The sequence below is a fragment of the Achromobacter sp. 413638 genome (assembly GCF_043119405.1).
In the GTDB taxonomy this organism is placed as follows: domain Bacteria; phylum Pseudomonadota; class Gammaproteobacteria; order Burkholderiales; family Burkholderiaceae_B; genus Achromobacter.
This window is the reverse complement of the sequence record NZ_JBICCO010000035.1, coordinates 1-56115: the sequence shown is the minus strand read 5'-3', so window position 1 is coordinate 56115 and position 56115 is coordinate 1. Positions and strand designations below refer to the sequence as shown.

The following is a 56115-nucleotide window of genomic DNA, read 5'->3' as shown; positions in this document are numbered from 1 at the left end:
CCACAGCTAAACCGTAGTACGCAGTACCCGGGGGAGGGGTTGGCCGGATTCGGCCTCCCCTCCCCCTGCATTTTTTCGACGGATGTCGCCAGTAGTAACGCGAAAAATGTGAAAATCCGTTTCATGCCATCGACCCGCCGTTTCCGCGTCGCGCTGAACCTGTGCCGATTGGCTTTGCTCTGTCTGGTCTGCATCTGGGGCGGCTCGTTCGCCCTGGAGATCAACGCCGACAAGCTGCAAAGCCTCTCGGCCAGCCGCTATGGCTCCAAGGGCGCGAAGGCGGTGGCCAGCTGGCTGCAATTGCTGCGCGGCCCGCTGCCGCCGGCCGAGCGCGACAAGCTGACGCTGGTCAACGACTTCTGGAACCGTTCGGTGATGTCCGGAGAGGACTCCGTGATCTGGGGCCAGCCCGACTACTGGGCCACGCCGCTGGAATCGCTGGGCAAGGGCGCCGGGGACTGCGAGGACTATGTCATCGGCAAATACTTCTCCTTGCTGGCCATGGGCGTGCCGGCCAACAAGCTGCGCTTCATCTACGTCCGCGCCCGCATCGGCGGCCCGGCCAGCAGCTCGCAGGTCGCCCACATGGTGCTGGGTTACTACGAAACGCCCAACGCAGTACCGCTGGTGCTGGACAGCCTGATCTCGACGATCCTGCCCGCCACGCAGCGCCGCGACCTGACGCCGGTGTTCAGCTTCAACGCCGACGGGGTCTATGTGGATGGCAAGCCCGCCGCGCCGGTTGACCGCCTCAGCCGCTGGCGCGACCTTCTTCAACGAATGGAACGGGAAGGCATCCGCCCCTGACGCCTGGAAATAAGACCATGTCCATACTTCGACAGCTTCTGCTCAGCGTAACCATCGCCATCGGCGTGATCCTGCTCGGCACCCTGGCGCTGAGCGTCAACGCCGCGCGCGAATACCTGTCCGGCCAGCTGCAGGTGCAGAGCACGGACGCCTCGGTGTCGCTGGCGCTGTCCCTGTCGCAGCCGGCCAACAATGACCCGGTGTTGCAGGAATTGCTGGTGTCGGCGCTGTTCGACGGCGGCCATTTCTCGCTGGTGCGCCTGAGCGATCCGGAAGGCAAGGTGCTGATCGAGCGCCGCTCCACCGCCACGGCCGCCTCGGTGCCGGGCTGGTTCCGCACGCTGGCGCCGCTGGCCTCGGGCACGGCCAGCCACGCGGTCAGCGACGGCTGGCGGCAGATCGGCGAGGTGACGCTGGTCGCCAACGACGCCTACGCCTGGGAAGCCTTGTGGCGCAGCAGCCTGAAGATGGTGGCGCTGGTGGTGGGCGCCGGCGTGCTGTGGGCCCTGTTCGCCTTCGCGCTGGTGCGCTGGATCAAGAACCGCCTGTTGCGCGAAATCAGCGAGCACGTGCGCAGCATCGGCCAGAGCACGCCGCCGCAGCAGGTCGAGGCGCGCGTGCCGGAACTGTCCGGCGTGGTGCAGGCGCTGAACCAGACGCGCGAGCGCGTCTACGCCAGCGTCGAGGAACAGAATGCCCAGATCGAATCGCTGAAGCTGGAACTGAACCAGGATCCGGTCACCGGCCTGCCCAACCGCAAGTACTTCGTCAACGAATTCCGCCGCGCGCTGGAGGCGTCCGCCCCGACCGATTCCGGACGCGGCGGCGAAACCGGCGGCCATGTCCTGGTGCTGCGCCAGCGCGACCTGGCAGATCTGAACCGCCACATGCCGCGCGAGTTCATCGACCAATGGCTGCGCGCGGTCTGCGAGCGCGTGCAGGCCTCGCTGGCCAGCCTGAACGCGGGATCGGCGCTGCTGGCCCGCCTGAACGGTTCGGACTTCGCCCTGCTGCTGCCCCGCTGCGCGGCGCCGCAAGCCATGATGATCGCCGAGCGCGTGCGCACCGACCTGCACGCCTCGCGCATCCCCGTGGGCGAGGGCCATCTGTGCCGCTGGGCCCAGGCCATGACCGACTACAGCGCCGGCAGCCAGGCGGGTCCGGTGCTGTCGCGCCTGGATTTCGGCCTGATGCGGGCCGAGAGCGCCGGCAACGACCAGGTGGTGATCCTGGGCGCCACGGATACCCAATCGCCGTCGGAAGCCGGCGAACAGGCTTGGAAGCAGGCCATCCAGTCGGCGCTGGAGGAAAACCGCTACGAGTTGGCCACCGAGACACTGACCAGCGCCAACGGCAGCCTGGTGCGGACCGAGGCCATGCTGATGCTGCGCACCGCCGCGGACCAGATGCCCATCCCCGCCACGCTCTTCATTCCGCCGGCGGTGCGGCTGGACCTGGTGGCCGACTGCGACCTGCAGGCGGTGGCGCTGGGCCTGCAATGGCTGGCCGCGAACGAAGGCGAGCTGGCCGTGCGCGTCGCCCTGCCCTCGTTGCGCGGCCAGAAATTCTTCCGCCAGCTGGCCCTGCTGCTGACCGAGAAGCGCCCGCTGGCGCCCAGGCTGTTCCTGGAAATCGATGCTCACGGCCTGGTCGAATGCCACGAGCAGATCGCCACGCTGGCGCGGGTGGTGTCGGAATTTGGCGCGCATATCGGCGTGCGCCGGCTGGCGCAGCAATTCGGCGCGGTGGCGCAGCTGCATACGCTGCCGCTGTCCTACGTGAAGCTGGGCGGCGGCTTCGTGGGCGGCATGTCGCAAAGCCCGGGCAGCCAGCAGCTGACAGCCTCGGTACTGCAGACGGCGCGCGCCCTGAACATCGCGGTGTATGCGGAAGACGTGCCCGACGCGGAAACCCAGCGCATCCTGGCCGGCCTGGGCATCAACGTGATGCGCGGTCCCGGCGTCAGGCCGCAGGGCCGGCAGGGCTGAAGAAAGGTCATCGCCGCCGGCTGCGCGGCATCGCGCGGGCCTGCGCGGACGGCGTCCCGCTCTAGCGGGCCGCGCGGCCCTTGCCTTTGGCCTGCTCGTACAGCGGCAGGACCTGCTCCGACGCCACCTGCAGATCGCTGATGCGCGAGGCGGCCGACGGGTGGGTGGACAGGAACTCGGGCGGCGCCTGGCCACCGTCCGCCGCGCCCATCTTCTGCCACAGCGTGACGGCGGCGCGCGGATCGTAGCCGGCGCGCGCGGCCAGCTCCACGCCCATGCGGTCGGCCTCGGTTTCATGGGTGCGGCTGTTGGGCAGCGTGAACATCACGCTGGTCAGCTTGCCGCCCAGGTCGCTAGCCTCCTTGGACCCCGTGGCGATGGACAGCACCGACAGCCCCAGATTGGTCACCATCTGCTGCGACACGCGCTCGCGCGCATGTTCGCGCAGGGCGTGGGAAATCTCATGGCCCAGCACGGCGGCCAGCTCGTCATCGGTGGGCTTGATCTTGTTCAGCAGTCCCGTGTAGACGGCGATCTTGCCGCCCGGCATGCACCAGGCGTTCACCTCGTCGCTGGACAGCACGTGCACTTCCCATTTCCAGCTCGCCGCATCGGGCCGGAACACGCCGGCCTGCGCGATCAGCCGCTGCGAGATCGTGCGGGCGCGCGCCACTTGCGCGGGATCGCGGTCCAGCAGGTTCTTGGCCTTGGCCTGCTTCAGGATGTCGCCGTACTGCTGGCCGGCCTCTTGTTCGAGCGCCTGGGCCGGCACCATGCTGGACATGTATTGCGTGCGGTTGACGCCAATGGCGCCCGACTGCGTGGTGTTCATGCCCGTGCAACCCGCAAGCACGGCAAAGACGAAGGCGGCCCCCAGGGCGCGCATGGCAGGGAAAATCCGACTCATGAAGACCTCAGATCCGCCATCATGGCGACAGGACGGCAAGCTTATCAGACGGAAACGTCCGCGCACTGCGCGCGGTGACGCAGCGCATGATCGATCAGCACCAGGGCCAGCATGGCTTCGGCGATGGGCGTGGCGCGGATGCCGACGCAGGGATCGTGGCGGCCCAGGGTCTGCACCATGACGGGTTCGTTGGCGCGATTGACCGACTGGCGCTCGACGCGGATGCTGGACGTGGGCTTGATCGCCAGCGACACCGTGACCGGCTGGCCGGTGGAAATGCCGCCCAGCACGCCGCCGGCGTTGTTGCTCAGGAAGCCGTCGGGCGTGATCTCGTCGCCATGCTCGGAGCCGCGCTGGGCGATGCAGTCGAAGCCGGCGCCGATGGACACGCCCTTGACCGCGTTCAGGCCCATCATGACGTGGGCGATGTCGGCATCGAGCCGGTCATAGATCGGCTCGCCCCAGCCGGCGGGCAGGTTCTCGGCCACGACCTCGATGCGCGCGCCGACCGAATCGCCGTCGCGGCGCAGCTGGTCCATATAGGCTTCCAGTTCGGGGACGATGTCGGCGTTGGGCGCGTAGAACGGATTGTTGGGCACTTCGTCCCAGGAGACGAAAGGAATGGGAATCGGGCCGAGCTGGCTCATGTAGCCGCGCACGCGCACGCCGTGGCATTCGGCCAGCCATTTCTTGGCGATGGCGCCGGCCGCCACCGTGGGCGCCGTCAGCCGCGCCGACGAGCGCCCGCCGCCGCGCGGATCGCGCACGCCGAACTTGCGCCAGTAGGCGTAGTCGGCGTGGCCGGGGCGGAAGGTGTCGGCGATATTGGAGTAATCCTTGCTGCGCGCGTCGGTGTTGCGGATGAGCAGGCCGATGGGGGTGCCGGTGGTAACGCCTTCATAGACGCCCGACAGGATCTCGACCTGATCCGCTTCCTGGCGCTGGGTCACATGGCGCGAGGTGCCGGGACGACGGCGATCCAGTTCGCGCTGGATGTCGGCCGCGTCCAGTTCCAGGCCCGGGGGGCAGCCGTCGACAACGCAACCAATGGCCGGCCCGTGGGACTCGCCGAAATTCGTGACGGTGAAAAGGGTACCGAGGGTATTGCCGGACATAAGGAAGCCAATGAGGTCGGGGTTTGCACGCAACCCAGATTATGACACCGCCGAGGCCAAAGCCTGGATTTCCGCCGCCGGCGCGGGCCGGCCAAGCAGGAATCCCTGCATGACGCGGCAGCCCAGCGCCTTCAGGATCTCGCGCTGGCCTTCGGTCTCCACGCCCTCGGCCACCACCGGCAGGTGCATGGCCTGGCACAGGCCGAACAGCGCCGACACGACCTCCCTGCTGCCGGCGTCGGACTCCAGCGCGGAAATGAAGCTACGGTCGATCTTGACCCAGTCGATCGGCAGGTGCCGCAGATGGTTCAGGCTGGAATAGCCGCAGCCGAAGTCGTCCAGGGCCACGCCGATGCCCTTGGCGCGCAGGGTGTTCAGGATCTTGACGTGCCGTTCGTAGTGCAGGATGAAGATGGATTCGGTGACTTCCAGCACCAGCTTGCGCGCCGCCAGCTTGGTCTCGGCCAGCACGTCGGCCACCAGCTGCACCAGGCCGTCCTCGTTCATCTGCTTGACCGACAGATTCACGTGCACGCGCCAGGCGGCCGGCCACTGGGTGGCCTGGGAACACGCCCGCTCCAGGATCCATGCGCCCAACGGCACGATCAGGCCGCTGCGCTCGGCCAGCTCGATGGTCACGGCCGGCGAGACGCTGCCCAGCACGGGATGATGCCAGCGCAGCAGCGCCTCGCATCCCTCGACCAGGCCGGAGGCGCTGTCGCAGACGGGCTGGTAGTACAGCTCGAACTGCTCCATGTTCCGCGTGGTGAGCGCCAGCCGCAGATCGTTCTCCAGGCCCTGCCGGTCCCGCTGCCGCGCCAGCAGGCGGAAATCGAACATGTTCCAGCCCGGGCCCTCGCGCTCCTTCAGCGGCACCATGGACACCTGCACGCAACGCTGCAGTTCCTCGACCGTGCGGCCATGTTCGGGATACAGCGCCGCGCCCACGCGGAACACCGCGATCAGCGGACGGCCGCCCAGTTCGTAGGACGCGCCCAGGTCCTCGAGCAGCTTGGTGGAGACCTGGGCGGCGCCCTGCTCGTCCACATCGGGGACGCAGACCGTGAACGTGTCCAGCCCGCAGCGGCCCACGATGCCGCCCAACGCCCGGGCGACCAGGCTCAGGCGCTGCGCGACCAGCGCCAGCAAGGCCTTGTCCTCGCCCGCGCGCAGCATGGCGCTGATCTCGGCGTACTGCTCGAAACGCACCAGGAAAAAAGCGCCGCGGCGGGCATGGCCCTCGGCCTGGACCAGCCAGGCGCGCGCGCGGCGCTGCAGTTCCCGCTGGCTAAGGACCCCGGTCGCCTCGTCGCGCGTCAGGCGATGGCGCAGCACGCGCTCCCTCCGCACGAAAAGCAAACATATCGCCGCAAGTGCGCCCGCGAGCGTCAGGCACAGTGCGAGCAGGTAACTCTCACGCACGGAGCCCCCCTATCTAGAAACCCTTGGCGTCGCGGTCCGGAGTTGAACCCAAGGTCTGTAACATTTTTTAAATTATGCATTATTTTCGCAAAAAAACGCCACACTTCTGGGGGCAACGCGCCCCGTTTCCCTCGATTGCTGCTGTCTGGTGATTGCTCGCGTTTATGCATGACAGTCCTGCGATAGCGGTTACCGGCCGCCGCATCGCGCCATGCCTTGCTCCTACTACGACACATGAGCCCGAAAAATTAATACGCCTTATCTCAATAGTTGTCATCGGGAGCAATTATCACGAGCGAAATAATTGCACAGGTTGTCTGATGTCGCAGCAGATTTCGTAATATTCTGTATGTTCTGTGACATGCCGAATTACAGCGCAGGAAGCGCCGCTGAGGTATTAGTAACGTGTGTCACGTTTCTTATCCAGGTTTCTTCCCGATCGGGCACATCGGCGGCCCGTCGTCCCCCTTTTTGACGGGCTAGCCGGCAATCCGCGACACCGGCAACGGCGCTGGCCACGAAGGGAATTCCGCACACATGTCGAAACTACGCCGGTTACTCCTGTGTTCCGCCCTGCTCGCAGGCATCGTCCTGCTCGGCGCCCAGGCGCTGGGCATGCTGACAGCCCATCGCCACCTGAGCCGGCAACTGGCGCAGCAAAGCGAAAGCGGCGCGCGCACGCTTGCCTGGGTCCTGGGCCGCGCGCCCTCCACTCCTCACGAGCGTGAGGTTCTGGCTGACGAACTGTACAGCCAGGGGCTGTACGCACGTATCAGGATTGCCGACGAGGCATCCGGCGACAGCGTGGATCGCGGCCCGGACGCCACCACGGACGCCAGCTCAGGCGCCTGGCTCGAACGCTGGTTCTCCCTGCGCGCGCCGGCGGTCTCGCTCCCCTATGCCAGCCCCGACGGCGCCGCGCGCGGCACGGTCACCGTCCAGGGCGACGCCACGCTGGCGAACGATACGCTTTGGCAGGGCGGCGTCCGCGCCGTGGGACTGGCGCTGAGCGCCGGCCTGTTCTGGGCGCTGTTCGCCATCAGCCTGGCGCGCCGCATCGAAACCAGCGCGTCGCGCGACATCAGCCAGCGCGTGCGCGCCCTGGCGCCGGGCGCCGATGCCTCGCCATCCGGCTCCTGTGGCCTGGAAAGCGTCGACCAGGCCCTGGTCGACGCCCGCCGCCGGGTCGACGCCACGGTCGAGGAGCAGAACGCGCGGATCGAGTCGCTGCAAAGCGAGATCCACCGCGACGCCGTCACCTGGCTGCCGAACCGCAAGTATTTCATGGACCGTTTCCGCGCGGCGCTGAGCGACCGGACCGCCGAGGCGGGCGGCCACCTGCTCATGTTCCGCCAGCGCGACCTGGCGCAGATCAACCGCCACCTGTCGCGTGCGTTCACCGACCAGTGGCTGCGCTCTTCCGCCGACCGCCTGCGCAGGCTGGTCGACGCGCAAGGCGGCTCCCAGGCGCTGCTGGCCCGGATCGGCGGCTCCGATTTCGCCCTGTTGATGCCGCGCAGCAGCGCACCGCAAGCCGGCGTGCTGGCCGAGCGCGTGCGCCGCGAGCTGCGCTCGCTACGCGTGCCGATGGGCAAGCACGGCTGGTGCCGCTGGGCGCTGGCCATGGCTGAATTCGCGCCCGGCGACGGCATGAGCGACACGCTGGCCCGGCTGGACCATGCGCTGATGTGCTCCGAAAGCGCCGACGATGACCAGGTCGCGCCCGCCAGCCAGGCCGCCGACAGCACCCGCATCGGCGAATACAGCTGGCACGACGCGCTGACCACCGCGCTGGAACAGCACAAGTTCGCGCTGGCGGTGCAGGCCCTGCAGGACGTCTCGGGCGGGCTGCTGCATCACGAGGCCAGCCTGACGCTGCATGACGCGTCGGGCGCCGACCCCGTGCCAGCCTCCATTTTCATGCCGCCGGCGGTGCGGCTTGGCCTGTCGGCCGAATGCGATATCCAGGCGCTGCGGCTGGGACTGGACTGGCTGTACGCGCAACATGGGGCGCTCGCGGCGCCCGTGGCGCTGGGCTCGCTGTCTCAACCCGGGTTCCTGGCCCGGCTGGAAAAGATGCTCGGCGACCGGCCCGCCCTCACCCGGCGGCTGATCATCGAAGTGGATGCCGCCGGCCTGCTCGAACAGAACACCGAGATGCGCGAGCTGTGCCGTCTGGCCACGCAAGCCGGCGCGCGCGTAGGACTGACCCGCCTGTCACAGCAATTCGGCGCCCTGGAGCACTTGCACGAATTCCCGTTTTCCTACCTGAAGCTTGGCGGCGGGTTCGTCGCCGGGCTGCTGCACAGCCCCGGCAGCCAGCATCTGGCCGCCACGGTCGCGGCGGCGGCTCAAACGCTGGGCATGGCCGTATACGCCGAGGACGTGCCGGACACAGCCACGCAATCCATTCTGGAGAAAATCGGCATCCACGCCCTGCGCGGCGCTGGCGTAAACTTCGCCCGCCCGCATGATCTTGCTCCCGACCACCAATGGGTTCCTAGTTGACGGAAGGACTGTTGCCCCGCTCCCGCACTCGCCTGCCGCCCGCCCGCGCCGCGGCGGCATCCACCCGACGCTGGACGGGCGCGTTGTGCGCTCTGCTGGCGTGGCCCGGCGCCGCCTGGGCCCAGGCGGACCTTGCCGCCCAGGCGGGCGTGCACGCGGGCCTGATCGCCGGCGCCGCACTGGCGTGCGCGCTGGTTTGCGCCGCGGCGTGGACGCGGACCCGCGACAGCGTGCAGGCCGCGGGCGTCGTGTTCCTGCTGCTCGAAGGGCTGTTCCGCACCTTGCCAAACCTGCTGCCGGCCGGCGCCCTGCAGGCAGGCTCCTATGCCGCGCTGCTCGCGCTGACAGCGCCCTTCCTCGCGGGATCCGGCGGCCTGCGCGGGCTGGCGGCGGCCTGCCGCTGGGGCAGCATCGGACTGGCCGCGCTGGCCTCGCTGGCCCTGATCTTCATCTACGAAACGCATGACGGCGCGGCATCTGCCGCCATCGCGGGCGCTTGCGCGGCGGCCAGCCTGCCCTTGACGGCGGCCCTGCTGGCCGCCGGCGCGCGCCCGGGTCCGCGCCGCGTGGCCTGCCTGGTCCTGGCCGCCGGCCATGCGCTGTCCGTCTGGCTGATCGGGCGCGATGCCTGGCCGGGCGCCGGCGCAGGCGCGCCGGACAGCTTACTGGAACTGGCGCGCCTGCTGCTGGTGGCGCTTGCGCTCTGGTATTGCGCCCTGGAGGATCGGCATGCGCGCGCCAGCGCCGCGCCGACGCCCGTCCAGCCGCCCGCGGCGGCGGGTCATCAGGCCCAGGACGAGTTGCGCCTGGCAGAACTGGCCGGCGCCCTGGACACGCAGCGCCAGATGAACGCCCTGCTGTCGCACGAACTGCGCGCGCCGCTGGCCACCATCAGCGCGGCGGCGCAGTCGCTGGACATGATCCTGGCGGGCAATGGCGAGGCCGTGGACAACCGTCTGGCGCGTATCCACCGCTCGGTGACGCGCATGACCGAACTGCTGGAACAGCTGCTGACACAGGACCGCCGCGAGGAACAGGCGCTGACCCCGCGCGGCGAAGCCATCGACCTGGCGACGATGGCGCGCGACGTCGTGGCCGCCATGCGCCCCGATACCGCGCATGCCCTGGTGCTGGACGCGGACGGCGCCCTGCCCGCCTATTGCGACCGTTCGCTGACCAGCGTGGTCTTGCGCAACCTGATCCATAACGCCGTCAAGTATTCGCCCGCCAGCGAGCCCATCCGGATCGAGGCCGGCGCGAGCATGAAGGACGGCGTGCGCCAGGCATGGATCGCCGTCGTCGACCGTGGCCCGGGCATCGGGGAAGAAGACCAGCAGCGAATTTTCGAGCCGCGCTTCCGGCGCGCGGCGCATCGCGAGACATCCGGACTGGGCGTCGGGCTCTATCTGGCGCGACGCATCTGCGAAAGCCAGGGCGGCTCGCTGACCATGACCAGCCGGGTCGGCGCGGGCAGCCGCTTCGTCATCACCCTGCCGGTATCACCGCCCGCCGCCTGACGCGGCCGGCGGACGCAGCGCTCAGGCCGCGAACACGTAGCCCTGTCCGCGCACAGACAACACGGGCAGCTTCAGGCCGGCGCTCTGCGCCTTGGCGCGCAGGCGACTGACCAGCACGTCGATGCGACGCAACTCGAACCCGCCCGGGCTCTCGGGCAGGAACAATTCAGCCAGCGCCTGCCGGCTGACGGCGCTGCCAGCGGCGTCCATCAAGGCCATCAGGAACGTCCGCTCCTGCGCGCTCAGGTGCAGCGAAGCGCCATCGGGCGCGACCAGGATCCAGCCGCCATCCTGCAACGACCAGGAAGACTCGGCCGGCGTGCGCGTTTCGGCATCGGCGAGCCGCGGCGCCTTGGCCAGCCGCATGCGGCGCGCCAGGCTGCGGATCACCGAGCTCAGTTCGAGCAGGTCGACCGGCTTGGTCATGTACACGTCGGCGCCGCCCTCCAGGCCGCGCACGCGATCCTCCAGCGCGCTGCGGCCGGTCAGCATGACGATGCCAACCGGACTGAGCGCCCGCAAGCGGGTCGCGACCGAGAAACCGTCCTCGCCGGGCAGGTGCGCGTCGAGTATGACGATGTCGCACGGCTGCTCCTGCAGCCGGCGATAGAACGCCGCCGCATTGTCACAGGCGAACGCCACCCGGAAACCATAGCCGCCCAGGCCCAACGCCAACTCCTCCCGGAAGTCCGCATCATCCTCAAGCAAGCCGATACACAGCAAACCATCCGCGCCAGGCATATTCAGAGTGCTTTATTCAAATATTGTCGACAAATGCCCCAGGGATGCGGCAAGCCATCCCGAGTGTCCCGCAGGCGACAATCTTACGACTTTTACAATGGAAACGAATGATTGCAGTGAAAAAAACCGCCATATTTCACTTCCTAACACTGGTTTTTCGCGTAAATAGCCGTCAGATCAGCGCCTGCCCCCGCTTTCGCAACCTTAAACCACTGCTCAGGACGAGCAGCTGACTTCGATGCCGCCCGCCCAATCCGGAGGCAGCGCCGCATACGCCTCGTAACCACTGCGTTCGGTGTATGGGTCGCGCAACAGCTGCAGCAGCGTCCCGATCTCGCCCGCGTCTCCTTGCTGCGCCGCCCGGATCGCCTGCTCCGCCAGATGATTGCGCAGCACGTACAGCGGATTGACCCGGTTCATGGCCTGGGCCGTGTCCTGCGCCGGCCTGCCATCGGCGGCCTGACGCGCCAGCAGGCGATCCAGCCATGCCGACGCAGCGGGGCGATCGATGAACAGGTCCTCGAACGCGCTGCGACGCCCCAGCACGGCATCGGCCAGGCGGCGCCAACACAGCGTGAAATCGGCCTGGTTCGCATCCATGAGCTTGAGCAGGTCGTCCAGCAGCGCCTCGTCCTCGGGACGCCACGACGCCAGGCCCAGCTTGGCGCCCATGCGGGCATGAAACGCGCGCGTGAACACCGCCTCGAATTCGTCCAGCACCGCGCGCAGCGCATCCGCGTCCTGCGTCAGGCTGTGCAGGCTGCCGCCCAGACGATACAGGTTCCACAGCCCCACCGACGGCTGCCGGTTCCAGGAATAGCGGCCCTGCGTGTCGGAGTGATTGCAGATGTGCGCCAGCTTGAACCCGTCCATGAAACCATACGGACCGTAGTCCAGCGTCAGTCCCAGGATGGACATGTTGTCGGTGTTCATCACGCCGTGGCAAAAGCCCACGGACTGCCAGTCGGCCATCAGCAGCGCCGTGCGCCGCGTCACTTCGCGCAGCAGGTTGGTGACGGACGCGTTCGGGTCCGCCGGCTCGCCCGCCCGCGTCTCGCGGCATTCGGGATAGTAGCGGTCGATCACGTAATCGGCCAGCGTCGCCAGGCGGTCCAGATCGCGTCGCGCCGACCAGTGCTCGAACGAGCCAAAGCGCACGAAGCTGGGCGCCATGCGCGTGACGATGGCGGCGGTTTCCACGGTCTCGCGGTATACCGGATCGTCCGACGCCACCAGGCACAGCGCGCGCGTCGTGGGAATGCCCAGGCCATGCATGGCCTCGCCGGCCAGGTACTCGCGCACCGACGAGCGCAGCACCGCGCGGCCGTCGCCCATGCGCGAATACGGCGTCATGCCGGCGCCCTTGAGCTGCAGCTCCCAGCTGCCGGCCGGCCCCTGCACTTCGCCCAGCAGATGCGCGCGCCCGTCGCCCAATTGGCCGGCCCAGATGCCGAACTGGTGGCCGCTGTAGACGGCGGCCAGCGTGTCGCCGCCGGGCAGCGGCTGCTGGCCGGAAAACACGGCCAGGAATTCCGGCGTCGCGAAAGCCGACGGGTCCAGCCCGATCAGCGCGGCGGCATCGGGATTGGCATGCAACAGGCGCGGATGGTTCAGCGGCTGCGGCGCCAACCGGGTATAGAAGGCGTCGGGCAGGGCCGCGAAGGAATTGACCGTGGTCAGCGCGTTCAAGGTGCGGGCAGTCATGCGCGTTGCCTCCGCGCGGCGCGCTTGGCGGGCCGCACATAGAAAATGGCGCTGACGAAGAAGACGGTCGACAGCAGGATCTCGCCCCAGGCCATGGCCACGGACAAGGGCGCGGGATCGGACATGGCGCGAACCACGCCTTCCATCAGATACAGCAGCGACAGCATGGACGCCCACTGATAGGTATACAGGTTGCCGCGCAGGATGCCGCGCAGCGGAAAGGCCAGCGGCAGCGCCTTGAGCAGCATCCAGGACCCGCCGGGACGCAGCGGCGCGACCACGCTTTCCCAGGCCACGCACAGCACGATCAGGGCGAACAGCGATGCCGACGCCAGCAGGCGCAGGCGAGGATTGAGTTCAGGGTTCATGCTGCTATTATCACCCGATGAATCGCCCCGCCGAGCCAGCCGCCGCCGCGTCGGCGGCCACTGCGCCTTCGTCCCCGCGCGCGTCCTGGGTGACGAGGGTCCGCCGCGCCTGGCGCTTCACGTCCCAGCGCGCCGACGAAGAGAAGCTGCTGCAGGTCGCGTCCAGCCTCACCTTCACCACGGTGCTGGCCATCGTGCCCATGCTGGCCGTGGTGCTGTCGCTGTTCACCGCCTTTCCCGTGTTCCAGGAATTCCGCGTGGCGCTGGAGGACTTCCTGGCCAACAGCCTGATGCCGCCGTCCGTCTCGGACAACATCATGGAGTACCTGAACCAGTTCGCGCGCCAGGCCTCCCGGCTGACGGCCATCGGCGGCGCCTTCCTGCTGGTCACCTCGCTGTTGCTGATCATGACGATCGACAAGGCGTTCAACGACATCTGGCACGTCACCCGCCAGCGGCCGCTGCCACAGCGGGCGCTGGTGTACTGGGCGGTCATCACGCTGGGACCGGTGGTGGCCGGGGCCAGCCTCTGGGCCACGTCCTTCGTGGCGCGCGAATCGATGGGGCTGGTGCGCGACGTGCCCGAGATCGTCAGCATGGCGGTGTCCCTGATCCCGCTGATGCTGACGGGGCTGGGCTTTGCCGGCCTGTTCGTGGTGGTGCCCAATCGCGACGTGCTGTGGCGCGACGCGCTGGTTGGCGGCTTCGTGACCGCCATCGTGCTGGAAATCATGAAGTCGGCCTTCGCCTACTACCTGACCCGCTTCCCCACCTACACCATCATCTACGGCGCCTTCGCCACCCTGCCGATCTTCCTGCTGTGGATCTATCTGTCCTGGCTCGCCGTGCTGCTGGGCGCCACCCTGGCCGCCAGCGCGCCGCTGATCCGGTTGGGACGCTGGGAGATCAACCGCTACCCGGGCGCGGCCTACGTCGATGCGCTGGACGCATTGCGCGCGCTGCGCCGCGCCCAGGCCGCCAACCCGCCTGGCCTGGCGGCCAGCGCCCTGGCCAGGCAGTTGCGGCTGCACCAGGACGAGCTGAACGCCGTGCTCGAAACCCTGAACGACATGGGCCTGATCGCGCGCAGCACGGAAGGCAACTGGATGCTGGCCTGCGACGCCCGCCAGACCTCGATGACGCCCGTGGTGGAGCGTTTCCTGCTGGACCAGACCCGCCCGCGCGTGCGCAACGACGCCGAAATCCTGCGGGTGGCGGCGTCCGTCCTGGGCGGCCTGCCGGCGCCCACGCTGGAAGATCTGTGCCAAGAAGCGCAAAATACCGGAAATGAAGTGGTTCCAGCCCTCGGGACGGAAGCGCGCAAGAACACTTAAATGAAATCAGGGCGCAACCCGCCCGGGAGGAACCGATGTTGAAGGTCAGCGAGATTCTGCGCGTCAAGGGCGACACGCTCTATACGGCGTCGCCGGACATGCCGGTGTCGCAAGCCGTGCAAACCATGAGCGAGCAGGATATCGGCTCGCTCGTCATCATGGAACTAGGCACCCTGACGGGCATGCTCACGTTCCGCGAGATCATCCGCCACATGCACGAGCATGGCGGCATGCTGGGCGACACCACCATCCGCGCCATCATGGACGACGCCCCGGTGAGCGTGTCGCCCAACACCAGCGCCGACGAGGTCCAGCGCCTGATGCTGGAAAAACACGCGCGCTACATCCCCGTCATGGACGGCCCGACGCTGATGGGCGTGATCTCTTTCTATGACATGGCGCAGGCCATCGTCGCGGCGCAGAAGTTCGAGAACAACATGCTCAAGGCGTATATCCGCGACTGGCCGCTGGAAGGCGCTGAAAGATAAGACCCACCCCCGAAGCGCTGCGCGCTTCCCCCTCAAGGGGGCGCCGCTACGGACCGGCGAAGCCGGCTCCGTGCGGCCCGGCTTGGGGGAGGCTTGGTAGGTTGCGGGGCGGCTTTCTTCTTGAGAGGTTGGCGTGTGCCGTGAATTCAAACGCCCCGGGGGGCTTGTACCCGGGGCGTTTTTGTTTGTTTGTCGCTGGTGCGTCGTTCAGATGCCGGCCTGGGCGGCTTCTAGCGTGGCGTCGTGGCGGCTCGGGGCCTGGGTCTGGGTGCGCCAGGCGTCGTAGATCAGGCCGGGATTATTGGCAGCCAACAGCGTCGGGTCGGACAGCATGCGGCGCCAGCGGCGCGCGCCGGTCTGGCCGTTGACCAGGCCGAGCATGGGGCGCGTCATCACGCGCAGCGGCACGCCCTGGGCCACCTGCCTGGCGGCGTAGGCCATCATGGCATCCACCACCTGCGCGTCGCTGGGCAGGCGGACCGAGGGCCAGAACTGCAAGGACACCTCGGACAGCACGCGCGGCGTATGCCAGGCCGCGCGGCCCAGCATCACGCCGTCGAACTCGGCCGCCGCGCCCACCGACTGGGCCGCATCGGCCAGGCCGCCATTGAGCACGAATATGGAATCCGGAAAATCGCGCTTCAGCCGCGTGACCACGTCGTAGCGCAGCGGCGGGATTTCCCGGTTGTCCTTGGGCGACAGGCCCTTGAGCACCGCGTTGCGCGCATGGGCGATGAAGACGCGGCAGCCGGTGTCGTGGATCTTGCCGACGAAGTCGCGAACGAATGCATACGAGTCGTCGTAGTCCAGCCCCAGGCGATGCTTGACGGTCACGGGGATGTCCACGGCGTCCTGCATGGCCTTGATGCAGTCGGCGACCAGGTCGGGTTCGGCCATCAGGCAGGCACCGAACGCGCCGCGCTGCACGCGCTCCGAGGGGCAGCCGCAGTTCAGGTTGATTTCGTCGTAGCCCCATTGACGGCCCAGCCTGGCGCATTGCGCCAGCGCGTCCGGCTCGCTGCCGCCCAGCTGCAAGGCCACGGGATGCTCGGCCTCGTCGAAATCCAGGTGCCGCGCGACGTTGCCATGCAGCAGCGCGCCGGTGGTGATCATTTCCGTGTACAGCCGCGCCCGCGGCGCCAGCAGCCGGTGGAAATAACGGCAATGGCGGTCGGTCACGTCGATCATGGGGGCGACGCACAGGCGCCAGTCGGGGGAGTCCAAGAATAGCTCGTCAAAACAAGGGGATGCGGTATTTTACGGCCCCCGCGGAGATTCTGCCCGCCGCGCTGCCAGCGGTCTTGCGCAGCGCGCCCGCCATGTGGTCTAAAATTGCGCCGCGGTCGCCCGGACAGGCGCGCCCGCGCCCAAGCCGCCCGCCCGTCAACCCCTGGTTTCCTCAAGCTCAATGGCCGTATTCACCCCCGTATCCGACGACGACGCGCGCGCCCTGCTGGCGCATTTCGACCTGGGCGAATTCATTTCGCTGCGGGGGATCACGGCAGGTATAGAAAACACCAACTACTTCCTCTACACCTCGCGCGGCGAATATGTATTGACGCTGTTCGAGGTGCTGACGCACGCGCAGCTGCCGTTCTATATCGAGCTGATGCACCAGCTGGCCGAACGCGGCATCCCGGTGCCGCAGCCGCAGACCCTGCGCGACGGCACGCGCCTGACGACCCTGCACGGCAAGCCCTGCGCCATCGTCACGCGCCTACCGGGCGGCTACGAACCCGCGCCCGGCGCAGCGCATTGCGCACTGGCCGGCGCCACGCTGGCCCGCACCCATCTGGCCGCCCAGGACTTCCCGATACGCCAGCCCAATCTGCGCGGGCTGTCCTGGTGGCTGGAAACCGCCCCCAAGGTCATGCCCTTCCTGGACGAAGGCCAGGCCCGCCTGCTGTCGACGGAATTGGCCGAACAGCAGGCCGCCAGCGCCACCGCGTCCTGGCAAAGCCTGCCCTCGGGTCCTGCGCACTGCGACCTGTTCCGCGATAACGTGCTGTTCGCCGGCACCTTCGACGACCCCTTGATGGGCGGTTTCATCGACTTCTATTTCGCGGGCTGCGATACCTGGCTGTTCGACGTGGCGGTCAGCGTCAACGACTGGTGCATCGAGCGGGACACCGGCGCGTTCATTCCCGAGCTGGTGCAATCCTGGCTGCGAGCCTATGCCGAGGTGCGGCCCTTCACCGACGCCGAACGGCAGGCCTGGCCGCTGATGCTGCGCGGCGCCGCGCTGCGCTTCTGGCTGTCGCGCCTGTACGACTATTTCCTGCCCAGGCCGGCCCAGACGCTGAAGCCGCACGACCCCCGCCATTTCGAAAGAGTGTTGCAAGCGCGCCACCTCCCGGGCCTGCCGGAGTTGCCGTAACAATCGTGCCCCCCATAATGGGGGGCACAGCGCGTTCACTTTCGAGAGATCATCCAACAGACCACACCATGCAAGCAGCATACCTCCCCGCGTCTTCCGGCTGGCAATGGGTCCGGGACGGTTTCCGCCTGTTCCGCAAGCAGCCCCTGGCCATGTTCCTCTGGGCCATGGCCATCAGCCTCCTGGTCATTTTCGCGACGGCGATCCCGCCGGTAGGGCCGATCCTGTTCGTGGCGCTCATGCCCATCGTCACGCTGATGACGCTGTCCGCGTGCAAGCACGTCGAGGCCGACCGCGTCATGCTGCCGTCCATGTGGCCCAAGCCGCTGCAGAAACCCGGCGTCTTTCGCAAGCTGTTCCTCATGGGCCTGCTCTATGCGGCGCTCTGCATGGTGATCGGCCTGCTGGCCTTCCTGCCGTTCTCCGGCTCGCTGTCCGAGGCCGTGCGCGTGGCCTCGATGGAAAAGGACATCACGCCGCTGTTGTCCGCCCTGATGGTCCCCCTGACCGTCTTTGGCGTGCTGTACGTGATCGTCGCCGCGCTGTTCTGGCATGCGCCAGTGCTGGTGGCCTGGCACGGTCTGCGCCTGACGCAGGCGCTGTTCTTCTCCGGCGTCGCCTGCTGGCGCAACAAATGGGCCTTCCTGGTGTACGGCGCCGCCTGGGTCATGGTGTTCCTGTTCATCGACCTGTGCGCCGGCATGCTCGTGACCATCGGCCTGTCGCCGCAGTTCGCGGGCACGCTGCAGGTGCCGTTCAATATCGCGGCGGGCGGCGTGCTGTACTGCAGCTTCTATCCGGCCTATACCTCCGTGTTCGGCATCAACGACGCCGCCGCGCAGCTCGACAACGGCAACGGCGCCCAGGCATAGCGCCACGCGCCGCGGCGCCAGCGCCCGGCGCAGTTCAAGCACGCGTCCCGAGCGCGATACGAAGGCCACGTCTATGGGATGGCGCATGCCGAAGGTATGCACCGCGAAACACGGCGTGAGCAGGATGCCCACTCTCGGGCCCGGCGGCTTGCGCCACGCCAGCCCCCGCATCCGCCCCCACCAACCATCCACCCGCAGCAGCCGGAGCCGCGCCATCGGCGGCGCCCGGCGTGTCAAGGCAGGCTCCACGACAGCTGCACCACGACAGGAAAGGCCAGCACGATGAAGGTGCAGGGAAAAATGCAGCCGATCAGCGGCAACAGCATTTTCACCGGCGCCTGCAAGGCCATCTGCTCCGCCCGGATCCGCCTGTCGTCGCGGCCATGAGCGGCCAGCGTGCGCAGCACCGGCCCCAGATTTGCGCCCAGGGCCTCTGCCTGCGCCATCGCCACGGCCCAGTGGGCCGCCAGGGTGCTGCCGCTGCGCCGGGCCAGCAGCCGGATCGCGACCGCTTGCGGCACGCCGGCGCGCATCTCGACCAGCGCGCGGTCCAGCGCGTCACGCAGCAGGCCCGGCGGACCGCTGCGCGCGGCCAGTTGCAGCGCCCCCTGCACGCTCATTCCGGCTTCCACGCACAGGACCATCATGTCGAACACGAAGGGCAGGCCGCGCTCGATGTCGCGCGCAAGGCGGGCTGCCCGCCTGCGCGTCCGCCCCACCCCCAGCCATCGCAATGCCAGCCATGTCAGCCAGCCCGCGCAACCCGCTGCGACGGCCGTTGCGACATCAGGCGGCATGTCTGCCTCGGAGCACGGAGCGGCGCCTCATGCATCGATCCTTGCGATGCGCCGGATCAGCACCACGCCAGCGGTCTCCAGCGCGGCCAGCAGCGCCAGCACGCCCCAGCCGGCCGGTGTGCGCCACAGCAGGTTCATGATCGCCGGTTCCAGCAGGTAAAGCACCGCCAGCAGCAGCACCGGCAAGGCGCCGACGATCCAGGCCTGCATGCGCCCCTGGGACGTCAGCGCCCGCAGCCGGGCCTGCAACTGCGAACGGGCGCGCAAGGTGTCCGCGATGCGGTCCAGCGCCTCGGCCAGATTGCCGCCGGATCGCGTGGCGATACGCAAGGCCGCGGCGGTCAGGGCGGTTGCCTCGGACGGCACCCGCTGTTCCAGCCGGGCCAGCGCCTCATCCCAGGGGATGCCCAGCCGCTGCTCGCGCAGCAGCAGGCCAAGCTCCTGCGACAACGGCGCCTCGCCGTTCTCGGCCAGATGGCGCAGTGCCGTGTTGAGTGCGGCGCCGGCGCGCAGCGAGGAACTCAGCATCGGCAAGGCCACGGACAGCTGCCGTTCGAACATGCTGGCGCGCCGGCGGATCCGAGCCCGGTGCAAGGCGCTCAAGGGCCATGGGACAGCCCGTGCCGCTCGACGCCGGCGCGCTGCCAGCATCCGCCCTGCCAGCAACGCGACGCAGAACATGGCCAGTCCGGCCGCGATTCCGGTCATGGCCGCTCCGCCATGCCTCGGCCCGGACGACTCGCGCCGTCGACCGCCTCGGATGGCGGCGCCTGAAACCAGGCAGGGTCGCACAGGCCTCCGATCTCGTTTCCAACCCGTGCGAAAGCGGGGAACACGCCGCAAGCCACGAATCCCTGCCGGCGATCGAAACGGAACAGCTCCTGCAGCTGGATGCGGCCGCTTTCGATGCCGGTCAGTTCGACGATGGACGTCACCAGGCGCCGGCCATCGGCCAGGCGCGCCGATTGCAGGATCAGGTCGACGCTGGCGGCGATATGCTCGCGCACGGCGGCCAGAGGCAGATCCAGCCCGGCCATCAGCACCATGGCTTCCAGGCGGGCCAGCGCATCGCGCGGCGAGTTCGCGTGCAACGTGGTCAGCGAACCTTCGTGACCGGTATTCATCGCCGTGAGCATGTCGAACGCCTCGCCGCCGCGGCATTCGCCGACGACGATCCGGTCCGGCCGCATGCGCAGCGCATTGCGCACCAGTTCGCGAATGTCGATCCTGCCCTTGCCTTCCGCGTTGGGCGGACGCGCCTCCAGCGCCACCCGGTGCGCGTGTTCCAGGCGCAGTTCCGCGGCATCCTCGATGGTGATCACGCGCTCGGCGTCGGGAATCTCGTTGGACAGCACGTTCAACAGCGTGGTCTTGCCGGACCCCGTGCCGCCCGAAACGATCAGGTTGCGCCGGGCTCGCACGCCGAACGCCAGGAAGGCCGCCATGGCCGTGCTCAACGAACCGCCACGCGTCAGCGCATCGAGCGTCAGGCTGCGGCCGGGAAACTTGCGGATCGTCAGGCTCGCGCCCCGGATCGCGGCGGGCGGGATGATGGCGTGCATGCGCGACCCGTCCGGCAACCGGGCGTCGACCATCGGCGCCGCTTCGTCGATGCGGCGGCCCAGCGGCGTGACGACGCGATCGATCGCCCAGCGCACGGACTGCTCGCTGGAAAACGCGGCCGGATGGCGGTACAGGCGACCTTGCCGCTCGACATAGATCTCGTCGTGGCGGTTCACCATGATCTCGGTCACATCGGCGGCGGCCAGCAAGGGTTCCAGCGGCCCCAGGCCCACGGCCTCGTCCAGCACTTCCTGGCATAGCGCGGCAGGGTCGACGCCCGCCGGCATGTCCTGATCGTCGGCGACGATCTGTGTCAGCAACCGCCCCGCCTCGGCGCGCAAGGCGCTATCGCTGACGCCGGCCAGGTCGCGCCGCCGCAGGTCCAGCGCTTCCAGCAGCGCGGCATGCAGGCGCCGGCGATGCGCCAGCCTGGATGCGAACGCCGACTCGAGCAGGATGTCGGTTTCGCGCGGCAGCGGCGCCGCGCCGGAATGCGGCCCTGCCTGCGTGGCCACAGGCACTTGCGCGTCAGGGACCGCGCCACGCGACACCCGCAGGCGGCATGGCCCGATGAAGATATCGTCCTCCGGCAGCACGGCCGCCAGACGCTCCACTCTGGCGCCGTTGAGCAGGGTTCCCGACAGCGAATCCAGGTCTTCCAGCAGCACGCCCGTCTCGACGGCGCGCAGCCACGCGTGCCTGCGCGCCACGCGCCAATGGGCAATGCGCAGCCCGCAAGGCGCCGCGCGTCCCACCAGCACCGGCGACGGCAGGCTCATCCGGCGCGGCGCGGCATCGGGAAAGTTCAGTTCAATATCCAGCACGGCATCACTCCTGGTTGTGCGGCGCACGCACGGCAGCGGCGTCCGACCATTGGGACCCGGGGCCGCGGTAGGGGTCCCACCCCGCCGCCGGGCCAGGGTCGGCGGCCAGGGACGAGGTGCCCAGACGCGGGGGGTCGGGAAACGCCGCGTCGAGCAGGTCCCGGCCGCGTCGCGCCCGCTCGGCCAGGCCGGGATCCTGCGCGGACACGATGCGCGGCGTCACGAAGATCGCCAGCTCGGTTTCGCGCAACTGATAGCGACGCGACGCGAACAAAGCCCCCAGCACAGGCACGTCCAGCAACCCTGGCAAACCGCTCACGTCCCGGCCCTGCTCGCGCGACAGAAAGCCACCGATGACCAATGTGCTGCCGGATCGGACATTGAACTCGGTGGATGCGCGGCGCATGCGCAGCGCGGGTCCGCCCGGCAGGTTCAGGCTGGTGTCCACCGAACTCGCCTCGACTTCGATCAGTGAACGGATCACGTCGTTGCGGTCGATGCGCGGCGTGATCTTGAGCGATACGCCATAGGGTTTGAACACCGTGGCGTTTCTGCCATTGGCGTCCGTGGACACATAGGGCAATTCACCGCCAGCCAGAAAGGTCGCGCTGGCGCCGCTGCGCGCCAGCAGCTGGGGCTGGGCCAACATGACCGCCTCGCCGCGCTGCGCCAGCAAGGCCAGGCGCGCCGACAGCAGCGCATTGACGCCGAAATAGCCGGCCGCGTTGGAAACAGGGCCGTTCGTGGCGACCGGCGATTCGCCGGGCCGCTCCAGACGACTCGTGGAGCCACCGTCCCAGGCCAGCCCGACATTCACCCCGCCTTGCGTCAGGCCATCCCACTTCAGGCCGAACTCACGCAGGCGCGAGGTCGGGATCTCCACGACCTGCACGTCCAGCAGCACCATGCGGTCCCAGCCGACCTGTCCCGTGAGGTCCAGCACTGACGGATAGCGCTCGGCCAGCGCGGCGATGCGGGCGCGGTCCTGGTCGGACAGATCGTCGCCTTCGATGACGATGCTGCCGCCGACGTGCATGCTCCGGGCCGACGGAATGCGCGCGAGCAGCGCCTCGACCTCGGCACGTTGGCGCGCCACGCCTGCCGGCACGACTCTGAACGCATAGGCGGTGGGCCGTCCAGCGTCCGTCCAGACATGCACCGAGGACTCGCCCTCGGCGCGGCCGAAAATGACGATTTCCTGCCCGTCGGCGTCGGCCGCGCGCAACACCTGTCCGTTGCCGACCGCCACGCGCCGCACGCCCGGATGGGACAGCACCCGGCTTTCCCCCACCTCCAGTTCCACCAGGATGGTCTGCGCCTGAACGCCCGCCAGGCAGCCACACAGACCCAGCATGGCGGCCAGCCGATAACGGTTCAGCGCCATGTCGCACCCCCGTCTGCCCCGACGCCGTATCCGTCGCCCGCGCCGCGCGGCGCCCGGCCGTCCAGCCGGTCTCCGTAGAGGATGACAACGCCGCCCGCCGGAGGGGATTCGGCGGGCATGCCCTGCAAGGCGGCCGGATCGGCCTGATCCTCGTCGCCCACGGCCACCGCGTCGTCCCGGTGACGCAGCATGGCCGTCAGGATGCCTCCCTGTCGGGCAGCGACGAAGCGCAGGGCATCCTCGGGGCGGACCGCCAGCATGGCGTTCGCCGTGTCCGGCGCGCCATCGTCGGCCGGCGCGCCGACGGACAGGACCCGGGCCGCCAACAGCACCGGAGCGGCGTTGCGCTTGCCGTCGTGGACAAAGGATGCGTAGACGTCGACGCTGTCGCCCACGCGCAGCCGGCCAGCCAACGGCCCGAGGTCGGCGACGGTCACATTCAAGGCGCGCATTCCTGCTGGCAATGCAAGCTGCGCCGCAGGCGCCGTCGACGCCTGCCCGGCGGGTTGGCCCAGCAGATGTGCCGGCAGGATGATCTCGCCCGCATCGATATCCGCTGACAGCACCGCGCCCAGCAATGCTTGCGCCGCCAGCGGATCCAGGCTGGCACGGGGCGCCCAGGCCGCGGGAACCTGCCGTCGCTGCAGGTGCGATTCGTCCAGCCGCGTGCCCGCCGCCAGGTCCTCGGCCGCCACCAGTCGTTCGACAACGGGCGCGTTGGCCGCCACCGGCTCGGGCTCGCCTTGTCCGACATGTTCGCGCACCGCCCAGGCCGTGGCCAGGGCCGCTGCCAGCGCCAGCCCGTAGGCGCCAAAACGGCGCCACGCCCGCATCAACAGGGTTTTCATCGTGTCCAGCTCCTGATCCATATGCCGCTGCCCTGTTCCACCGGGGTCGCGGTCCATTGCAATGCCGCGTCGTCCCGTTCCCAGCGCTGCGCCGCGCCTGCCGGAACACGCGCGGCGCGCCAACCCGCGTCGCGCAGGCGACGCTGCGCCAAGGCCTGCGCCCGACGCGGGGACAAGGCGCTGCGCCAGATCTGTTCCCGCACGCGGCGGCCGTCTTCCTGGATTTCAAAATCCAGCTTCAGGCTCGCGTCCGCAGGCAGCCACGCGGGCGGCACAAAAGCGGCCGGCGCGCCAAGCCGGACCTGAGAAATGCTGCCGACGGTACGCCGCGGCCCCACGGCTTCCATCTGCGCCACCCATTGCGCGTCGCCCACCTTTCCCGACAGCAAAACCTGCCCAGGCAACACATGCAGATCAACAAGGGCGGGCTGCTGCCCGGACAGCGAACGTATGAGTTCCGGCACGTCCTGCGGCGTGTCGAACACGAGCACGCCCGCCGGCTGGCCATGCAGCCAGAGACGGTCGGCCAACCACTGCCGCCGGGCACCGGCGGCCAGCTGCAGGTCGGCAGGCGTTGCGGGCCGCGTAACCGCCAATGCCATGCCATCGGTGACGCGCCCGCGAGTCGCCGCATCCGGCCACAAGGCTTGCACGGTCTGAGCGCCCGCGCGGGGCAACGCGCCAGCCGTCAAGGCCAACGTCGCGGCCAGCGCGCGGCGGCATATTTCAGCCACGGAGCCGAAGCGTGACGCCGCGCGTGCACCGCCCCGTGAGCACGATGTGGCAAAGAACGGGGACAGGAGTAACCTCACGGCCGCCCCCCATCCGCGAACAGGCTGTCGGCCGTTGCCACGTCATGCCATGCCGCGAGCCAATCCATGGACAGCGCGGGCCGGCCCCAAGGGGACTCGGCCGTCTCCAGCAGTTGACCCATGGCGCGCGCGCGTTCCTGCGAAACCTGCGATACCCGCCGCCACGACAGGCTCGCGGCGCCGACACGACGCTGCGCGTCCGCATCATCCCGTGCATGTCCCGCCCCGCTCAGCACCTGGACCTGGCGACTGATGCGCAAACCGGAAAACGGCGGTGGCATAGCGACCGTCGTATCGGCGCGCACCTGCACCAGCCGGGCCTCGCCCAACCAATCGTTGCGCAAGGACTGGCTCGCGGCGGACGCGGATCCGCCGCGAGCCACCTGCGCGACGCCGCGCAGGGCCACGCCATTGCGCACGTCGTGCAAGGACATGGCCTGCCCGCGCGCGGCGGTCATGGCGGCCTTGCGGCTGGAATTGCCCAGCTGCATGGCCGCAAGCTGCGCCCGCCCCAGGCCCAGCGCGGCGTGCAGCAACAACGTCAGCAAGGACAGCAACAGCACGGACTCGATCAAGGCCTGCCCGCGTTGCGCGGCAAGCGGAAGGCACACGTCCCTCATGGCCTGCCCTCCTGGCCTTCCTCCGCAGGCCCGGCAGCAGCCAGCCGGGCCTGCCAATACGGGCGGAACAAGGTGGCAAGCTCGTCTCGCCCATCCGGGCTCGGCGACGGCCGGACGAAATAGGTCTGCGCCGTGCTGGACGCCATGATGGTCCGGGCATACGGATTGCCCGGCCGCGCCGTTTCCGGCACGCCATTCGGCGCCAGGCGCGCCTGCACAGTGAAACTCAAGGGAAGCCCCCGCCTGGACCGCGCGATATCGTGGTACGCGGGCAGCCCCGAGCCGGCCGCTTGCCGCCCCTGGGCCATGCCGTAGGAATTCGCCAACGGATTGCCCGTCCCGGCCACAAGGTCCCAGCCCGCAAAGGCCTGCACCCAGCGCCAGAAGTCCTGTTGCGAGAAGTCCGCCGGTGGCGCGTCCGCGTAGCGCAGACTCGCGGGCGGCGGGCTGGCGCCATCGAGCGCGATGCCCCAACCCATTGCGTACTCGCGAAAATAGCAGCCGATCCATCGATTGCTGCGCAAGGCGTGGAAGGACTGCGTGTCGACTGCCGCCCAACGGCCGTCCGGCCCCAGCCACGTCGCGCCGCCGCGTCGTAGCTCGTTGCGCAGCGATGGGCACGACGACAGCACCGCCGTCGCGCCACTGCGGGTGGCATCGCGAGACGCAAGGAAACCGTAGCGCCGCGCCGCCGCCCGCGCGGCATCGGCCAGGCCGGAGCCGGAGCCGGGCGCGATGCGTTCGATGAATCCCGCCGCGCTGTCATCAAGCACGCGCAGGCTCAGACCGGCCAGCGGCGTGTCGACGGCTTCGACCGTGTGCGTCCCATCCGCTTGCTCGCCAGAAAAACTGGCATGCAACACCCGCGACATGATGCGGTCGCGCTCGGCGATCAGGTCGCGGGCCTCGGCCGCCGCCACATCCGCCAGCACGCCATGCACGACGGCGTCGTGCCGCGCCAGCGCATCCGCCAGGCCGGCCCCGGCGCCGGGCAGGCCTTGCATGTCGCGATAAGCCTGCCCGGCGCGGGCGCCGAACAGATTACCCAGCAGACTGGGAGGCGGGTTGCGGCGTCGGGCCTGCGCCTGCGCGCTATCGAGGTAGCGCGCCGACGCGGCCAGCGTGACCAGGTGCGCCATCGCAACCTGATGCGCGATCTGACTGCGATTGGCATAGGCGATGGCATTGAGGTGGCGCGCCTGCAGCAGCGCGCCGCTGTACGCGGCCGCGTCCACGGCGTGGGTCAGCCGGACGCGCTGCTCGATGATCCTGCCCAGTCTGTGCATGGCGACCAGCGCCGCGACGGCGCCGGCCAGCAGGACGAGGCCCGCGACCAAGGCCTGCCCGCGCTGCGCCGACGCATGGCCGTGGCGCGCCATCACTTGCCGCCCGCCACGTTGCCGCCATAGGCCTTGAGTGACACGGCCCGGGTTTCGCCCGCTGCCTTCTGCGCGGCCTGCCGCCCCGCGCGCAGCGACGCGCTGCCGTCTTCGCCGGACAGCTCATGGGCCATGGCCGCGACCTGCGCGCGCACCACCTGGCCGAAGTACTGATAGACCGCGATGGCCGCCACCGCCACCAGGGCCACGACGATGATGTATTCGGTCATGCCCTGGCCCGCCTGCCGCTTCAAATTGCGCCGCATTTCCGTTCTCCGACACTGTGTAGGGATCCACAGTGTCGGCGGCGCGCGAACGCCCGACCATTCGCGCATGCCGAGACGGACAAAACCGGCCCGCTCGCCTTGACAGCAGCAATCCGGGCTGCCGCCGCCGGCCGGCCACGGCCCGCGCCCCGCCATATGGGGACGTGTAACACCCTGATTTTCTGGGGTTTTCCCTATTGCCCGCCGCTACCCCCGGCAGTAGATTGGACTCGCCGGGCTGTCTGACACCCATCGCGTGCGAAGCCGGGCAGGAGCGCCTCAGACTCATCCAGAGCTGGGGCGCTCTTCCATTTGGGGACGCCATTGCGCCGCGTGCCGGCGTCTCTGGCCCAGCCAGCCTCAGGCCTGTCGCTCGGGATCCGCGCGCCAGACCCGCCAGCTTTCTATCGTGGCCGCCAGCGCGCCGCCGAGGACCACGGCCAGCAACAGCGCGTAGCCGTGCGCTTCGTCCACGACGGGCAAGAGCGCCAGTCCGGCCAGGCTGCCCAGGAAATAGATGTGGCCGAGCATGCGGTTGGCCCGCTCCCAGGCCAGGCGGCTGCGCCGCGTCCAGTAGACGCGCAGGCCCACCCACGGATTGGGCCCGGCCTTGCCGAGCAATGCGCCCACGACCAGGATTCCCACCCATGCCAGCACCAGCCCCCAACGGGCGATCCAGAGCGGGTCCGCACCCGGCTGCACCCGGCCCAGCCCCAGCGCCGCCAGCAGCGCGGTCACGAACGCAAAGCCCAGCGCCGTGCAGACGCGGGCCGCCACCAGGGACTTGCGGGTGCCGGCCGCCACGTCCGCGCGCGCCAGCACGCGTTTCACCATGGACTCCAGGCCCAGCGTCAGGACGGCGAAGCCCAGCAGGACGCCCGCGGCCTCCAGCCTGCCGCCCCAGCGGTCGACATTGCCGTGCATGTCGAAGTGCATGGGCAACGGCCCCTGCGGTCCGAACAGGGCGATGTACCCGGCCAGGCCGACCTGCGCCGCGACCAGCGCATAAACGCCCTTGCCCAGCAGGCCGTCCGATGATTCCACGCTTTTCATGATGTTCCCGGTTTCCTGGTCTTGGACGCCCGCGCACCCGGGCGCCCCGCTCCCGCCAGATCCAGCAGGAACGCCAGCGCATCCTCGAACGCGCCGGAGACCAACCGATAACGGACCGAGGTGCCGGCGCGCTCGGCCTCGATCAGCCCGGCATCCTTCAAGACGGCCAGATGCCCGGTGATGGTGGGCCAGCTCATGTCGAACAGCCGGGCGATATCGCCGGACGCCATCGGCCCCGCGCGCAACGCGGCGATGATTTCCCGGCGGATGGGGTTGGAGAGTGCCTTGAAAGTGTCGTTCATTTCGGAAAAATATTAATTTGGAAAAATCCTAATTTCAAGACGCAAGGCCATCGCGATTACAAAATCCATACAGAGTCCGCCAATCCCATCACGAATGCCTGGCTAGCATGGGGGCTGCACACCCCCACCCGACTACCCATGCCAGCCAACCGTCCGTCGGCAGCCTTGGCGCACATCAGCATGGACGCGCAGCGCACGCCGGCGATCGACGCCTTGCGGGGCTGCGCCGTGCTGTGCGTCGTGCTGCTGCACATCCAGATCCACATGCCGCAGGAGCAGAGCCTGCTCGCCAGCATGCTGCCCCAGACGCTGTTCAACATCGTGTTCCGCAGCGGTTACTACGGCGTGATCATTTTCTTCGTGATCTCCGGATTCCTCGTCACATGCTCGGCGCTGGAACGCTGGGGATCCCTGGATGCCGTGCCCTGGCGCGCCTTCCTGCTGCGGCGCGCGGCGCGCATCTATCCCTGCCTGCTGCTGCTGCTGATCGTGCTGGCGGCGCTGCACGGGCTGGACGCGCCCGGTTTCGTCATCGAGACCACCAGCCTCGCGCGTGCTGCGCTGGCCGCGCTGGGCATGCACCTGAACTGGCTGGAGGCCCGCACCGGCTATCTGCCCGCCGCCTGGAACGTGCTGTGGTCGCTGTCGGTGGAAGAGGCGTTCTACCTGGCGTTTCCGCTGCTTTGCATGCTGGCGCTGGCGACGGGAGAACGGCTGCTGAAGCTGACGCTGCTGCTGTTCGTGGCGCTGGGGCCGTTCGCCCGCGTCGCCTTCACCGACAACGAGATCTGGGCGGACCACTCCTATCTTTCCTGCCTGGACGGCATCGCCATCGGCTGCCTGGCCGCGCTGTACAGCACCCGCGCGCGCCATGTGCCGACCCGCCTGTTCATGCTGTGCGGCGGCGTCCTGTTCGCGCTGGTGTTCTTCCTGCGCAAGGCGACCTACGCGCTGGGACTGACCGGCGCCGGCCTGAACGTGACGGCGCTGGAAATCGGCGCGGCCTTGCTGCTGATCGCCTGGAGCCGCCGCAGGCCGAGCCTGGAGCCGCCCGGGCTATGCCTGGCGTTCCTGCGCTGGATGGGTGTGAACAGCTACGAGATCTATCTGACGCACATGTTCCCGGTGATGCTGCTGGCCTCGGTGTCGTGCCGCAACGCCATCGCGGCCGACGGCTGGTGCTCGGCCGCGCTCAGCGCCAGTGCGGCGCTGGCCGTGCTGCTGTCGGCGCTGCTGGGCAGCCTGGTCGCGCGCTACTATTCCACGCCCATGCGACGCCGGCTCACGCAGCTGACCGGCGGCCTGCCCCGACGGCGTCAGGCGCGGATGCGCGCCTGAACCCTTGCCACCGCGCTACGCGACCGCCACGCCCTCCCGCTGCCCGAACTGGCGGCGGTATTCAGTGGGGCTCACTCCCATCTTGCGGCGGAAATGATGCCGCATGGTCATGGCCGTGCCCAGCCCCGTCCGCGTGGCGATCTGCTCGATGGACAGCCCCGTGCGTTCCAGCAGCTCGCGCGCGATATCCAGCCTGGCCCGCACGATCCAATCGGCCGGCGTCATGCCCGTGGCCGCCTGGAAGCGGCGCAGGAACGTGCGCTCGCTCATGGCGGCGCTCGCGGCCAGATCGGCGATCCGCAAGGGCTGGTCGATACGCGCGCGCAGCGCATCGAGCACCGGGGCCAGCGAACCGCCCTCTTCCTGGTCGACCGGCGACTCCACGAACTGCGCCTGACCGCCCTCGCGATGCGGCGGGATCACCAGCCTACGCGCCACCTGGTTGGCCCTGGCCGGCCCGTAATCACGACGCAGCAGGTGCAGGCACAGATCCAGGCCCGCCGCGCTGCCCGCCGACGTCAGCAGCTGCCCCTCGTCCACATACAGCACGTCCGCATCGACCTGGATGCGCGGATACCGGCTGCGCAGGGCATCGGCATAGCGCCAGTGCGTGGTCGCGCGCTTGCCGTCGAGCAAGCCGGTCGCCGCCAGCACGAAGGCCCCGGAACAGATCGACAGCAGGCGCGCGCCGCGCGCGTGGGCCAGGCGCAAGGCGTCGATCACGGCGGCCGGCACCGGCTCGTCAGCGCCGCGCCAACCCGGAACGATGATGGTGCCGGCCTGCGCCAGCCTGTCCACCCCGCCATCGCTTTCCATGATCAGGCCGTATTGGCTCCTGACCCTGCGCCTGCCGACGGCGCAGGTTTCGAAGCGGTACCAGTCGGCGCCGAACTCAGGCCGGGGCAGGCCGAACACCTCGGCCGCGCATGAGAATTCGAAAACGCACAAGCCGTCGTACACCAATGCCGCGACCAGGGGATTCAGCGGTTTCCGGGGCAATTTCGGTTTTGGCATGATTTGATCGATAAATGGCGAATCCGCCAATTGTCCGCTCATGCGCGGCCGACAACAATAGGGCCTGCGCGCGCTTGCGCATTCATCCCGAACCAGGAGCCCCAACATGCCAGTCAATGCCGTGACCCAGATCCCCGCCGCCCCCGCCGATGAGGCCGTCCGGCATTTCGAGGCCGCGTTCCGGTTCGAGACGGATTGCTGGGACACGCACGAGGCGCTGAGCCAGCAGGCCGATCCCGGCTTCGTGCTGCTGGACGTGCGCAGCCCGGAGAATTATGCGCAAGGCCATGTGCCCGGCGCGCTCAGCCTGCCGCGGCGCAAGATCATCGCCTCGCGCATGCGGCAGCAATACGAAGCCGGCACGCTGTTCGTGACGTACTGCGCGGGGCCGCACTGCAACGGCGCGGCCCGTGCCGCGGCCGCGCTCGCGCGCCTGGGCTATCCGGTGAAGATCATGGCCGGCGGCATCACCGGCTGGATGGATGAAGGCTTTCCCCTGGAGCGGGACGCGCCGGTTTGACGCGGCGGTCACAGCAAATACAGCCGGAAAGGATAGGCGTAATACAGCCGCTCGGTCCGGCCTGCCTTGCCCTGGAACTCCTGATGTATGCCGCGGCGCGCCTGGAACAGCGCGTCCATCGGCGAGCGGCCCTGGCTCAAGCCTCCAAAGAAATAGCGGATCATGAGCGTGGATGAATTGCCGGCCTCGTTGTTGATGAGGGGCGCCAGGAAATGGCGGACGCCATTGCGGCGCGCCGACGCGATGAATGATTCGCTGATGCCCAGCTGGCTCGAATCCAGATAGACCAGCTTGAACCGGGACCCGTCCAGCGCGTCCGCCTCCATGTCCCGCTCGCCCAGCTCGATGACGTCATCCTCGTCCGCCGGCGCCGATCCCCAGGATGGCGTTACCGATCCGTATGCGCTGATCAGCAGGAAGTCGTAGTCCGCGTGCGCGAACATGCGCGGATCGGCCTGCTCGATGTGCAACAGGTCTGACGCCGGGAACAAGCGCTGCGCTTCGCCCGCGCCATTCTCCGGATCCGTTTCTGGATCGCGCACAATCAGGCCGCGCAGCGGTCCGCCGACGGCAGGCCCTTCGATTGCCGTGGGCGATGGCCGGGACAGGGCGAAGGCGGTCGGCTTGACCAGGAACAAGGGCTCGCCGTCCACCGGCAGCAGATCCAGCGCGAAATGCAGGAAGCGGGGGTTGATCTCGAACACCACGCAAGCCGCCTCTCTCAGGGCCGGGCGCAAGGGCCCCAGCAATTCCACCGACAGCAGCTCCAGCCTGGCATCGAACCTGGCATCCGGTCCCTGCTTCCCATCCAATGCTTCATAGACCTTCAGGAACTCCTTGGCGATGGCATTGACGGAACGCTCGCTGGTCACGGTCAGGGCGGTCTTGCCATCGCTGGCGCGCAACGCGAGGCGTCCGCCTTTTTCCAGCAGGACGATTTCCAGGCAGGAGCCCTGCGCCTGCGCCGCCGGGGCGGCCAGCGGCAGGAGCGACGCCAGCAACGCCAGCGCGGCGCTGGCCGCGCCGCGCCGCCACGGACGGATCTGCCCGACACGACGACGCATACGGAATGTCATGGCAGCCACGGCACCTGCCCGAAAAAGGGATCGTCATCATAGACAGATCCGGCGCATCGAGATGCAAGCCAACAGTCAAGATTTGAGCAAGATTTGTCAACGCGGCAGCCAGCGTTCCACACGACGGCAGACCCGGCCCGGGTTGCGAGCGTCCCGCCGCCAGACAGCCTGCGCCGCCAACGGACAAAGCAGGTCCGGATTGCAAATTTATTCACAAATTCGGCACAGAGCCAGCCGGAACCCGAGCGCGCCTGGCAGTACGATCGCGCCACTTCGCCAGCGCCACGCGCGCATTCGTCCACCATGATCAAATTCATCCTCCGCATACTCGTCGTCGCCATCGTCAGCTTCTTCGTGGCGTACTTCATGGTGGACCGGAGCCTGAACTATTTCTTCAGGCCGCAGATCGAGAGCGTCGCCCTGCGCGCGGTGCGCGGCGAACTGCATGCCCTGCACAAGGAACTGGATGCCATCGCGCCAGCGGACCGGGCGCGCATCCTCCACGCGGAGATCGCGCCGCTGTATGGCGCCGACATCCACTTGCTGCCCCAGGAACAGGTCAGGCTGGGCGACAAGGAGCGGGACCAGCTCGCCCGCCTGGGCGTGGTCTTTCGCGAAGACAACGGCATCTACCTCTTCCCCCTGCCCGGCGAGCCGGCGCAATGGCTGCAGGTACGCCAGCCCGGCGACAGTCCGGCCGACAGGCTGCTGGCGTGGAGCGCCTGGCTGCTCCTGAGCCTGATCGTGGCCACCGCCCTGTTCCTGCTGTGGGCCTTGCCGATCTGGCGCGACCTGAACGTGCTGCGCAACGCCACGCAGCTGATCGGCCAGGGAGACCTGGGCACCCGCGTGCGCCTGTCGCGTGTGGCCGGCATCCGGCACGTGGGCGAGAGCTTCAATCAGATGGCCGAGCGCATCGCCGCGCTGATCGAGAACCAGCGCAGCCTGACCAACGCCGTCTCGCATGAACTGCGCACGCCGCTGGCCCGGCTGGCCTTCGAAGTCGACCTGCTGCGGCAGGACCGCAGCGGCGCGCGCCGCGAGCATATCCTGCAGGACATGCAGGCGGACATCGACGAGCTGGAAAGCATGGTGGCGGAACTGCTGGTCTACGCGCGTCTGGAACGGCCGACGGACGACATGATGCCGCAGGAAACCATCGACGCGCGCGACTGGCTCGGCGACACGCTGGCGCAAGTCGACCACCTGGCGCAAGCGCGCGCCGTGCGTTGCGTAGTGCACGGCGATTGCCCGCCGCAGGTCCGCCTGCACCGCCGCTACATGAGCCGGGCGCTGCTCAACCTGGTGCAGAACGCGGTACGCTATGCCAGCCGCCTGGTGCATGTATCCCTGGCCGCTCGCGCGGACGGCGCCTACGAACTGATCGTCGACGATGACGGCCCGGGCATACCGGCCAGGGACCGCGACAAGATCTTCGAACCCTTCATCCGTCTGGACGAGAGCCGCGACCGCGGCACCGGCGGCGCCGGCCTCGGGCTGGCCATTGTCCAGCGCGTGGCGGCCGCGCATCATGGCGACATCAGCGTGCATGGCAGCCCGCTGGGCGGCGCGCGCTTCATCCTGCGCTGGCCTGCGCCCGAGGCGCGGCGCGCCGAATCGCAGCGCGCCGCCTGACATGCGCTGTCCCATCCGAAGACCTGGCCGCTCACCGCAGCCAACGGATCCTGGCCGACTCACGAGGCCGGCCGTTCCGCCTTGGCGGCGGGCTCCATGATGTCGCGCGCGCCGCGCGCCGAGAACGGCTGCCACAACTGGCGCAGGAATCCGTCATGGATCCGCCCGCTGATGCCGATATCCACCGGTGGACGACGGTCGCGCGGATGATAGTAGGTGCCGAACAGCCTATCCCACAGCACCACGTTTTCACCGTAGTTGCGATTGCCCTCGGGCAGGCGCTTGGAGTGATGCCAGCGATGCAGCGGCGGCGTGCTGAAGATCCGATCCAGGAAGCCCGTGCGCACGTCGATGTTGCAATGAGTGAGCAGGCCGATGAAGGCGGTGGCCGCGCTGACCCACAGGAACACGCGCAAGGGCGCGCCCAGCAGCAACAAGGGCGTCTGACTGCATGCGATCTTAATCAGCGTGTCCACGATATGAAAGCGCCCGGTGTTGATCACCCATAGGCGGCGCACGCTGTGATGCAGCGCATGGAAGCGCCATAGCGGCCGCCATTCATGCGCGGCGCGATGCGCCACATACAGGCCCAGCTCCGCCACCACCAGCCCCAGGACCACCTGCAGGGCCATGGGCCATTGCGCGGGCCACGGTCCGGCCTGCGACGCGGCGGGTTGCAATGCGATCGCGGAGGCGGCGCCGGCCAGCGTGGCGAGATAGGCCCCTAGCTGCGCCACGCCCTTGGTGAACAAGGTATGAGCCAGATCTTCGCGCATCTCTCCGTCGTTGGCCTGCCAGGCCCGCTCATAGGGCAGGATGCGCTCGCAGGCCAGGATCAACAGGACCACGCCCAGATAGACCAGATTGAACCAGAACATCGGCGACGCCGTCGCCAGCGCGGCACCGGTGCCGGCCAGTCCGGCGCAGAGGATGGCGGGCCACGCGAGCACCCGCAGCGCCTCGCGCGCGAGTGAACGGCAACGCGCGAGGCGCAAGGCCACGACGCGAAACTTCATCTCGGACTCCGGGAGAGTTCGGCCGCGACATCGGCGTCGCCAGGCTCGGGAAAATCAAGGCGAAAGCAGGCGCCGCCGTCCGGCCCGGACGCCACGGAAACTTCGCCTCCGTGGCGGCGGATGATGCGGGCCACCAGGTTCAGGCCCAGGCCGGCGCCCGTGCTGTGCGGCGACTCCTTGACGAAGGGTTTGAAGATGTCTTCCCGCCAGCCTGGCGGCACGCCGTCGCCCTGGTCGCAGACCTCGACCGCGCGAACGCCATGAACGCGCAAGGTGATGACGCCGCGACGGCCGCCGTGCTGGATGGCGTTCTGCACCAGGTTCGACACGGCCCGCTCCAGCGCGGGCCGATCCCCGGCCACCGTAACCGGCCCTGCCCCCGACTCGAATGCGATCTGGTACCCGGCGCCAACGGCCAGCGGCGCCAGCTCCGCCGTGACGCCGCGCACCAGCTCGACCAGGTCCAGCGGCAGCAGCGGCGCGCTGTCGCGCTCCAGCCGCTGCGCGTCGAGCAATTGTCCCGCCAGCAAGGATAGGCGCGCCGCGTCCTCCAGCAGGCGGGCGCGCTCCGGCCCGGCCGGCAAGCCCTCCAGGCGCATGTTCAGGATGGCGATCGGCGTGCGCAGCTCATGCGCGGCATCGGCCAGGAAGCGCTGGTGGCGCGCATAGCCTTCGTCCAGCCTGGCCAGCGCGCCGTTGACCGCCCGCACCAGCGCGGCGGCTTCTTCCGGCACGTCGCCCAGGGGCAGTCTCGTTTCGCGACGATCGATGTCGATGCGGCCGGCCTGCTCGGCCGCCGCGCGCAATCCGCCCAGCGTGCGCCGCACCACCAGATGGGTGGCCAACAGCGTCGCCGCGAGCGTCATCAACGCGATCGGCAACACCATCTTCCACAGGACCAGGCCCGCCCCGATCAGCGCATTGCGCGCCGTGATCGAACTGGCTGGCCCCGTCAGCACGCCCACGCGACCCGCCTCGGTCTCGACCTTGCGCATCCGCGCCGTGCCGCGCGGCGGATCGCCCAGGTTCCAGCCCAGCCGCGCCTGGCCCACGCCGTCCAGCGCGCCGCCAACGGCGGCGAATTCCGGCGGCACGGGCCCATCGCGCAGCTCCCTGCCCTGGCCGTCCCGCAACACGGCCCATAGATCGGGCTGCTCGGCGCGCAGGCCGCGCAGGCGTGGCGTGTCGCGCAGCACCAGCGCGCCGGACGCATCGCGCGCCACGGCCTCCTGCAGGATCTCCACCGTGTTCTCCTGCGACGAGAATTCGACCAGGTTGCCGGTGACGAACAACAGCGCCACGACCAGGATCTGTATGCCCACCTGCGCCAGCACCAATCGCCAGACCAGCCGCCGTCCCAGCGAGGCGCGGCGTCCGGCCGGCGGATCGGAAAGGCCGTCCGCCGTCATGATGCGGCAGCCTGGGGCGGCAGGGCCCGCAGCAGATAACCCACGCCGCGGATGCCGCAGATCTCCACGCCCGCCGACGCCTGTTCCAGCTTGCGCCGCAGGCGCGACACATGCGTATCCAGCGCGTTGGACTGGATATCATCATCCAGGCTGAACACCGCGCTCTCGAGCGCGGCGCGCACCACGGTGCGGCCGGCTCGCCGGACCAGGGTTTCCAGCACCAGCAATTCGCGGCGCGGCAGTTCCAGCCGCTGGCCCGCGACGCTGGCCTCGCTGTGTGTCAGGTCGAACGCCAGTCCCCCCAGCCGGACCACGTCGGGCTGCATCAGCACGGGACGACGCAGCACGGCGCGCAGACGTGCCAGCAGTTCATCGAACGCGAAGGGCTTGACCAGATAATCGTCCGCGCCCGCGTTCAGGCCGCCGACCTTGTCGGCCAGCTCGCCCACCGCCGTCATGACGATGACCGGCACGCCCTCTTGCCGGGCGCGCAGCCGGACCAGCAGCTCCAGCCCGTCGCCATCCGGCAGCCGCCGGTCCAGCAGCACCGCGTCGTGCTGGCCGCTGTCGGCGAGGCTGCGCGCCGCGGCCAGCGTGCCGGCGTGATCCAGCGCGATGCCATGGCGGCGCAATGCGGCCGTCAGCGCGTCGACCATGCCCGCCTCGTCCTCGACCAGAAGAATCCGCACGTGCAGTCTCCCTATCCCTAGTACCGGATCACGGGCGGCAACGCGCGGCGGCCGCGAAACAGCGCCTCGCAATCCACCGGCCGTCCCCAATGGATGCGGCCGTCCCGGCACGGATCATATGCCGGCTCGGCGCCGTAGAGTATGACCGGCCCCTGACCGCGCCGCATCAGCTCCTCGCAGTTCACGGGACGTCCCCAGTTGATGCTGCCATCGCGGCAGGGGTCGTAGTGCGGCGCGGGCACCACCACGGCCGGCGGCGGCATCACGATCACCGGCGGTCCGCCGTAGACCCAATCCTGGGCCGGCGCGGCGGCCGGCGCCAGGCAGGCGCAGGCGACAAGCAGCAAGGCCAGGCGCGACGGCCTGGAAGCAACGGTATGGGCGAATTCCTGGAGCATGGCTTTTCCCGAAACGCGGGGCGCATCCCCGCCACGGCCGCCAGTATCGAAGGGGTCGATTGCGTGAACATTGCGCGCGAACCGCCCGCGCGCGCCCTTGCGCCAGCGCCCGCAGGCTGCAAGATTCATCCCATACAATCGAGCGGCTCCGCCACGTTCGCATCGCGCCCTTCCATGCACGACGCGACGTTCCTCCATCCCCACACCTGTATAGATAGCCTGCATCCGATGAAAGCGCTATTGCTTTGCCTGACCCTCGCCGCCGCCAGCGGCGCCGCCCTCGCCCAATCCGCGCCTGCCGTGTCCCAGAAGGAAATGCAGGACACGATCGAACAGCTCAAGAAACTGCAGAACCCCGCGCCCGGCGCCAGCGCCGTCAAGGGCTGGGTGTGCCGCGACATGGAGGATGGCGGCACGCGCCTGTACATCGTGGACCGGACCGGCATCGCCCGCATGAACAAGGTCCCCAGCACGGAAGCCGCGTTGCTGGACACGACCACGCCGCTCGAACAGCTGCAGGCCTGCAAGCGGCCGGACTGACGCCGCCAGACAGCCAACCCGGCTCGGGCGGCGCAACGCCATCATCCCGCGCCGGACGGCGGCTTCGCCCGCGGCGACGATGTCCATCGCCGGGCATTGGCGCCGGGCGAGCCTCGGGAGTAATCTGGCGTGGCATCCACGACACGCCGGAGACCATCATGTCCCGCAGCCCTCTTATCGAAGCCGGCACATCCCAGACGGGCAATCTGCTGCAGTTCCTGGCCTGGCTGTCCGAGCGCCCCCGCAGCTACGCCGACACCATGGAAGCCTGGAAAACCAGTTGCCCCCGGCTCTCCGCCTGGGAAGACGCGACGTCCAACGGCCTGGTCGACACCGCCCACGGTCCCGCCAGCGCCGGATCCATCATCGTGCTGACAGACAAAGGCCGGGCGCTGCTCGACGCCCATAAAGGCGCGTAGCACGCGGCATCGGCCGCGTGCGGTTACATCCCGTGCCACGGCAAGCAAGAATCCTTACAGTCGACCCGCAAATCTCCACTATTCCGCGCGCCGCGACGCCGCACAATTTCGTTTCGATCAACCAGGATTCACACTGATCAAATGAAATGGCTATTGGTCGCGGCGCTTTGCGCGCTCGCATCGGGCTGTGGCCTGGCCGCCGCGCCCTGCCGCGTTGCATCGGCCGCCATCAAGATTGTTCCCGTCGTCGGCCACACCGTCGCAACGCCGACGGACGCCTGCGCCGACATCATCGACTGACGGCTCCACTCGTGCCACCGATGGATCGGCAGCGCCATTGGGTGGCACCAGGATCAGTCTGAGAATTGACATGCGGCACATGCCGGCGTCGACCCGCGCGACATGCACGCCGCCATCCTCATTCCTGCCCCGACGCGCTCGCTCACATCACCAAGAACAAGCCTGCAGCGCGGCGAATGCGTGTCCGCCACGCCGAATCGATACGCGAACGCGCCTATCGTTTTCCCTCATCCATCAGTCGCCCCCCAAGCACGGCGCGACGCCATCGTTACAGAAGCGGATCAACATGTAATTCCCCTGTTCGGTGAATGACAGAAGCACGGGACTAGAGTGCTTTGACCAGGCTGCCGCGAAGAGGGGACGGCATGCACTGGGCAGCTGCCGGTGGCGTCATGCCGCCGGCGGTTTCGTCCCCTGCCGCGCGCGAATGGCGATCTACCCGATAGCGATCAAAACCAAACAAGGGGAGCCACTCCATGAAGAAACACCTGTTCGCGGCCAGTGTGACCACTGCGCTTGCAGTCACCTCTGCAAGCGTTGCCGCCGAATCATCCGTAACGCTGTATGGCGTCATCGACACGGGCCTCGGCTACGCCAAGGTAAGCGGCGACTACCGCGATCCGAAGACAGGCGCGGTCAATCGCCTGGACAACAGCCATGTCGGCATGACCAACGGAACCACCGCAGGATCCCGCTGGGGCCTGCGCGGCAAGGAAGACCTGGGAGGCGGGCTGTATGCAACATTCAAGTTGGAATCGGGCTTCAACTCGGCCAATGGCACGCCGGGACAGAACAACCGGCTGTTTGGCCGCGACGCCGTGGTCGGCCTGACCAGCGCTGACTTGGGAAAACTCGAATTCGGCCGCCAATTCAACATCGGCACTCAGTACATGCTGAGCATATTCGGCGCGAACTTCGGCAACGGTTTCACGCAGTGGAACACCGGCGCGGGCCTGGGCCTGAGCGGAGCGGCTTTTGGCCGCTACGACAACATGGTGCTCTATGAAACACCGTCCATGGGCGGGCTGACCGCAGCGATCAGCTACTCGAGCAACATCGACGACAAGCGGGACGGCGAAACCGGATTCGCGACCGCGGACAATACCCGCGCCGTCACGGCGGGGCTGCGCTACCTGAATGGACCGCTCGCCGCGTTCCTTTCCTATGACCAGCTGAACGGCTCCAACAAGCTGTCACAGCCGAGCGAGCGCAACGCCACCCCTCGCTCGTACCTGATCGGCGCCTCATACGACTTTGAGGTCGTGAAACTCCTGCTCGCGTATGGCCGTACCACGGATGGCTGGTTTGGCGGCAGTTCATTGCCCGCCGGCGCCGCGATCGGCAAATTCAGCGGCATACCAACCAACGCCTTCGTCGACGGCTTCAAGTCCAACTCGTACCTGGCAGGCATTTCAGCGCCGGTCGGCGCGGCCGGCAGCATGTTCGCGTCCTGGCAGCGCGCCGACGCGAACAATTCGCGCCTGACCTCCGATGACGCCACCACCAACACGTTCTCGCTCGGCTATACCTACAGCCTGTCCAAGCGAACCGCCATCTACGGACTGGCGTCCTATACCAACAACTATGCGTTCCTGAAGGACGCGAAGTACACGGACGTCAGCGTGGGCTTGCGGCACGCGTTCTGACGAGCGTCGGCGCGGCACGCCAGGATGCGAGCCTGAAGGCGTGACGCGCCGCTCCTGCCGATAGCCGGCCTCCGACCGCACGCCGCCTGCAATGAGACAGGTCGAGACAGACCCACGGCGTGCCAGCGGCAATCGGTCTATTTGACGGACATCCCTCCTCCGCGAAGGGACGGGAATCGTCGCAGCGCATGCCCGCGCAAGCAGGCATGCGCTTTTTTTCATTGCGCGCCTGTTGCGCTCATCCGCAACGACGATGGCAGATTTGTCTTTTACACAAAAGCTTCCATGCTATTTCTTGGCACAGCGCCACATCACATGGACGGACGAGTCTAAAAGAGCGCATGCTGTGGACTTGATCCCCGGCCGGTACAGCCGGGGATTTCTTTTTCCCGTCGCAATCGTCCGAACGCATCGCACCCAAAAAACGAGCCACCGCTCGCGCCGTCCTTGTCCGCAACGTCGCATGCATCGGCAGTATCATGGCCTCCCACGACAGGCGCCAGCCTGTATGCCACAGCACAGACGCCCATCTCCAGGACCCGACGCGATGACCATCATGACGTTGCTCGAATTCGCCGGCATGGATCGGCAGGCCTACGACAGACTGGGCGCAAGCCTGCAGGCGCAAGGCGCGCCCGCAGGCATCCTCTTCCATTCCTGCGGCGCGGTTCCGAATGGCTGGCGCATCGTCGACGCCTGGCGGTCGCAGGAGGACTTCGATCACTTCGTTGATGAAACCCTGTTGCCCGCGGCCCGAAGCCTGGGCATCCCCGCGCCGGCCCGGCGCGAGCACTTTCATGCCTACCATGCGGGCATGGTGGCCCCAGGGGCCTGCTGAGCGCGAATGCCCGGCATCCGCATGTGGCCGTTCCCCACGGCATGACAAAAAGAAGTCAGTTTTCTTGAACAACTCGCAAGACCGACGATCAATTGTTCACGAAACTTCAAATTTCTCGTCGACGCGATTGATAGAGTGACCGGACTGTTGAACAAATTGGTTCGGCAGCGACGCTTGCATGGACAAGGCCTCCATAGCGGAGAGAGGCTGCCATATCTGCGCCCGCATCCCGGAAGCCCGCCACGGATTCTCGATTCATCCAAGGGCGGATTGCCGTTGCGTTGCACTCATCTTTCAGTCGACAACATGAAAACCAACAATCAGAAAACAAGCAGGAAGCAATCCAGCAGGAACGGGATCTTGTCAGGCATCACTTGCCTGATGCTATTCAATGCCGCGGGCCCGGCCACCGCAAGCTCCGGTGGTACGCAAGGCGGCATCAGCGTGCACTACGGCGTCGGGGATCGATACCAGCGCTACACGTTGAACTATGAAACGCCCTCGGTCTGGACCACGCGATTCGGCGGCCGCTGGGGCCGCCTGGACCTGACGCCGGAGATCGGCGTTTCGTACTGGACCGCAGACCGCCCGCGCTCGCCCGGCCAGGCCTGGCAGTTCAGCGCGATCCCGATGTTCCGATGGTGGACCAGCGAACGCTTCTACATAGAGGCCGGCGTGGGCGCCACGGTGCTCACGCGCACACGATTCTCGAATCGGAACATCGGCTCGGCGTTTCAGTTTGGCGACCACATCGGCGTGGGCTTTCTGCTGACGCCCAACAGCCGTGTTGGCGTGCGCTATTCGCATTTCTCCAACGCGGGCATCAAGCGACCGAATCCGGGACTCGATACGGTGCAACTGACATACACGCATCAATTCTGATGCATGGCCCGCATCACCGACCAGGAGTTGCGGGCGCCGCCCTCGCGGCTTGCCGGCAAGCGCCGGCTTGATCGTCAACGGGCAATGGACTACTCTATTGCGATGATAACGATTAGATCTTCCCGCCCCGGCGAGGGCGCCCGCGTCGTCGAAATCTGGCGCCGCGCGGTTGACGCCACCCATGATTTTCTTTCCCCTGAAGACCGCCAGGCCATCGACGAGATGGTGTGCGGCTTCCTGCCCCAGGCGCCACTGCTGCTTGCCGTGGACGCGCATGACTATCCGCAGGCATTCATGCTCATCGACAACGGCCACATGCAGGCGCTGTTCGTCGACCCGGCCTGCCGCGGCACCGGCATCGGCGCCGCGCTGGTGCGCCACGGCCTTGCGCTGCATCCCCGGATGACGACCGACGTCAATGAGCAGAACGGCCAGGCCGTGGGTTTCTATGAAAGGATGGGGTTCAAGCGCATCGGCCGGTCGGCGCTTGATGATCAGGGCAGGCCTTATCCGTTGATTCATCTGGCGTATCAGGCGTAGCGCTGCGCTGAACGAAAATACAGTCCGAGCCACCTGCGGGTGGCTTTTCATTTGAGTCGCTCGGGGGCTGGGATGCCGTGGAAGTTTCAGCCGCGTCGGCGTGACGATTTCCTTGCGTTTCTTGTCTGGTTCCGTGATTAGAATAGTCGCATCCCGATGCCGCCGACCATCACACGGAATTCCCATGAAAGACATTCGATCTCTCACATTTGCGCTTGCTATAGCTGCCATTGCGCTTGCTGTGGCCAATCCGGCCGCGGCCGAACAGGGATGCTCGGACGGCTATAAGCCCACTCCCACGCAGAATGGAATTGAATGCCGGCCGGTTCCCGGGCTGTACAGAGGATCGGGCGGAGGAGCCGCCCCCCAGGTCCGCTGGGAGGAGCGCTGGGGCGCGATCGTCATGGATGCCGCTTCCGGGATGACCGGCATCGGCGGCAGCCAGCCCACCGAGGAAGCCGCCATCCAGATCGCCACGGCCATGTGCCAACGCAAGGGCGGCAAGAGTTGCCGCGTCGACATCACCTATTCCAATCAATGCGGCGCTCTCGCCTGGGGCAGCAACCATGCCGTCTCGGCCCGCGGGCGGACGCTGGAAATCGCATCCAAGTACGCCATTGACTCGTGCGAGAAAACGACTGGCAAGAAGTGCGAGGTCTTCTTCTCCGATTGCAGCTTGCCGGTGCGAGTCCAATAGGCAGGTCGCGCATCAATCATGGCGCGATAGCCTGTCCAGGCTTCCTGCCGCAGCCCTGAAGCCTCGGTGCCCCAGGAGCGGAAGAGGCACCTTTCCGGACACAACAAACGCTGGAAAAGAAACAGCCGCCATCGCTGGCGGCTGTTTGCTCCTGATAAATCAGGAGTTTCTTGGTAGGCCCCCCGAGAGTCGAACTCGGCACCAATGGATTATGAGTCCACTGCTCTAACCAGGCATGAGCTAGAGGCCCAGGAAACTTACTGCCCTTCCAGGAAGCTCTTCAGCTTGTCGGCCCGGCTGGGGTGACGCAGCTTGCGCAGTGCCTTGGCTTCTATTTGGCGGATGCGCTCGCGGGTCACGTCGAATTGCTTGCCCACTTCTTCCAGGGTCTGGTCGGTGCTCATTTCGATGCCGAAACGCATGCGCAGGACCTTGGCTTCACGCGGGGTGAGAGAGTCTAGCACTTCCTTGACCACGTCGCGCATGGAGCCGTGCAGCGCCGCGTCCGAAGGCGCCAGCGTCGAGGTGTCCTCGATGAAGTCGCCCAGGTGCGAATCGTCGTCGTCGCCGATCGGCGTTTCCATGGAGATCGGTTCCTTGGCGATCTTCAGGATCTTGCGGATCTTGTCTTCCGGCATGTCCATCTTCTGCGCCAGGGTCGCGGGATCCGGCTCGGCGCCGGTTTCCTGCAGGATCTGGCGGCTGATCCGGTTCATCTTGTTGATCGTTTCGATCATGTGGACCGGAATACGGATGGTGCGCGCCTGGTCGGCGATGGAGCGCGTGATGGCCTGACGGATCCACCACGTGGCGTAGGTCGAGAACTTGTAGCCGCGACGGTACTCGAACTTGTCCACGGCCTTCATCAGGCCAATGTTGCCTTCCTGAATCAGGTCCAGGAACTGCAGGCCGCGGTTCGTGTATTTCTTGGCGATCGAGATCACCAGGCGCAGGTTGGCCTCGGTCATTTCGCGCTTGGCCTTGCGGGCCTTGGCTTCGCCGGTGGCCATGCGCTTGTTGACGTCCTTCAGGTCCTTGAGCGGCAACACGACGCGCGTCTGCAGGTCGATCAGCTTCTGCTGCAGTTCCTGGACGGCCGGGATCTGGCGCTCAAGCGTCTCGGCGTAGGGATGGCCGGCGGCGACTTCGTCCATCACCCACTGCAGGTTGGTTTCGTTGCCGGGGAAGACCTTGATGAAGTGCGTGCGCGGCATGCCGGCACGGTCCACACACGTGTGCAGGACGGCGCGCTCGAGCTGGCGCACTTCCTCGACCTGGTTGCGCAGCGTGTCAGCCAGCTTCTCGACCATCTTGGCGGTGAAGCGGATGCCCATCAGTTCGTTCTGGATGGATTCCTGGGCGCGCACGTAGATGTCCGACTTGTAGCCGTCCTTCTCGTACGACAGGCGCATCTTGTCGAACTGCTTGCCGACTTCGTCGAACTTGGCCAGGGCCTTGACGCGCAGGTCTTCCAGCTGCTTGCTGGACATGCCGCCGGCCGGGCCGTCATCGCTCTCGTCTTCGTCGGCGCTGACGCCGGCGCCGGCGTATTCCTCGCCGTCTTCCGGGTCGACCAGGCCGTCGACGACTTCGTCGATCTGGGCCTGGCCTTCGCGCACGCGCACGACGTGTGCCAGGATTTCGTTGATGGTGGTCGGGCAGGCCGAGATGGCCATGACCATGTGCTTCAGGCCGTCTTCGATGCGCTTGGCGATTTCGATTTCGCCTTCGCGGGTCAGCAGCTCGACCGAGCCCATTTCACGCATGTACATGCGCACGGGATCGGTGGTGCGGCCGAAATCGGAATCCACGGTGGTCAGCGCGGCTTCGGCTTCGTCCTCGACGTCGTCGTCGTTGGACGCGACCGGCGCGTTCTCGCTCATCAGCAGCGTTTCGGCGTCGGGAGCCTGGTCATAGACCGCGATGCCCATGTCGCTGAAGGTGCTGATGATGCCGTCGATGGCCTCGGCGTCGACCAGGTCGTCAGGCAGATGGTCGTTGATTTCGCCGTAGGTCAGGTAGCCACGGTCCTTGCCCAGCTTGATCAGCTGCTTGAGGCGGTTGCGGCGGGCTTCGTATTCCTCGGCGGACACCGGACCGCGGGCGATCAGGTCCTTGGGATCGGCCTTGCCGCGCTTGCCGCCGCGCTTGGGCGGCTTCAGGTCGGGCAGGACTTCGCCTTCGCCGTCCATCGGATCGTCGAAGCCGTCGGAATCATTGTTGGCGTTCTTGGCCGGACGACCAGGACGGCGGCCGCTGGGGGCCGGGCGCGCGCTGCCCACCAGGTCGGCCAGCTTGTCCTCGGCCTTCTTGGCGCGGGTCTTGGTGGCCTTCTCGGGCTTATCCGCCGCGGCGGTCTTGGCGGCCTTCTTGACGGCCGTCTTCGCAGCGGGCTTGGCGACCTTCACCGCAGTCTTGGCGGGCGCTTTTTCCGCCGCCATGCTGACGGCGCGCTTGGCCGTCGTGACCTTGGTTTCAGCCGCATCAATTGCAGAGGAGGATTTGCCAGTGGATTTGGTCATAGTCGCTTCCGTGGTCGTCGCAACCCGTTCGGGCATGTTGCACCGCGCGGAGCCGCGGGAGGCTGGGCCTGCCGCGGCGGCGTTGCGGGTAAAACTGATGAACCGGCCGACTCCATGCGGCTGCGTTGGTCGCAGCGCCTGTCCTTGCGGACCCGCCTTGCGCCATGCCGGTGCGAAACCGTTGGGGCGCTTGGCATACATGGACTCATCCCGCGGGGATGCCCGGGCGTCGGGGGGGCTGCCTGCCTATAAATAGGCGACGCTTGCTTATCGGGTCGTTGCCCTTAGCAGCTGAGTAGACACAGCACCCAAACCTCGAACGCTACGCGGAAGCATCATCCGCCGAACTGCTCGATTCACCTCTGTATAGTAATTAACTGTGTAACAAGCTTGGCGCCCCTGACGTAAGCACCCGCGTTTTTCAGGCGGGGCATCCGGACTTGCCGTTGCCGCTCAGCCGCGAAAACACGTGCCAAACGCCAGACTCGCCAAACTGCACTTCGATTCTGCTTAATCTTTTCCGGCTTTACACAAGGCCCGCGAAAACCGCACATCCGGCAAACTCGGGACCCGACTGGCAACTGTCCGACAATCCGGCCCCGCAATCTTGCGCTGCTTTCCTGCCTGCTTTCCTGCCTGTTGCCCGGCGCTACGGCCCTGCCTTGAACCCTCGGATCCGTCCTGGATCCGGCCGCCCAAGCCATGCGACCGCCATGGTGCTTAGATCACATACGGCGGAAATAGATCCTGCCGCCTGGGCCTCCCGGCACTTCTGACCAATCCGGCCCCGCCACAATCAAGGACTTATCCGCAGCCAGTGCGGAAAACCCTTGATTTTAACGTATTTAGCGTATGCCGGCACCTTTCAGCACCATCATGCGCTGATTCAGCTCCATGTAACGCTTGCGCGCCTCTTCCGTCGCCAGCCCGCCCGCGGCCAGCTTGGCCATTTCGAGCTTGGCCGAGTCGAACTCGATGCGCCGCAAGGCGTCGTCCCATTCGGTCTGGGGATCGGGCAGATCCTCCTGCGACAGCACGTCCGCGCGCATGCCCTTGAGCACGGTGGCCAGATCCGAATCCGGCTCGGCCGCCTCCAGCAAGGCGCCCACATGGCGCGCGCCGCTGGATTGCGCCAGCATGATCAAGTCCCGCACAAGACCTAGATGGGGGCCGTGGTCGATCACTTCAAGCTGCTGGTCTCCCATGGAGTCCACCAGCTCGGGATGCGCCAGCAGCAAGCCGAGCAGGCGCTTGGCCAGCGACGGCATGGTGCGGCGGCCTTCGAAACCGCCGACGTCGTCCTCGCGCCGGCCTTTCCAATTGCCCTTGCCCTTCCAGTCGCCCTTGCCTTTCCAGTCGCCCTTGGGCTTCCATTCCTGGCGACGCTGACCGCCCTGCTGACCTCCTGGCGCACCGGCGGGCTCGCCATGGGCGCCGTGAAAATGCCCGTAATCGGTGTAATCGGACTCTTCCGCCGGAAAGTCGTGAAAGTCATGGCCGGCGAAGTCATAGCCCCCATCCATGAAGCCCGTATCCGACCCCGAAGATCCGGTCGGGACGTCGCCTGCCGGCTGCGGCTTGGCAGCCGCCGGCGCGCCAAACGGCTTGGCCGGCTGCTGCGCCAGCACCTGAGCCATTTCTTCCGGCGTGAGCTGGACCAACTTGGCCATCTCGCGCTCGATCTGGACGCGCAGCGCGCATTCCGGGATCGCGGCCAGCAGCGGCTTGGCCTCGTGCAGACAGCTCGCCCGCCCTTCGGCCTCGTCCATGTTATGGCGCGAGGCCAGCTCGTCCAGCAGGAATCGCGACAAGGCGACGGCTTCGCCCAGGCAGGCCCGGAACGCCTCGGCGCCGAGTTCGCGCACATAGGAATCGGGATCGTGCTCGGCCGGCAGGAAAAGGAAGCGGATCGCGATGTCGTCGCGCAGCACCGGCAGGCAGGCCTGCAGGGCGCGCCAGGCGGCGCGGCGGCCCGCGCCGTCGCCGTCGAAGCTGAAGATGACCTTGTCGCTGGCGCGCAGCAGCTTCTTCACATGGTCGGGCGTCGTCGCCGTGCCCAGCGTCGCCACCGCGTTGGCGATGCCTTGCTGCGCCAGGCCGACCACGTCCATGTAGCCCTCGACCACGATGACCTGGCCTTCCTGCCGGATCGCCTGGCGGGCCTCCCACAGGCCGTACAGTTCCTGTCCCTTGGAGAACAGCGGCGTCTCGGGCGAATTCAGATACTTGGGCTCGCCCTTGCCGATGATGCGGCCGCCAAAGCCGATCAGGCTGCCGCGCGCATTGCGGATGGGGAACATGACCCGCTCGCGGAAGCGGTCGTAGCGACGTCCGTCTTCCGACTCGATCACCAGCCCGGCCTCGACCAGCGCCGGATCGTCGTAATTGGGAAAGACCTGCGACAGCCCATGGCGGTCGGTGCCCGACCAGCCCAGCCCGAAATGCGCGGCGATCTCGCCGGTCAGGCCACGTTGCTTGAGATAGCGGATCGCGGCCGGCGAGGCCTTCAGCAGCTTCAGGTACTGCGCCTGGGCGGCGTCCAGCACTTGCGTGTGCCGGGATTCCTCGGCCTTGCGGCGCGCGGTTTCGGCTTGCTGTCGGGGGCTGCGATTTTCTTCGGGTACCGTCATTCCCGCCGAAGCCGCGAGCGTGCGCACGGCTTCGGGGAAACTGGCGCCCGTATGCTCCATCAGGAAGGTGATGGCGCTGCCATGCGCTCCACAACCGAAACAGTGATAGAACTGCTTGGTGGGGCTGACAGTGAACGACGGGCTTTTTTCGTTATGAAAGGGGCACAGGCCAAGCAAGTTGGCCCCACCCTTTCGCAACTGCACGTATCGCCCGACGACATCGACGACGTCGACCCGGGCGAGCAAATCCTGGATGAATGATTCTGGAATCAATAGATTCGGGAATCAAAGATCAATACAGGCGCGGGGGCAGTTGCTGGCTACGAATCCGCTTGTAGTGGCGCTTCACCGCGGCGGCGTGCTTGCGCTTGCGCTCGGCCGTGGGCTTCTCGTAGAACTCGCGCGAACGCAGTTCGGTGAGCAAACCGGTCTTTTCGATGGTGCGCTTGAAGCGACGCAGAGCGGCTTCAAACGGTTCGTTTTCCTTCAGTCGAACGATAGGCATAAAGTATTGGGCCTGCTTAAGGGGTAACAAAAGTTGATGATAAACCTGGCTTGCTTACCAGCGACGCTGCACAGGTCCAGCCTGCCGGCGCCTGCCCTGGCGTTCAAACGCCCGGCTCTGGCGCCAGTACAACCCCGGCTGGGATCTCCTGACAATCTCTCTTAACGCTATTTCAGCTGGCTGTTCCCGTTACCCGTGAGACACAGTTCACCTTGCAGTCCGGCCCCGCCAATGTTGGGCATTCTTATTCGAATGCCCAAGGCGTGGCCCAAAGGAAGGGCGGAAAGCCAAGTTCGGTTTAGCGATAACCAGCGATTCTAGCACGGGCGGCCGGATTTTGACCATAGACCGGGCACAATCGGCGCCCGGCCCCGCCCTGCCGCCTCGCGATCCGGCGGCTCAGCTCTTGGAGCCCTTGCGGATCCAGGCTTCGAGTTGGTGCGGCCGCAGGCTGTCGTAGTCCTCGAACGGCTGGTGAATCCAGGGATTGGTGGGCAGCTTGTCGACGTAGTAGTCCGGCGTGGCCTGAGAGTGGCCCTTCCACCACAGCACGGCGCTGCGCAATTCGGTGATCTCGGCGAACTGGTTCTTCAGGTGGTCGAAAACCTTGTTGAAGGTCATGCCGGTGTCCACCATGTCGTCCACCAGCAACACCCGCCCGGACAGGGTGCCGCGCGTGATGGTGATGAACTGGGCGATGTCCATATCACCCTGCTTGGTGCCGGCCGCCTCGCGATAGCTGCTGGTGGCCAGGATGCCCAGGGGCACGTCGAAGATCCGCGACATCACATCGCCGACACGCACACCGCCGCGCGCCAGACAAAGAATCTTGTCGAACTGCCAACCGGATTGGTGCACCTGCAAGGCAAGCCGCTCGATCAGGCGGTTGTAGTCGTCCCACGTCACCCACAGATGGCTGTCATCATTGGTCGGCGCGCTCATAGGCGGAATTCTCCTGCATGAAAATACGAAAAGGCCGCCTGCTGGCGTGAGCTGCGGCGGCGATGTGGCGAAATCATAACCCGGCGGCCGGCGCCGCGGATATCAGGACCGGCGCGCGGGCGTCGAGCCGCGTTCCAGACAATGCCCGTCCAGCACGATGCGGCGCGGCGGCGCGGCGGCGTTTTCGACGCGATCCAGCAACAGCATCATGGCGCTGCGGCCGATTTCCTCCACCGGCTGCTCGATCAGCGTGATGCCGCCCCCGACCATCTCCGTCCACGGCTCGTTGTCGAATCCCGCCAGGGCGATATCCTGCGGCACGACCAGGCCAGCGCGCTGCAAGGCGCGGATGACATCCAGCAGCATGAGTCCGTTGCTGGCGATCAGGGCATCGGGCCGGCCCGGCGCGGCCAGCAGCTCCGCCAGCCGGGCATCCACATCGCCCGCGCGGTGCTCGACATAGGCGGCGCGCACGGGCAGCCCCAGACGCTGCATCGCCGACTCGTAGCCCTGGCGCCGCTCCGCGCCGGTGGCGGACGCGGCGCCGAACAGGCCTGCGATCCGCCGATACCCCTGGCGATGCAGATGCTCGACCAACGCCGCCGACGCGCCGGCATTGTCCAGCACCACGCAATCGTGCAACTGGCCCTGCTCCGCCCGGTCGACCATCACTATCGGAAAACCGCGCCGCACGCGCCCGACCTGCCCGGCCGTGCGCCGCGTCGGCGCGCAGATGGCGCCGAGCACGCGCTCTTCTTCCATCAGCCGCAAGTACATCTCTTCCTTTTCGGGATTCTCGTCGGTATTGCAGAGAATCACCCGCAGGCCACGCGCATAGGCCAGATCCTCGACGCTGCGGCTGATGGCCGTGAAGAACGGATTGCGGATGTCGGCGACGATCAGGCCTATGGTGTTGCTGTGGCGCGAGCGCAGGCGCCGGGCCGCCAGGTTGGGCAGGTAGCCGGTGCGCCGGACGGCCTCTTCGACGCGGCTGCGCATCTCCGGATCGATGGCCTTGCCCGCCAGCGCCCGCGATACCGTGGCCGGCGACACGCCGGCCGCCTTGGCCACATCCTTGATGCCCACCTTCATTGGAAAACGTTTCCTGAAATAGAAAAAACAAGCGCCCCAGGGAATCCCGATTGTATTTTCAATACCCTTTGAGATCCAGGCACTTTTTCTTCTAAAATCCAGAAAACGTTTTCCCAAGCATGGGTTCCAGGAGACAGATCATGACAACCACGCAGGTTGAATCCCTGCTGCGCCCGGATTGCGTGCGCCTGGATGCGGCCGTGACCGACAAGCGGCAGGCCATCGCACTGCTCGGACAGCTCCTGGCCGCCGGCGGCTGCACGGACGAAAGGTACGGGCACAGCATGGCGCAGCGCGAGGCCCTGGCGGATACCTTCCTGGGCGCCGGCGTGGCCATTCCGCACGGCCGGGTCGAAGACCGCCATCTGGTGCGCCGCGATGGACTGGCGGTGCTGCAGATTCCAGGCGGCATCGAATGGAACCCCGGCCAACGCGTCCGGCTCGTGGTCGGCATCGCGGCCCGCTCGGATGGACATATCGCCATCCTCAAACGGCTCACCGGCCTGATTCAGGACGAGGCCCGTCTGCGCCAACTGGCCGCGACCCACGATCCGCAGGACATCATCGCAGCGCTGACCGCCGCTGCGCCAAAGACCGCGGCAGCCGCGGAGCCCGCCACCGATCTGGAGCACAGCCTGGAATGGATCGTCTCCTATCCGTCCGGCCTGCATGCCCGGCCGGCCTCGACCTGGGCGCAGGCCGCACAGGCCAGCGGCCTGCCGATACGGGTGCGGCACGGCGCGGACAGCGCCGACGCGCGCAGTCTGGTCGACCTGTTGCAGCTGGGCCTGACGGCCAAGGCGCGCGTGGTGTTCTCCGCGTCGGGCAGCGAAGCGCCTGCGGCGCTGGCGAAGTTCCTCGCCGTGGTCAATGGCCTGACCGCCCAGGAACGCAGCGCCGCCCAGGCGCAGGCGCCCTCCGTCGCGCCAGGCCGGACCTGGCAGCCCGTCACCGCGCTCGCCGCCGTCACGGGCGTCGCAGCCAGCGCGGGCCTGGCGGTCGGCCGCGTCCGCCGACTTGCCAGCGCCGACGCGCAGGTGCCCGATCGCCCCGCGCCGCTACTCAACGGCAAGGCGCTGCTGGAAGCCGCGCTGGCCGCTGCCCGCCAGGAAACGCAGGCCCTGGCCGATGCCACCGCCAAGCGCCTGGGCGCGGCCGATGCCGCGATCTTCCAGGCCCAGGCCGGCCTGCTCGACGACGTCGGCCTGATCACCGACACCTGCCAGCTGATGGCGGCGGGCCACGGCGCGGCCTGGGCCTGGCATGAAGCGGTGCAAGCCCAGGCCGAACGCCTTTCCGCGCTGGGCAATCCGATGCTGGCCGCCCGCGCGGCCGACCTGCGCGATGTCGGCCTGCGTGCGCTGCGGCACATGGAGCCATCGCTCGCCGGCGACTCCGAGCAGGCCGCCACGCACGGCGACCCGGTCGTGCTGATCGCCGCCGATCTCGCGCCTTCCGATACCGCCGCGTTGGATATCCGCCGCGTGGCCGGCCTGGCGACGACGCTGGGCGGCCCCACCTCGCATACGGCCATCCTGGCGCGCACCCTGGGACTGCCGGCGATCGTCGCCGCGGGCGCGGAGCTGCTGGATCTTGTCGACGGCGCGCAGGTGATCATCGACGGCGATGCCGGACGCATCCACCTGTCGCCCACCGAGGCAGACCTGGACAGCGCGCGTGCCTGGATCGCGCAGGCCGAGGCCGCGCGCCAGGCTGCCGCCGCCGAGCGTCAACTGCCGGCCAATACACGGGACGGCCATACCGTCGCCATCGGCGCCAACATCATCCGCGCCGAACAGGTCGCGTCCGCGCTCGAACAGGGCGCCGAAGGCGTGGGCCTGATGCGCACCGAATTCCTGTTCCTCGAGCGCCACGACACGCCCGGCGAGGACGAACAGTTCCACGCCTATCGAGGCATGCTGGACGCGCTTGCCGGCCGACCGCTGATCGTCAGGACGCTGGACATCGGCGGCGACAAGCAGGTGCCGCACCTGGGCCTGCCCGTGGAGGAAAACCCCTTCCTGGGCGTGCGCGGCGCGCGCCTGCTGCTGCGCCGCCCCGACCTGCTCGAACCCCAACTGCGCGCACTCTACCGCGCCGCCGCGCAAGGGGGCGACCTGTCCATCATGTTTCCCATGATCACATCGCTGGCCGAACTGCTCCAGCTTAAGGATGCCTGCGAGCGCGTGCGCGCCGAACTGGCCGCGCCCAGTATCGCGCTGGGCGTCATGATCGAAGTCCCGGCCGCGGCGCTGCTGGCGGATGCGTTTGCCGAGCACGCGGACTTCTTCTCGATCGGCACCAACGATCTGACGCAGTACACGCTGGCGATCGATCGCCAGAACCCGGCGCTCGCAAGCGAAGCCGACAGCCTGCACCCGGCGGTGCTGCGCCTGATCGCGCAGACCGTGCAGGGCGCGCGGACGCATGGGCGATGGGTGGGCGTGTGCGGCGACCTGGCCGGCGACCCGTTTGGCGCAGCGCTGCTGACGGGCCTGGGCGTGGCGGAGCTGTCGATGGCGCCGCGCGCGATCGCCCCGGTCAAGGCGCGCCTGCGCCGCTCGGCGCTGCCCGAGCTGCAGGCCCTGGCCACGCACGCGCAGACACTGACCAGCGCACAGGCCGTGCGCGCGCTGGACGGAGACATGGCATGAAGCTGATCACCGTCACCCTGAACCCGGCGGTCGACGCCACCGTCACACTGGACAGGCTTGAACGCGGATACGTACATCGCGCCAAGTCGATCCGGCACGATGCCGGGGGCAAGGGCGTCAACGTCGCTTCCTGCCTGGCGGACTGGGGGCTGGACGTCGCCGCCACGGGCCTGCTGGGCCGCGAGAACGCCGGCGTCTTCGAGGCCCTGTTCCGCGCCAAGCGCATCGAGGACCGCTTCGTGCGGGCCGACGGCGCGACCCGCACCAATATCAAGCTGGTGGACAGCGACGCCACCACCGACATCAATCTGCCCGGCCTGACCGCGACCAGGGAACTGCTGACTGAAGCCGAGGCCACCTTGCTGACCCTGGCCGAACCCGGCGCGCTCGTGGTGCTGGCGGGCAGCCTGCCGCTAGGCTGCCCGCCGGACCACTACGGCCGCCTGATCGCCCGGCTGCAATCCCGGGGCGTGCGCGTACTGCTGGACACCAGCGGCGATGCGCTGGCCGATGCGCTGGCCGGCCCCGCCCTGCCCTGGGCCATCAAGCCCAACCGCGACGAACTGGCCGAATGGGCGGGCCAGCCGCTGAACACGGTCAGGCACATCGCCGCGCAAGCGCAACGGCTGCGCGAACAGGGCCTGGGACTGGTGGCGGTATCGATGGGCGAGCAAGGCGCCTTGTTCGCCACGGAGCATGGCGTGCTGCATGCGCAGTTGCCAGCCACCGCCGTGGCCAGCACCGTCGGCGCGGGCGACGCCATGGTCGCCGGCATCGCCGCGGCCCTGGCCGAACAGGCGGATACCGAGCGCGTGGCGCGCCTGGCGGTCGCCTTCGCCGTCGCCAAGCTCGGGCTGGCCGGCCCCAACCTGCCCTCGGCGACCATCGTCGCCGACCTGGCCGAGCGCGTGTCGCTGCGGCCCATCTCGACTCCGGGAAACCAAGCATGAACAAGATCTGGATAGCCATCGAGGCCGGCGGCAGTGCGGTCGCCGGCGCGCTTGCGAGCGCGGCCCTGCGCAAGGCGGCCACGGAACGCGGCTGGGACTGCGATATCGAAATCCGCAACGCCGCCGGCATGCAGCAGGCCTATGCCGGCGCCGCGCCCAAGCCCGGCGATGTCCTGCTGTTGATCGGCGGCGCGCAGCCGGCCGCGCCGCAGGCAGGACTGGCTCGCGGCGTGGCGGGCCTGGATGAAGCGCTGGCGGCGCCCGACCGCGTCATCGCGGCAGCGATCGCGCAGGGACAGGCCCCGGACACCGGCGCGGGCGCCCGGGCCGCCGCCCACGCGGCCGGCGCCAATGCGGCGCCCCTCTCCTCCGACGCCGCGTCCCCTGGCGCTCCTCGCGCCGGCGCCAAACGCATCGTTGCCGTCACGTCCTGCCCCACCGGCATCGCCCATACTTTCATGGCGGCCGAGGGTTTGACACAGGCCGCCCACGCCCTCGGCCATCACATCCGCGTCGAGACGCAGGGATCGGTGGGCTCGGGAACACCGCTGACGACCGAGGAAATCGCGGCGGCCGATCTCGTCATCATCGCCGCCGACCGCGAGGTGGACCGCTCGCGCTTCGGCGGCAAGCGCGTCCATGCGTCCAACACCAAGCCCGCCATCAGCGACGGCCAGGCCCTGATCGCGCGCGCCTTCGAGCAGGCCAGTCTGCAAGCCGCGAGCAGCGACGCCGCCGGCCCGACCCAGGCCCAGCCGCGCCGCGCGGGACCGTACAAACACCTGATGACGGGCGTGTCCTTCATGCTGCCCTTCGTCGTGGCCGGCGGCCTGCTGATCGCGCTGGCCTTCGCGCTGGGCGGCATCTACGCCAGCGACGAATCCCAGGCCGGCACGCTGGCCCACGCGCTGTTCCAGATCGGTGCGCAAGGCGGATTCGCGCTGATCGTGCCGGCGCTGGCCGGCTACATCGCCTACTCCATCGCGGACCGGCCCGGCATCGCGCCCGGCATGATCGGCGGCCTGCTGGCGGCGAACATGGGCACGGGCTTCCTGGGCGGCATCGTGGCCGGATTCATCGCCGGGTACGGTACGGATTTCATGAACCGGCGTATCCCGCTGCCCAAGCAGTTGCAGGGACTCAAGCCCGTGCTGATCCTGCCGCTGCTGGGCACCTTGCTGACCGGATTGCTGATCACCCAGGTGGTCGGCGCGCCGGTGGCGGCGGCGCAGACCTTCCTGACCGACTGGCTGCGCGGCATGCAGGGAGCCAGCGCGGTCATGCTGGGCATGCTGCTGGGCGGCATGATGGCCTTCGACATGGGCGGCCCGGTCAACAAGGCGGCCTATGCTTTTTCCACCTCGCTGATCGCCAGCCACGTGTATACGCCCATGGCCGCGACCATGGCCGCCGGCATGACGCCGCCGCTGGCCATCGCGCTGGCCACGCGGCTGTTCGCCAACCGCTACACCGCCGAAGAACGCGAAGCCGGCGGCGCCACCGGCATCCTGGGCCTGGCCTTCATCACCGAGGGCGCGATTCCCTTCGTGGCGCGCGACCCGTTGCGCATGATCCCGTCGCTGATGGCGGGCTCGGCCGTCACCGGCGCCATCTCGATGGCCATCGGGGCGGAATTGAAGGTGCCGCACGGCGGGATCTTCGTGCTGCCCATTCCCGGCGCGGTCACGCACCTGCTGGGCTATGTCGCGGCGCTGATCGCCGGGACGCTGGTCAGCGCGCTGGCGATCGGATTGCTGAAGCGGCCGCTGGCGGCGGCGCAACCGAAATAAGGGCTGCGCAACCGCAGTCGCCACGCGCGTGCGGCCTGCCTGGCAACACGTTTCCTCGGGAAGCGCGCAGCAATGGA

At 67.8% G+C, this 56115-nt stretch carries 52 protein-coding genes, 1 tRNA gene and 1 pseudogene (1 of these 54 only partly in view); 23 read left to right on the top strand and 31 right to left on the bottom strand.

The genetic code is table 11. From position 1 onward, the window contains the following. From ACEU5R_RS16050 to ACEU5R_RS16040, 3 genes are all read left to right on the top strand, one after another. Positions 1-10, top strand: part of the annotated coding region (locus tag ACEU5R_RS16050; RefSeq protein WP_392410815.1) for a VCBS domain-containing protein (this coding region is incomplete at its 5' end). The annotated region extends 4409 nt beyond the left edge of the window; 10 of its 4419 annotated nt are in view. A 113-nt stretch (positions 11-123) separates the two neighbouring features. Then, positions 124-807 (top strand): transglutaminase-like cysteine peptidase, encoded by a 684-nt coding sequence (locus ACEU5R_RS16045; protein WP_392410814.1) that lies wholly within the window; start codon positions 124-126, stop codon positions 805-807. Positions 808-824: 17 nt separating this feature from the next. Beyond that, entirely contained in the window at positions 825-2795 is a 1971-nt protein-coding gene (locus tag ACEU5R_RS16040) for a LapD/MoxY N-terminal periplasmic domain-containing protein (RefSeq protein ID WP_103275273.1), read from the top strand. A 61-nt stretch (positions 2796-2856) separates the two neighbouring features. Here ACEU5R_RS16040 and ACEU5R_RS16035 read toward each other — a convergent pair whose 3' ends face one another. The 3 genes from ACEU5R_RS16035 to ACEU5R_RS16025 form a co-directional block, all read right to left on the bottom strand. Then, entirely contained in the window at positions 2857-3681 is an 825-nt protein-coding gene (locus ACEU5R_RS16035) for a M48 family metallopeptidase (RefSeq protein WP_392410813.1), read from the bottom strand. Positions 3682-3746: 65 nt separating this feature from the next. Further along, positions 3747-4817 carry a chorismate synthase gene (aroC, locus tag ACEU5R_RS16030; protein WP_103275278.1) on the bottom strand — a complete coding sequence of 357 codons (1071 nt, stop codon included), beginning with the start codon at positions 4815-4817 and terminating at the stop codon, positions 3747-3749. Between the two features lie 39 nt (positions 4818-4856). After that, complete coding sequence (locus ACEU5R_RS16025) at positions 4857-6239, bottom strand: putative bifunctional diguanylate cyclase/phosphodiesterase (protein WP_392410812.1); 1383 nt, start codon at positions 6237-6239, stop codon at positions 4857-4859. A gap of 537 nt (positions 6240-6776) precedes the next feature. On the opposite strand from ACEU5R_RS16025, the gene ACEU5R_RS16020 reads away from it, so the two are divergent. Together ACEU5R_RS16020 and ACEU5R_RS16015 are read left to right on the top strand one after the other, a co-directional pair. Then, entirely contained in the window at positions 6777-8747 is a 1971-nt protein-coding gene (locus ACEU5R_RS16020) for an EAL domain-containing protein (RefSeq protein WP_103275280.1), read from the top strand. A gap of 11 nt (positions 8748-8758) precedes the next feature. Further along, a complete protein-coding gene (locus ACEU5R_RS16015; protein ID WP_392410811.1) occupies positions 8759-10264 on the top strand; it encodes a sensor histidine kinase in 1506 nt (501 codons plus the stop codon). A gap of 21 nt (positions 10265-10285) precedes the next feature. Here the strand turns inward: ACEU5R_RS16015 and ACEU5R_RS16010 are convergent, their stop codons facing one another. From ACEU5R_RS16010 to ACEU5R_RS16000, 3 genes are all read right to left on the bottom strand, one after another. Next, positions 10286-11005, bottom strand: coding sequence for a response regulator transcription factor (locus ACEU5R_RS16010; RefSeq protein ID WP_392410810.1), 720 nt, complete (start codon positions 11003-11005; stop codon positions 10286-10288). 216 nt (positions 11006-11221) lie between these two features. Then, complete coding sequence (locus ACEU5R_RS16005) at positions 11222-12709, bottom strand: YdiU family protein (RefSeq protein WP_103275282.1); 1488 nt, start codon at positions 12707-12709, stop codon at positions 11222-11224. Continuing rightward, positions 12706-13077, bottom strand: a complete 372-nt coding sequence (locus tag ACEU5R_RS16000) for a DUF2069 domain-containing protein (RefSeq protein ID WP_103275283.1) — start codon at positions 13075-13077, stop codon at positions 12706-12708. Before ACEU5R_RS16000 ends, ACEU5R_RS16005 begins: the two co-directional genes overlap by 4 nt. A gap of 17 nt (positions 13078-13094) precedes the next feature. Between ACEU5R_RS16000 and ACEU5R_RS15995 the strand changes: the two genes are divergently transcribed. Continuing rightward, positions 13095-14411 (top strand): YihY family inner membrane protein, encoded by a 1317-nt coding sequence (locus tag ACEU5R_RS15995; RefSeq protein ID WP_392410809.1) that lies wholly within the window; start codon positions 13095-13097, stop codon positions 14409-14411. Positions 14412-14446: 35 nt separating this feature from the next. Then, positions 14447-14899 carry a CBS domain-containing protein gene (locus ACEU5R_RS15990; RefSeq protein WP_103275285.1) on the top strand — a complete coding sequence of 151 codons (453 nt, stop codon included), beginning with the start codon at positions 14447-14449 and terminating at the stop codon, positions 14897-14899. A gap of 207 nt (positions 14900-15106) precedes the next feature. Here the strand turns inward: ACEU5R_RS15990 and dusA are convergent, their stop codons facing one another. Next, entirely contained in the window at positions 15107-16087 is a 981-nt protein-coding gene (dusA, locus tag ACEU5R_RS15985; RefSeq protein ID WP_392410818.1) for a tRNA dihydrouridine(20/20a) synthase DusA, read from the bottom strand. A gap of 220 nt (positions 16088-16307) precedes the next feature. Here dusA and ACEU5R_RS15980 point away from each other — a divergent pair, with 220 nt between their 5' ends. Both ACEU5R_RS15980 and ACEU5R_RS15975 read left to right on the top strand, forming a co-directional pair. Beyond that, positions 16308-17276, top strand: coding sequence for a homoserine kinase (locus ACEU5R_RS15980; protein WP_103275287.1), 969 nt, complete (start codon positions 16308-16310; stop codon positions 17274-17276). 68 nt (positions 17277-17344) lie between these two features. Further along, positions 17345-18148 (top strand): BPSS1780 family membrane protein, encoded by an 804-nt coding sequence (locus tag ACEU5R_RS15975; RefSeq protein ID WP_233772496.1) that lies wholly within the window; start codon positions 17345-17347, stop codon positions 18146-18148. A gap of 6 nt (positions 18149-18154) precedes the next feature. On the opposite strand, the pseudogene ACEU5R_RS15970 reads toward ACEU5R_RS15975, so the two are convergent. From ACEU5R_RS15970 to ACEU5R_RS15915, 12 genes and pseudogenes are all read right to left on the bottom strand, one after another. Beyond that, positions 18155-18319, bottom strand: a pseudogene (locus tag ACEU5R_RS15970) (DUF192 domain-containing protein); the annotation flags it as partial. 62 nt (positions 18320-18381) lie between these two features. Continuing rightward, entirely contained in the window at positions 18382-18945 is a 564-nt protein-coding gene (locus tag ACEU5R_RS15965; RefSeq protein WP_392410808.1) for a type II secretion system F family protein, read from the bottom strand. A gap of 27 nt (positions 18946-18972) precedes the next feature. Further along, positions 18973-19506 carry a type II secretion system F family protein gene (locus ACEU5R_RS15960; protein WP_369869705.1) on the bottom strand — a complete coding sequence of 178 codons (534 nt, stop codon included), beginning with the start codon at positions 19504-19506 and terminating at the stop codon, positions 18973-18975. Between the two features lie 143 nt (positions 19507-19649). Further along, positions 19650-21287: an ATPase, T2SS/T4P/T4SS family gene (locus ACEU5R_RS15955; RefSeq protein ID WP_392410817.1), complete on the bottom strand. Its 1638-nt coding sequence runs from the start codon at positions 21285-21287 to the stop codon at positions 19650-19652. A gap of 49 nt (positions 21288-21336) precedes the next feature. Continuing rightward, positions 21337-22716 (bottom strand): type II and III secretion system protein family protein, encoded by a 1380-nt coding sequence (locus ACEU5R_RS15950; RefSeq protein ID WP_392410807.1) that lies wholly within the window; start codon positions 22714-22716, stop codon positions 21337-21339. After that, positions 22707-23564, bottom strand: a complete 858-nt coding sequence (gene cpaB, locus ACEU5R_RS15945; protein ID WP_392410806.1) for a Flp pilus assembly protein CpaB — start codon at positions 23562-23564, stop codon at positions 22707-22709. Before cpaB ends, ACEU5R_RS15950 begins: the two co-directional genes overlap by 10 nt. Next, the gene (locus tag ACEU5R_RS15940) at positions 23561-24094 is read right to left on the bottom strand and encodes a hypothetical protein (protein ID WP_392410805.1); all 534 of its coding nucleotides are present in this window, start codon (positions 24092-24094) and stop codon (positions 23561-23563) included. The genes cpaB and ACEU5R_RS15940 overlap by 4 nt, the downstream gene beginning before the upstream one ends. Before the next feature lie 278 nt (positions 24095-24372). Further along, positions 24373-24996: a pilus assembly protein gene (locus ACEU5R_RS15935; RefSeq protein ID WP_392410804.1), complete on the bottom strand. Its 624-nt coding sequence runs from the start codon at positions 24994-24996 to the stop codon at positions 24373-24375. Next, entirely contained in the window at positions 24993-26375 is a 1383-nt protein-coding gene (locus ACEU5R_RS15930) for a hypothetical protein (RefSeq protein WP_392410816.1), read from the bottom strand. Before ACEU5R_RS15930 ends, ACEU5R_RS15935 begins: the two co-directional genes overlap by 4 nt. Beyond that, complete coding sequence (locus ACEU5R_RS15925; protein ID WP_103275293.1) at positions 26375-26641, bottom strand: hypothetical protein; 267 nt, start codon at positions 26639-26641, stop codon at positions 26375-26377. The genes ACEU5R_RS15930 and ACEU5R_RS15925 overlap by 1 nt, the downstream gene beginning before the upstream one ends. Before the next feature lie 360 nt (positions 26642-27001). Continuing rightward, complete coding sequence (locus ACEU5R_RS15920; RefSeq protein ID WP_392410803.1) at positions 27002-27694, bottom strand: SdpI family protein; 693 nt, start codon at positions 27692-27694, stop codon at positions 27002-27004. Beyond that, positions 27691-27996, bottom strand: a complete 306-nt coding sequence (locus tag ACEU5R_RS15915) for a metalloregulator ArsR/SmtB family transcription factor (protein ID WP_392410802.1) — start codon at positions 27994-27996, stop codon at positions 27691-27693. The genes ACEU5R_RS15920 and ACEU5R_RS15915 overlap by 4 nt, the downstream gene beginning before the upstream one ends. Positions 27997-28134: 138 nt before the next feature. Between ACEU5R_RS15915 and ACEU5R_RS15910 the strand changes: the two genes are divergently transcribed. Beyond that, a complete protein-coding gene (locus ACEU5R_RS15910; protein WP_392410801.1) occupies positions 28135-29334 on the top strand; it encodes an acyltransferase family protein in 1200 nt (399 codons plus the stop codon). A gap of 15 nt (positions 29335-29349) precedes the next feature. Here ACEU5R_RS15910 and ftrA read toward each other — a convergent pair whose 3' ends face one another. After that, complete coding sequence (gene ftrA / locus ACEU5R_RS15905; protein ID WP_103276571.1) at positions 29350-30348, bottom strand: transcriptional regulator FtrA; 999 nt, start codon at positions 30346-30348, stop codon at positions 29350-29352. A 106-nt stretch (positions 30349-30454) separates the two neighbouring features. On the opposite strand from ftrA, the gene ACEU5R_RS15900 reads away from it, so the two are divergent. Continuing rightward, positions 30455-30868, top strand: a complete 414-nt coding sequence (locus ACEU5R_RS15900; protein WP_103275296.1) for a rhodanese-like domain-containing protein — start codon at positions 30455-30457, stop codon at positions 30866-30868. Between the two features lie 8 nt (positions 30869-30876). Here the strand turns inward: ACEU5R_RS15900 and ACEU5R_RS15895 are convergent, their stop codons facing one another. Next, entirely contained in the window at positions 30877-31932 is a 1056-nt protein-coding gene (locus ACEU5R_RS15895; RefSeq protein ID WP_392410800.1) for a hypothetical protein, read from the bottom strand. Between the two features lie 315 nt (positions 31933-32247). Between ACEU5R_RS15895 and ACEU5R_RS15890 the strand changes: the two genes are divergently transcribed. After that, positions 32248-33579 carry an ATP-binding protein gene (locus tag ACEU5R_RS15890; protein ID WP_392410799.1) on the top strand — a complete coding sequence of 444 codons (1332 nt, stop codon included), beginning with the start codon at positions 32248-32250 and terminating at the stop codon, positions 33577-33579. A 59-nt stretch (positions 33580-33638) separates the two neighbouring features. Here ACEU5R_RS15890 and ACEU5R_RS15885 read toward each other — a convergent pair whose 3' ends face one another. From ACEU5R_RS15885 to ACEU5R_RS15870, 4 genes are read right to left on the bottom strand one after another with little or no spacing between them, the layout of a single operon-like run. Beyond that, positions 33639-34595 carry a sterol desaturase family protein gene (locus ACEU5R_RS15885; protein WP_392410798.1) on the bottom strand — a complete coding sequence of 319 codons (957 nt, stop codon included), beginning with the start codon at positions 34593-34595 and terminating at the stop codon, positions 33639-33641. Next, entirely contained in the window at positions 34592-36004 is a 1413-nt protein-coding gene (locus tag ACEU5R_RS15880; RefSeq protein WP_392410797.1) for a sensor histidine kinase, read from the bottom strand. The genes ACEU5R_RS15885 and ACEU5R_RS15880 overlap by 4 nt, the downstream gene beginning before the upstream one ends. Beyond that, complete coding sequence (locus ACEU5R_RS15875) at positions 36001-36693, bottom strand: response regulator transcription factor (RefSeq protein ID WP_392410796.1); 693 nt, start codon at positions 36691-36693, stop codon at positions 36001-36003. Before ACEU5R_RS15875 ends, ACEU5R_RS15880 begins: the two co-directional genes overlap by 4 nt. A gap of 17 nt (positions 36694-36710) precedes the next feature. Then, positions 36711-37091 carry a hypothetical protein gene (locus ACEU5R_RS15870; RefSeq protein WP_103275302.1) on the bottom strand — a complete coding sequence of 127 codons (381 nt, stop codon included), beginning with the start codon at positions 37089-37091 and terminating at the stop codon, positions 36711-36713. Between ACEU5R_RS15870 and ACEU5R_RS15865 the strand changes: the two genes are divergently transcribed. The 8 genes from ACEU5R_RS15865 (at position 37071) to ACEU5R_RS15830 (ending at position 42953) form a co-directional block, all read left to right on the top strand. Next, the gene (locus ACEU5R_RS15865) at positions 37071-37631 is read left to right on the top strand and encodes a hypothetical protein (protein ID WP_392410795.1); all 561 of its coding nucleotides are present in this window, start codon (positions 37071-37073) and stop codon (positions 37629-37631) included. The genes ACEU5R_RS15870 and ACEU5R_RS15865 overlap by 21 nt on opposite strands. Before the next feature lie 158 nt (positions 37632-37789). Next, entirely contained in the window at positions 37790-38050 is a 261-nt protein-coding gene (locus ACEU5R_RS15860) for a hypothetical protein (RefSeq protein ID WP_392410794.1), read from the top strand. Positions 38051-38191: 141 nt separating this feature from the next. Next, positions 38192-38350 carry a DUF6726 family protein gene (locus ACEU5R_RS15855; RefSeq protein WP_199770890.1) on the top strand — a complete coding sequence of 53 codons (159 nt, stop codon included), beginning with the start codon at positions 38192-38194 and terminating at the stop codon, positions 38348-38350. Positions 38351-38826: 476 nt separating this feature from the next. Further along, the gene (locus tag ACEU5R_RS15850; protein ID WP_392410793.1) at positions 38827-39996 is read left to right on the top strand and encodes a porin; all 1170 of its coding nucleotides are present in this window, start codon (positions 38827-38829) and stop codon (positions 39994-39996) included. 547 nt (positions 39997-40543) lie between these two features. Next, entirely contained in the window at positions 40544-40834 is a 291-nt protein-coding gene (locus tag ACEU5R_RS15845) for a hypothetical protein (protein ID WP_103275305.1), read from the top strand. Positions 40835-41215: 381 nt separating this feature from the next. Next, on the top strand, positions 41216-41716 hold the full coding sequence (locus ACEU5R_RS15840; RefSeq protein WP_103275306.1) for an acyloxyacyl hydrolase: 501 nt from the start codon (positions 41216-41218) through the stop codon (positions 41714-41716). Between the two features lie 102 nt (positions 41717-41818). Further along, positions 41819-42256, top strand: a complete 438-nt coding sequence (locus ACEU5R_RS15835) for an acetyltransferase (protein ID WP_103275307.1) — start codon at positions 41819-41821, stop codon at positions 42254-42256. Positions 42257-42440: 184 nt separating this feature from the next. Then, positions 42441-42953 carry a DUF4189 domain-containing protein gene (locus ACEU5R_RS15830; RefSeq protein ID WP_392410792.1) on the top strand — a complete coding sequence of 171 codons (513 nt, stop codon included), beginning with the start codon at positions 42441-42443 and terminating at the stop codon, positions 42951-42953. 171 nt (positions 42954-43124) lie between these two features. On the opposite strand, the gene ACEU5R_RS15825 is transcribed toward ACEU5R_RS15830, so the two are convergent. The 6 genes from ACEU5R_RS15825 to ACEU5R_RS15800 all read right to left on the bottom strand — a co-directional run bounded on the left by ACEU5R_RS15825 (position 43125) and on the right by ACEU5R_RS15800 (position 50644). Next, positions 43125-43203: transfer RNA gene (locus ACEU5R_RS15825), tRNA-Ile, on the bottom strand. A gap of 7 nt (positions 43204-43210) precedes the next feature. Further along, entirely contained in the window at positions 43211-45475 is a 2265-nt protein-coding gene (rpoD, locus tag ACEU5R_RS15820; RefSeq protein WP_103275315.1) for an RNA polymerase sigma factor RpoD, read from the bottom strand. Positions 45476-46320: 845 nt separating this feature from the next. Then, positions 46321-48378 carry a DNA primase gene (gene dnaG / locus ACEU5R_RS15815; RefSeq protein ID WP_392410791.1) on the bottom strand — a complete coding sequence of 686 codons (2058 nt, stop codon included), beginning with the start codon at positions 48376-48378 and terminating at the stop codon, positions 46321-46323. Positions 48379-48397: 19 nt separating this feature from the next. Continuing rightward, positions 48398-48610, bottom strand: coding sequence for a 30S ribosomal protein S21 (gene rpsU, locus ACEU5R_RS15810; protein ID WP_006218592.1), 213 nt, complete (start codon positions 48608-48610; stop codon positions 48398-48400). Between the two features lie 399 nt (positions 48611-49009). Further along, positions 49010-49552 carry a phosphoribosyltransferase gene (locus ACEU5R_RS15805; protein ID WP_103275317.1) on the bottom strand — a complete coding sequence of 181 codons (543 nt, stop codon included), beginning with the start codon at positions 49550-49552 and terminating at the stop codon, positions 49010-49012. A 102-nt stretch (positions 49553-49654) separates the two neighbouring features. Next, the gene (locus tag ACEU5R_RS15800; RefSeq protein WP_103275318.1) at positions 49655-50644 is read right to left on the bottom strand and encodes a LacI family DNA-binding transcriptional regulator; all 990 of its coding nucleotides are present in this window, start codon (positions 50642-50644) and stop codon (positions 49655-49657) included. Positions 50645-50784: 140 nt separating this feature from the next. Between ACEU5R_RS15800 and ptsP the strand changes: the two genes are divergently transcribed. The 3 genes from ptsP to ACEU5R_RS15785 are packed head-to-tail and all read left to right on the top strand — an operon-like array spanning position 50785 to position 56038. Then, positions 50785-53298 (top strand): phosphoenolpyruvate--protein phosphotransferase, encoded by a 2514-nt coding sequence (gene ptsP / locus ACEU5R_RS15795; protein ID WP_392410790.1) that lies wholly within the window; start codon positions 50785-50787, stop codon positions 53296-53298. Further along, positions 53295-54248, top strand: coding sequence for a 1-phosphofructokinase (gene pfkB, locus ACEU5R_RS15790; RefSeq protein ID WP_392410789.1), 954 nt, complete (start codon positions 53295-53297; stop codon positions 54246-54248). Before ptsP ends, pfkB begins: the two co-directional genes overlap by 4 nt. Next, positions 54245-56038: a PTS fructose transporter subunit IIC gene (locus tag ACEU5R_RS15785; RefSeq protein ID WP_392410788.1), complete on the top strand. Its 1794-nt coding sequence runs from the start codon at positions 54245-54247 to the stop codon at positions 56036-56038. Before pfkB ends, ACEU5R_RS15785 begins: the two co-directional genes overlap by 4 nt. Positions 56039-56115: the final 77 nt, after the last annotated feature.

Excerpts from the sequence above, each read along its gene's own strand:
- ACEU5R_RS15835 (WP_103275307.1), top strand. The coding sequence starts at position 41,819 with ATGATAACGATTAGATCTTCCCGCCCCGGCGAGGGCGCCCGCGTCGTC.
- cpaB (WP_392410806.1), bottom strand. The coding sequence starts at position 23,564 with ATGAAAACCCTGTTGATGCGGGCGTGGCGCCGTTTTGGCGCCTACGGG.
- ACEU5R_RS16005 (WP_103275282.1), bottom strand. The coding sequence starts at position 12,709 with ATGACTGCCCGCACCTTGAACGCGCTGACCACGGTCAATTCCTTCGCG.
- ACEU5R_RS15910 (WP_392410801.1), top strand. The coding sequence starts at position 28,135 with ATGCCAGCCAACCGTCCGTCGGCAGCCTTGGCGCACATCAGCATGGAC.
- ACEU5R_RS15965 (WP_392410808.1), bottom strand. The coding sequence starts at position 18,945 with ATGCCGCCTGATGTCGCAACGGCCGTCGCAGCGGGTTGCGCGGGCTGG.
- pfkB (WP_392410789.1), top strand. The coding sequence starts at position 53,295 with ATGAAGCTGATCACCGTCACCCTGAACCCGGCGGTCGACGCCACCGTC.
- rpoD (WP_103275315.1), bottom strand. The coding sequence starts at position 45,475 with ATGACCAAATCCACTGGCAAATCCTCCTCTGCAATTGATGCGGCTGAA.
- ACEU5R_RS15865 (WP_392410795.1), top strand. The coding sequence starts at position 37,071 with ATGGGCGAATTCCTGGAGCATGGCTTTTCCCGAAACGCGGGGCGCATC.
- aroC (WP_103275278.1), bottom strand. The coding sequence starts at position 4,817 with ATGTCCGGCAATACCCTCGGTACCCTTTTCACCGTCACGAATTTCGGC.
- rpsU (WP_006218592.1), bottom strand. The coding sequence starts at position 48,610 with ATGCCTATCGTTCGACTGAAGGAAAACGAACCGTTTGAAGCCGCTCTG.
- ACEU5R_RS16020 (WP_103275280.1), top strand. The coding sequence starts at position 6,777 with ATGTCGAAACTACGCCGGTTACTCCTGTGTTCCGCCCTGCTCGCAGGC.
- ACEU5R_RS15900 (WP_103275296.1), top strand. The coding sequence starts at position 30,455 with ATGCCAGTCAATGCCGTGACCCAGATCCCCGCCGCCCCCGCCGATGAG.
- ACEU5R_RS15920 (WP_392410803.1), bottom strand. The coding sequence starts at position 27,694 with ATGAAAAGCGTGGAATCATCGGACGGCCTGCTGGGCAAGGGCGTTTAT.
- ACEU5R_RS15860 (WP_392410794.1), top strand. The coding sequence starts at position 37,790 with ATGTCCCGCAGCCCTCTTATCGAAGCCGGCACATCCCAGACGGGCAAT.
- ptsP (WP_392410790.1), top strand. The coding sequence starts at position 50,785 with ATGACAACCACGCAGGTTGAATCCCTGCTGCGCCCGGATTGCGTGCGC.
- ACEU5R_RS15935 (WP_392410804.1), bottom strand. The coding sequence starts at position 24,996 with ATGAGGGACGTGTGCCTTCCGCTTGCCGCGCAACGCGGGCAGGCCTTG.
- ACEU5R_RS16000 (WP_103275283.1), bottom strand. The coding sequence starts at position 13,077 with ATGAACCCTGAACTCAATCCTCGCCTGCGCCTGCTGGCGTCGGCATCG.
- ACEU5R_RS15950 (WP_392410807.1), bottom strand. The coding sequence starts at position 22,716 with ATGGCGCTGAACCGTTATCGGCTGGCCGCCATGCTGGGTCTGTGTGGC.
- ACEU5R_RS15880 (WP_392410797.1), bottom strand. The coding sequence starts at position 36,004 with ATGACGGCGGACGGCCTTTCCGATCCGCCGGCCGGACGCCGCGCCTCG.
- ACEU5R_RS15930 (WP_392410816.1), bottom strand. The coding sequence starts at position 26,375 with ATGGCGCGCCACGGCCATGCGTCGGCGCAGCGCGGGCAGGCCTTGGTC.
- ACEU5R_RS15800 (WP_103275318.1), bottom strand. The coding sequence starts at position 50,644 with ATGAAGGTGGGCATCAAGGATGTGGCCAAGGCGGCCGGCGTGTCGCCG.
- ACEU5R_RS15885 (WP_392410798.1), bottom strand. The coding sequence starts at position 34,595 with ATGAAGTTTCGCGTCGTGGCCTTGCGCCTCGCGCGTTGCCGTTCACTC.
- ACEU5R_RS16035 (WP_392410813.1), bottom strand. The coding sequence starts at position 3,681 with ATGCGCGCCCTGGGGGCCGCCTTCGTCTTTGCCGTGCTTGCGGGTTGC.
- ACEU5R_RS15855 (WP_199770890.1), top strand. The coding sequence starts at position 38,192 with ATGAAATGGCTATTGGTCGCGGCGCTTTGCGCGCTCGCATCGGGCTGT.
- ACEU5R_RS15830 (WP_392410792.1), top strand. The coding sequence starts at position 42,441 with ATGAAAGACATTCGATCTCTCACATTTGCGCTTGCTATAGCTGCCATT.
- dusA (WP_392410818.1), bottom strand. The coding sequence starts at position 16,087 with ATGATCGACGTGACCGACCGCCATTGCCGTTATTTCCACCGGCTGCTG.
- ACEU5R_RS16040 (WP_103275273.1), top strand. The coding sequence starts at position 825 with ATGTCCATACTTCGACAGCTTCTGCTCAGCGTAACCATCGCCATCGGC.
- ACEU5R_RS15845 (WP_103275305.1), top strand. The coding sequence starts at position 40,544 with ATGACCATCATGACGTTGCTCGAATTCGCCGGCATGGATCGGCAGGCC.
- ACEU5R_RS15975 (WP_233772496.1), top strand. The coding sequence starts at position 17,345 with ATGCAAGCAGCATACCTCCCCGCGTCTTCCGGCTGGCAATGGGTCCGG.
- ACEU5R_RS15805 (WP_103275317.1), bottom strand. The coding sequence starts at position 49,552 with ATGAGCGCGCCGACCAATGATGACAGCCATCTGTGGGTGACGTGGGAC.
- ACEU5R_RS15785 (WP_392410788.1), top strand. The coding sequence starts at position 54,245 with ATGAACAAGATCTGGATAGCCATCGAGGCCGGCGGCAGTGCGGTCGCC.
- ACEU5R_RS15990 (WP_103275285.1), top strand. The coding sequence starts at position 14,447 with ATGTTGAAGGTCAGCGAGATTCTGCGCGTCAAGGGCGACACGCTCTAT.
- ACEU5R_RS15925 (WP_103275293.1), bottom strand. The coding sequence starts at position 26,641 with ATGCGGCGCAATTTGAAGCGGCAGGCGGGCCAGGGCATGACCGAATAC.
- ACEU5R_RS15890 (WP_392410799.1), top strand. The coding sequence starts at position 32,248 with ATGATCAAATTCATCCTCCGCATACTCGTCGTCGCCATCGTCAGCTTC.
- ftrA (WP_103276571.1), bottom strand. The coding sequence starts at position 30,348 with ATGCCAAAACCGAAATTGCCCCGGAAACCGCTGAATCCCCTGGTCGCG.
- ACEU5R_RS15840 (WP_103275306.1), top strand. The coding sequence starts at position 41,216 with ATGCTATTCAATGCCGCGGGCCCGGCCACCGCAAGCTCCGGTGGTACG.
- ACEU5R_RS15995 (WP_392410809.1), top strand. The coding sequence starts at position 13,095 with ATGAATCGCCCCGCCGAGCCAGCCGCCGCCGCGTCGGCGGCCACTGCG.
- ACEU5R_RS15980 (WP_103275287.1), top strand. The coding sequence starts at position 16,308 with ATGGCCGTATTCACCCCCGTATCCGACGACGACGCGCGCGCCCTGCTG.
- ACEU5R_RS15955 (WP_392410817.1), bottom strand. The coding sequence starts at position 21,287 with ATGAGCCTGCCGTCGCCGGTGCTGGTGGGACGCGCGGCGCCTTGCGGG.
- ACEU5R_RS16045 (WP_392410814.1), top strand. The coding sequence starts at position 124 with ATGCCATCGACCCGCCGTTTCCGCGTCGCGCTGAACCTGTGCCGATTG.
- ACEU5R_RS15895 (WP_392410800.1), bottom strand. The coding sequence starts at position 31,932 with ATGCGTCGTCGTGTCGGGCAGATCCGTCCGTGGCGGCGCGGCGCGGCC.
- ACEU5R_RS16010 (WP_392410810.1), bottom strand. The coding sequence starts at position 11,005 with ATGCCTGGCGCGGATGGTTTGCTGTGTATCGGCTTGCTTGAGGATGAT.
- ACEU5R_RS15870 (WP_103275302.1), bottom strand. The coding sequence starts at position 37,091 with ATGCTCCAGGAATTCGCCCATACCGTTGCTTCCAGGCCGTCGCGCCTG.
- ACEU5R_RS15915 (WP_392410802.1), bottom strand. The coding sequence starts at position 27,996 with ATGAACGACACTTTCAAGGCACTCTCCAACCCCATCCGCCGGGAAATC.
- ACEU5R_RS15850 (WP_392410793.1), top strand. The coding sequence starts at position 38,827 with ATGAAGAAACACCTGTTCGCGGCCAGTGTGACCACTGCGCTTGCAGTC.
- ACEU5R_RS15960 (WP_369869705.1), bottom strand. The coding sequence starts at position 19,506 with ATGTTCGAACGGCAGCTGTCCGTGGCCTTGCCGATGCTGAGTTCCTCG.